This is a genomic window from Janthinobacterium sp. PSRC1-1, from assembly GCF_049897525.1.
In the GTDB taxonomy this organism is placed as follows: Bacteria; Pseudomonadota; Gammaproteobacteria; order Burkholderiales; family Burkholderiaceae_D; genus Janthinobacterium; species Janthinobacterium tructae.
Genome location: NZ_JAFCWK010000015.1, coordinates 57,672 through 113,940 on the forward strand (window position 1 = coordinate 57,672; position 56,269 = coordinate 113,940).

General features: G+C 62.7%; 52 protein-coding genes and 1 pseudogene (2 of these 53 only partly in view). 28 read left to right on the forward strand and 25 right to left on the reverse strand.

Annotation, left to right across the window (positions count from 1 at the left end; genetic code table 11):
- Window positions 1–84 carry the 3' portion of an alpha/beta hydrolase gene (locus tag ACP7DW_RS24990; RefSeq protein ID WP_426057206.1) on the forward strand. It extends 807 nt beyond the left edge of the window, so only the last 84 of its 891 coding nucleotides appear in the window; the start codon falls outside the window, past its left edge; it ends in the stop codon at window positions 82–84.
- Window positions 85–306: 222 nt separating this feature from the next.
- A complete protein-coding gene (locus ACP7DW_RS24995) occupies window positions 307–765 on the forward strand; it encodes a nuclear transport factor 2 family protein (protein ID WP_426057207.1) in 459 nt (152 codons plus the stop codon).
- Between the two features lie 50 nt (window positions 766–815).
- Here the strand turns inward: ACP7DW_RS24995 and ACP7DW_RS25000 are convergent, their stop codons facing one another.
- The 3 genes from ACP7DW_RS25000 to ACP7DW_RS25010 form a co-directional block, all read right to left on the reverse strand.
- Window positions 816–1,919 (reverse strand): HD-GYP domain-containing protein, encoded by a 1,104-nt coding sequence (locus ACP7DW_RS25000; RefSeq protein ID WP_426057208.1) that lies wholly within the window; start codon window positions 1,917–1,919, stop codon window positions 816–818.
- A 47-nt stretch (window positions 1,920–1,966) separates the two neighbouring features.
- Window positions 1,967–3,145: a pyridoxal phosphate-dependent aminotransferase gene (locus ACP7DW_RS25005; protein WP_426057209.1), complete on the reverse strand. Its 1,179-nt coding sequence runs from the start codon at window positions 3,143–3,145 to the stop codon at window positions 1,967–1,969.
- A gap of 83 nt (window positions 3,146–3,228) precedes the next feature.
- Complete coding sequence (locus ACP7DW_RS25010) at window positions 3,229–3,663, reverse strand: putative toxin-antitoxin system toxin component, PIN family (RefSeq protein WP_426057210.1); 435 nt, start codon at window positions 3,661–3,663, stop codon at window positions 3,229–3,231.
- Window positions 3,664–3,693: 30 nt separating this feature from the next.
- On the opposite strand from ACP7DW_RS25010, the gene yaaA reads away from it, so the two are divergent.
- Window positions 3,694–4,464: a peroxide stress protein YaaA gene (gene yaaA, locus ACP7DW_RS25015; RefSeq protein WP_426057211.1), complete on the forward strand. Its 771-nt coding sequence runs from the start codon at window positions 3,694–3,696 to the stop codon at window positions 4,462–4,464.
- A gap of 37 nt (window positions 4,465–4,501) precedes the next feature.
- Here yaaA and ACP7DW_RS25020 read toward each other — a convergent pair whose 3' ends face one another.
- Window positions 4,502–5,305 carry an outer membrane protein assembly factor BamD gene (locus ACP7DW_RS25020; protein ID WP_099377512.1) on the reverse strand — a complete coding sequence of 268 codons (804 nt, stop codon included), beginning with the start codon at window positions 5,303–5,305 and terminating at the stop codon, window positions 4,502–4,504.
- Window positions 5,306–5,394: 89 nt separating this feature from the next.
- On the opposite strand from ACP7DW_RS25020, the gene ACP7DW_RS25025 reads away from it, so the two are divergent.
- Both ACP7DW_RS25025 and pgeF read left to right on the forward strand, forming a co-directional pair.
- Window positions 5,395–6,420, forward strand: a complete 1,026-nt coding sequence (locus tag ACP7DW_RS25025; RefSeq protein WP_102297629.1) for an RluA family pseudouridine synthase — start codon at window positions 5,395–5,397, stop codon at window positions 6,418–6,420.
- A complete protein-coding gene (pgeF, locus tag ACP7DW_RS25030; RefSeq protein ID WP_426057212.1) occupies window positions 6,420–7,205 on the forward strand; it encodes a peptidoglycan editing factor PgeF in 786 nt (261 codons plus the stop codon). The genes ACP7DW_RS25025 and pgeF overlap by 1 nt, the downstream gene beginning before the upstream one ends.
- 16 nt (window positions 7,206–7,221) lie before the next feature.
- Here pgeF and ACP7DW_RS25035 read toward each other — a convergent pair whose 3' ends face one another.
- Window positions 7,222–7,455 (reverse strand): hypothetical protein, encoded by a 234-nt coding sequence (locus tag ACP7DW_RS25035; protein ID WP_257561042.1) that lies wholly within the window; start codon window positions 7,453–7,455, stop codon window positions 7,222–7,224.
- 105 nt (window positions 7,456–7,560) lie between these two features.
- Here ACP7DW_RS25035 and phaC point away from each other — a divergent pair, with 105 nt between their 5' ends.
- The 3 genes from phaC (at window position 7,561) to ACP7DW_RS25050 (ending at window position 10,854) form a co-directional block, all read left to right on the forward strand.
- Window positions 7,561–9,276: a class I poly(R)-hydroxyalkanoic acid synthase gene (gene phaC, locus ACP7DW_RS25040; RefSeq protein WP_426057213.1), complete on the forward strand. Its 1,716-nt coding sequence runs from the start codon at window positions 7,561–7,563 to the stop codon at window positions 9,274–9,276.
- 225 nt (window positions 9,277–9,501) lie between these two features.
- The gene (gene phaR / locus ACP7DW_RS25045; protein ID WP_071076767.1) at window positions 9,502–10,065 is read left to right on the forward strand and encodes a polyhydroxyalkanoate synthesis repressor PhaR; all 564 of its coding nucleotides are present in this window, start codon (window positions 9,502–9,504) and stop codon (window positions 10,063–10,065) included.
- 198 nt (window positions 10,066–10,263) lie between these two features.
- Window positions 10,264–10,854, forward strand: coding sequence for a nucleotidyltransferase family protein (locus ACP7DW_RS25050; RefSeq protein ID WP_426057214.1), 591 nt, complete (start codon window positions 10,264–10,266; stop codon window positions 10,852–10,854).
- Window positions 10,855–10,926: 72 nt separating this feature from the next.
- On the opposite strand, the gene ACP7DW_RS25055 is transcribed toward ACP7DW_RS25050, so the two are convergent.
- A complete protein-coding gene (locus ACP7DW_RS25055) occupies window positions 10,927–11,136 on the reverse strand; it encodes a DUF1203 domain-containing protein (protein ID WP_426057215.1) in 210 nt (69 codons plus the stop codon).
- A 40-nt stretch (window positions 11,137–11,176) separates the two neighbouring features.
- Window positions 11,177–12,709 (reverse strand): hypothetical protein, encoded by a 1,533-nt coding sequence (locus ACP7DW_RS25060; RefSeq protein WP_426057216.1) that lies wholly within the window; start codon window positions 12,707–12,709, stop codon window positions 11,177–11,179.
- A gap of 295 nt (window positions 12,710–13,004) precedes the next feature.
- On the opposite strand from ACP7DW_RS25060, the gene rimO reads away from it, so the two are divergent.
- A complete protein-coding gene (rimO, locus tag ACP7DW_RS25065; RefSeq protein ID WP_426057253.1) occupies window positions 13,005–14,360 on the forward strand; it encodes a 30S ribosomal protein S12 methylthiotransferase RimO in 1,356 nt (451 codons plus the stop codon).
- 95 nt (window positions 14,361–14,455) lie between these two features.
- Window positions 14,456–15,622, forward strand: a complete 1,167-nt coding sequence (locus tag ACP7DW_RS25070; RefSeq protein ID WP_071077020.1) for a cystathionine beta-lyase — start codon at window positions 14,456–14,458, stop codon at window positions 15,620–15,622.
- 39 nt (window positions 15,623–15,661) lie between these two features.
- On the opposite strand, the gene ACP7DW_RS25075 is transcribed toward ACP7DW_RS25070, so the two are convergent.
- Complete coding sequence (locus ACP7DW_RS25075) at window positions 15,662–16,024, reverse strand: DUF4870 family protein (RefSeq protein ID WP_426057217.1); 363 nt, start codon at window positions 16,022–16,024, stop codon at window positions 15,662–15,664.
- Between the two features lie 92 nt (window positions 16,025–16,116).
- Here ACP7DW_RS25075 and ACP7DW_RS25080 point away from each other — a divergent pair, with 92 nt between their 5' ends.
- Window positions 16,117–17,994 carry a serine hydrolase domain-containing protein gene (locus ACP7DW_RS25080; protein ID WP_426057218.1) on the forward strand — a complete coding sequence of 626 codons (1,878 nt, stop codon included), beginning with the start codon at window positions 16,117–16,119 and terminating at the stop codon, window positions 17,992–17,994.
- Window positions 17,995–18,085: 91 nt separating this feature from the next.
- Here ACP7DW_RS25080 and ACP7DW_RS25085 read toward each other — a convergent pair whose 3' ends face one another.
- The 5 genes from ACP7DW_RS25085 to ACP7DW_RS25105 form a co-directional block, all read right to left on the reverse strand.
- Window positions 18,086–18,658 (reverse strand): CFI-box-CTERM domain-containing protein, encoded by a 573-nt coding sequence (locus ACP7DW_RS25085; protein ID WP_426057219.1) that lies wholly within the window; start codon window positions 18,656–18,658, stop codon window positions 18,086–18,088.
- Entirely contained in the window at window positions 18,655–19,464 is an 810-nt protein-coding gene (locus tag ACP7DW_RS25090; RefSeq protein WP_426057220.1) for a CFI-box-CTERM domain-containing protein, read from the reverse strand. Before ACP7DW_RS25090 ends, ACP7DW_RS25085 begins: the two co-directional genes overlap by 4 nt.
- Before the next feature lie 652 nt (window positions 19,465–20,116).
- A complete protein-coding gene (gene serB / locus ACP7DW_RS25095) occupies window positions 20,117–20,959 on the reverse strand; it encodes a phosphoserine phosphatase SerB (RefSeq protein WP_426057254.1) in 843 nt (280 codons plus the stop codon).
- A gap of 55 nt (window positions 20,960–21,014) precedes the next feature.
- Entirely contained in the window at window positions 21,015–24,458 is a 3,444-nt protein-coding gene (gene mfd / locus ACP7DW_RS25100; RefSeq protein ID WP_426057221.1) for a transcription-repair coupling factor, read from the reverse strand.
- Window positions 24,459–24,675: 217 nt separating this feature from the next.
- Window positions 24,676–25,611 carry a 5'-nucleotidase gene (locus tag ACP7DW_RS25105; protein ID WP_426057222.1) on the reverse strand — a complete coding sequence of 312 codons (936 nt, stop codon included), beginning with the start codon at window positions 25,609–25,611 and terminating at the stop codon, window positions 24,676–24,678.
- A gap of 340 nt (window positions 25,612–25,951) precedes the next feature.
- Between ACP7DW_RS25105 and ACP7DW_RS25110 the strand changes: the two genes are divergently transcribed.
- Window positions 25,952–27,706, forward strand: coding sequence for a methyl-accepting chemotaxis protein (locus tag ACP7DW_RS25110; protein ID WP_426057223.1), 1,755 nt, complete (start codon window positions 25,952–25,954; stop codon window positions 27,704–27,706).
- A 78-nt stretch (window positions 27,707–27,784) separates the two neighbouring features.
- Here ACP7DW_RS25110 and ACP7DW_RS25115 read toward each other — a convergent pair whose 3' ends face one another.
- Together ACP7DW_RS25115 and ACP7DW_RS25120 are read right to left on the reverse strand one after the other, a co-directional pair.
- Window positions 27,785–28,711 (reverse strand): lipase secretion chaperone, encoded by a 927-nt coding sequence (locus tag ACP7DW_RS25115; protein ID WP_426057224.1) that lies wholly within the window; start codon window positions 28,709–28,711, stop codon window positions 27,785–27,787.
- A gap of 10 nt (window positions 28,712–28,721) precedes the next feature.
- Window positions 28,722–29,636, reverse strand: a complete 915-nt coding sequence (locus ACP7DW_RS25120; protein ID WP_298405372.1) for a lipase family alpha/beta hydrolase — start codon at window positions 29,634–29,636, stop codon at window positions 28,722–28,724.
- A gap of 320 nt (window positions 29,637–29,956) precedes the next feature.
- On the opposite strand from ACP7DW_RS25120, the gene ACP7DW_RS25125 reads away from it, so the two are divergent.
- Window positions 29,957–30,652 carry a TetR/AcrR family transcriptional regulator gene (locus tag ACP7DW_RS25125; RefSeq protein ID WP_426057225.1) on the forward strand — a complete coding sequence of 232 codons (696 nt, stop codon included), beginning with the start codon at window positions 29,957–29,959 and terminating at the stop codon, window positions 30,650–30,652.
- A gap of 115 nt (window positions 30,653–30,767) precedes the next feature.
- Here ACP7DW_RS25125 and ACP7DW_RS25130 read toward each other — a convergent pair whose 3' ends face one another.
- Entirely contained in the window at window positions 30,768–33,095 is a 2,328-nt protein-coding gene (locus ACP7DW_RS25130; RefSeq protein WP_426057226.1) for a penicillin-binding protein 1A, read from the reverse strand.
- A gap of 211 nt (window positions 33,096–33,306) precedes the next feature.
- Between ACP7DW_RS25130 and ACP7DW_RS25135 the strand changes: the two genes are divergently transcribed.
- The gene (locus ACP7DW_RS25135) at window positions 33,307–35,574 is read left to right on the forward strand and encodes an OPT family oligopeptide transporter (protein ID WP_426057227.1); all 2,268 of its coding nucleotides are present in this window, start codon (window positions 33,307–33,309) and stop codon (window positions 35,572–35,574) included.
- A gap of 50 nt (window positions 35,575–35,624) precedes the next feature.
- On the opposite strand, the gene ACP7DW_RS25140 is transcribed toward ACP7DW_RS25135, so the two are convergent.
- Together ACP7DW_RS25140 and ACP7DW_RS25145 are read right to left on the reverse strand one after the other, a co-directional pair.
- Window positions 35,625–36,554: an AAC(3) family N-acetyltransferase gene (locus tag ACP7DW_RS25140; protein WP_426057228.1), complete on the reverse strand. Its 930-nt coding sequence runs from the start codon at window positions 36,552–36,554 to the stop codon at window positions 35,625–35,627.
- Window positions 36,547–37,740 carry a hypothetical protein gene (locus ACP7DW_RS25145; protein ID WP_426057229.1) on the reverse strand — a complete coding sequence of 398 codons (1,194 nt, stop codon included), beginning with the start codon at window positions 37,738–37,740 and terminating at the stop codon, window positions 36,547–36,549. The genes ACP7DW_RS25140 and ACP7DW_RS25145 overlap by 8 nt, the downstream gene beginning before the upstream one ends.
- Before the next feature lie 144 nt (window positions 37,741–37,884).
- Here ACP7DW_RS25145 and ACP7DW_RS25150 point away from each other — a divergent pair, with 144 nt between their 5' ends.
- The 3 genes from ACP7DW_RS25150 to ACP7DW_RS25160 are packed head-to-tail and all read left to right on the forward strand — an operon-like array spanning window position 37,885 to window position 38,732.
- The gene (locus ACP7DW_RS25150) at window positions 37,885–38,112 is read left to right on the forward strand and encodes a hypothetical protein (protein WP_426057230.1); all 228 of its coding nucleotides are present in this window, start codon (window positions 37,885–37,887) and stop codon (window positions 38,110–38,112) included.
- An 8-nt stretch (window positions 38,113–38,120) separates the two neighbouring features.
- The gene (locus ACP7DW_RS25155; RefSeq protein WP_426057231.1) at window positions 38,121–38,477 is read left to right on the forward strand and encodes a hypothetical protein; all 357 of its coding nucleotides are present in this window, start codon (window positions 38,121–38,123) and stop codon (window positions 38,475–38,477) included.
- Between the two features lie 9 nt (window positions 38,478–38,486).
- Window positions 38,487–38,732 carry a GNAT family N-acetyltransferase gene (locus ACP7DW_RS25160; RefSeq protein WP_426057255.1) on the forward strand — a complete coding sequence of 82 codons (246 nt, stop codon included), beginning with the start codon at window positions 38,487–38,489 and terminating at the stop codon, window positions 38,730–38,732.
- 51 nt (window positions 38,733–38,783) lie between these two features.
- On the opposite strand, the gene ACP7DW_RS25165 is transcribed toward ACP7DW_RS25160, so the two are convergent.
- The 4 genes from ACP7DW_RS25165 to ACP7DW_RS25180 all read right to left on the reverse strand — a co-directional run bounded on the left by ACP7DW_RS25165 (window position 38,784) and on the right by ACP7DW_RS25180 (window position 43,032).
- Window positions 38,784–38,990, reverse strand: coding sequence for a hypothetical protein (locus ACP7DW_RS25165; protein ID WP_426057232.1), 207 nt, complete (start codon window positions 38,988–38,990; stop codon window positions 38,784–38,786).
- An 11-nt stretch (window positions 38,991–39,001) separates the two neighbouring features.
- The gene (locus ACP7DW_RS25170; protein ID WP_426057233.1) at window positions 39,002–40,696 is read right to left on the reverse strand and encodes a hypothetical protein; all 1,695 of its coding nucleotides are present in this window, start codon (window positions 40,694–40,696) and stop codon (window positions 39,002–39,004) included.
- Window positions 40,697–40,708: 12 nt separating this feature from the next.
- Window positions 40,709–41,395, reverse strand: a complete 687-nt coding sequence (locus tag ACP7DW_RS25175; RefSeq protein WP_426057234.1) for a UPF0149 family protein — start codon at window positions 41,393–41,395, stop codon at window positions 40,709–40,711.
- Between the two features lie 131 nt (window positions 41,396–41,526).
- Window positions 41,527–43,032 (reverse strand): peptide MFS transporter, encoded by a 1,506-nt coding sequence (locus ACP7DW_RS25180; protein WP_141169787.1) that lies wholly within the window; start codon window positions 43,030–43,032, stop codon window positions 41,527–41,529.
- A 311-nt stretch (window positions 43,033–43,343) separates the two neighbouring features.
- Here ACP7DW_RS25180 and ppnN point away from each other — a divergent pair, with 311 nt between their 5' ends.
- From ppnN to ACP7DW_RS25235, 11 genes are all read left to right on the forward strand, one after another.
- Window positions 43,344–44,714: a nucleotide 5'-monophosphate nucleosidase PpnN gene (gene ppnN, locus ACP7DW_RS25185; protein ID WP_426057235.1), complete on the forward strand. Its 1,371-nt coding sequence runs from the start codon at window positions 43,344–43,346 to the stop codon at window positions 44,712–44,714.
- A gap of 196 nt (window positions 44,715–44,910) precedes the next feature.
- Window positions 44,911–45,978 (forward strand): LacI family DNA-binding transcriptional regulator, encoded by a 1,068-nt coding sequence (locus tag ACP7DW_RS25190; RefSeq protein ID WP_426057236.1) that lies wholly within the window; start codon window positions 44,911–44,913, stop codon window positions 45,976–45,978.
- Between the two features lie 212 nt (window positions 45,979–46,190).
- The gene (locus ACP7DW_RS25195; RefSeq protein WP_426057237.1) at window positions 46,191–46,997 is read left to right on the forward strand and encodes a transporter substrate-binding domain-containing protein; all 807 of its coding nucleotides are present in this window, start codon (window positions 46,191–46,193) and stop codon (window positions 46,995–46,997) included.
- A 91-nt stretch (window positions 46,998–47,088) separates the two neighbouring features.
- Window positions 47,089–47,781, forward strand: a complete 693-nt coding sequence (locus tag ACP7DW_RS25200; protein ID WP_034782948.1) for an amino acid ABC transporter permease — start codon at window positions 47,089–47,091, stop codon at window positions 47,779–47,781.
- Between the two features lies 1 nt (window position 47,782).
- The gene (locus tag ACP7DW_RS25205; RefSeq protein WP_426057238.1) at window positions 47,783–48,433 is read left to right on the forward strand and encodes an amino acid ABC transporter permease; all 651 of its coding nucleotides are present in this window, start codon (window positions 47,783–47,785) and stop codon (window positions 48,431–48,433) included.
- Window positions 48,420–49,154: an amino acid ABC transporter ATP-binding protein gene (locus ACP7DW_RS25210; protein WP_426057239.1), complete on the forward strand. Its 735-nt coding sequence runs from the start codon at window positions 48,420–48,422 to the stop codon at window positions 49,152–49,154. Before ACP7DW_RS25205 ends, ACP7DW_RS25210 begins: the two co-directional genes overlap by 14 nt.
- Window positions 49,151–49,897: a sugar phosphate isomerase/epimerase family protein gene (locus tag ACP7DW_RS25215; protein WP_426057240.1), complete on the forward strand. Its 747-nt coding sequence runs from the start codon at window positions 49,151–49,153 to the stop codon at window positions 49,895–49,897. The genes ACP7DW_RS25210 and ACP7DW_RS25215 overlap by 4 nt, the downstream gene beginning before the upstream one ends.
- Complete coding sequence (locus ACP7DW_RS25220) at window positions 49,894–50,880, forward strand: sugar kinase (protein ID WP_426057241.1); 987 nt, start codon at window positions 49,894–49,896, stop codon at window positions 50,878–50,880. Before ACP7DW_RS25215 ends, ACP7DW_RS25220 begins: the two co-directional genes overlap by 4 nt.
- A 20-nt stretch (window positions 50,881–50,900) precedes the next feature.
- Window positions 50,901–51,860 carry a 2-hydroxyacid dehydrogenase gene (locus tag ACP7DW_RS25225; RefSeq protein ID WP_426057242.1) on the forward strand — a complete coding sequence of 320 codons (960 nt, stop codon included), beginning with the start codon at window positions 50,901–50,903 and terminating at the stop codon, window positions 51,858–51,860.
- Between the two features lie 27 nt (window positions 51,861–51,887).
- A complete protein-coding gene (locus ACP7DW_RS25230) occupies window positions 51,888–52,904 on the forward strand; it encodes a porin (RefSeq protein WP_426057243.1) in 1,017 nt (338 codons plus the stop codon).
- A 12-nt stretch (window positions 52,905–52,916) separates the two neighbouring features.
- A complete protein-coding gene (locus tag ACP7DW_RS25235) occupies window positions 52,917–53,918 on the forward strand; it encodes a Gfo/Idh/MocA family protein (RefSeq protein ID WP_426057244.1) in 1,002 nt (333 codons plus the stop codon).
- 72 nt (window positions 53,919–53,990) lie between these two features.
- Here ACP7DW_RS25235 and lysS read toward each other — a convergent pair whose 3' ends face one another.
- From lysS to prfB, 3 genes and pseudogenes are all read right to left on the reverse strand, one after another.
- On the reverse strand, window positions 53,991–55,520 hold the full coding sequence (gene lysS / locus ACP7DW_RS25240) for a lysine--tRNA ligase (RefSeq protein ID WP_141169778.1): 1,530 nt from the start codon (window positions 55,518–55,520) through the stop codon (window positions 53,991–53,993).
- A gap of 165 nt (window positions 55,521–55,685) precedes the next feature.
- A pseudogene (locus tag ACP7DW_RS25245) lies at window positions 55,686–56,240 on the reverse strand (HAD family hydrolase); the annotation flags it as partial.
- Between the two features lie 2 nt (window positions 56,241–56,242).
- Window positions 56,243–56,269, reverse strand: a protein-coding gene (gene prfB, locus ACP7DW_RS25250) for a peptide chain release factor 2 (RefSeq protein ID WP_426057245.1); it runs 1,078 nt beyond the window's last position. Within the gene, window positions 56,243–56,269 belong to an annotated coding region that runs on past the window's edge; the region does not span the whole gene.

Below are 56,269 nucleotides of genomic sequence, written 5' to 3' on the forward strand. Positions count from 1 at the left end.
GTGTTCGAGGATGAAGACCACGCGAGCGTGTTTCCGTTTGTGCTCACGCATGGCTTGCGGGCGTATTTGAAAGCATCGCAGTGAGCATCGCGATGCGGCAATGGCGGGCGTGCAATCGAGCCGGCGAAATGGCGTTTCAATCCCCCAATTGAGCAGTTTGTCGCACTGGCATGTGTCAGAAAATGGCAATCGGATAGCATACAGTGGGCTTCCTCATGATGAGTTGGCCGCAAGCGAGTGTCCGATACTGGCGCTGCCGCAGTCATCAACGGATGCTTCTCCATGACCTCGACCAGGATGATACACATGAAATTGACGCTTCCACATGTTTTTTCCACCTGCCTGCTAGGCGCTGTCGGCGTGATCGGCAGCGTGCAGGCGGCTCCCGCCGATGCCGAACTGCTGGCGCTGGTGCAGCGCCATGCGCAGGCGCAGAATAACTTTGATCAAGGTGCCTTGAAAGCCACCACGGCCGAGAATTATGTGGAGATATCGCCGGTCGGCGAGGTGGACGGGCGTGAAAAAATGCTCTCGTTCTATGCGCCGGAGCAGAAGCGGCCGAGCCCTCAACTCCAGGTCGATGAGCCGGTGGTGCGGCTCTTTGGCGATACGGCGCTCATCTCGGCACGGCTGTCCTACCGTCTCAATCAGGACGCGGCCGCCCGCACCTTCGCCCTGCGCGCCGGGTATGTGGCCCGGCTTGTCGACAAGCAATGGCTGCTGGTCAGCGCGCAGTACACCGGCATCCGTCCACCGAAACCGTGAGCTGACGTTTTCCGGGTGCCGGGTCTGGCGCCGGGCGTGATCCAGGCAGCCTACAACCTCGCCTCATCGCCCCACACATTGCGCATGCTGAAATGCACGCCCGCATCGTCTTCATGCAGCGACGAGACGATGGCGAACTGGCTGTCGCCCGTGTCGCGCGGCGTCATCTGCGCCAGCTGGGCGGCGGCCAGCGGCGCGCCCAGCGGGTCGCTGAGCGGATGCACGTGGGCGGCGCCCCGCTGCGTGACGACGCCCAGTTCGCCGCTGCGCAGGCGGACCAGGGTGCCGGGCGGATATTTGCCCAGCAGCTTGACGAACTGTTCGCCCAGCAAGGGGTCGATGGGCACGCCTTGGTCGAGGAAGATGTGCTGCAGTGCCTGGTCGGGCACGATGGAGCGGCGGTAGTTGCGCGCCGAGACGCGGGCGCAGTAGCGGTCGGCCAGGCCGATCAGCTTGGCGTTTTGCAGGATTTCATCGGCCGTGCGCCCCTGCGGGTAGCCGCTGCCGTCGTCGTTTTCGTGGTGCAAGAGCACGCAGCTGAGCCATTCCTCGTCATCGACGCCGGCGCAGCGCAGCAGTTCCGTGCTTTCCTGCGGATGCAGACGCACGATGCGCATTTCGTCGTCATTCAGGGGGCCGCGCCGGTCCTGGAAACTGTCGTGGTGGCGCAGCATGCCCACGTTCATCGTCAGCGCGGCGGCGCCGATCAGCAGCAGTTCATCGTGGCACTTGTGCATGCTGCGGCCCACCAGCATGGCCAGCAAGGCCGTTTCGATGCAGTGGCGCACGGCGTAGCTACCGGCGATCTGGTTGAGCAGGATGCTGGCCAGCGCGATGTCGGCATCATGTTCGAGCGCGCGCAGCAGGTCGCGGGCGATGTCGCGCACGTCGCGCTCGGCATTGCTTTCGCTGCGCAAGTCCAGCAGCAGGCGTTCCAGGCGCTGCGCCGCTTGATTGAGCAAGCGCAAGACGGACGGCGGCTCTGGCGTCCCCGCGTACAGACCCAGTTGCAGCAAGCGACCCAGCTGCGCGCCGTCCGTGATGATCTGCCCCTTGCGCAGTTGCGGGCCGGCACTATGGTCAGCCAGAAACAGATCCCAGGGCAGGGGTTCGCCGGGAACCAGGTCGGCCGGGCCGATGCGACGCTGTACCATGCTGTCATCCTTTGCTCCGCCGTGGCGAAGCCATGCTCAGTACTCGGTTATATGCTGCGCAGGCGCTCCAGCGCCAGGCGCAAGGTGTCGTCCTGCTTGGCAAAGCAGAAACGCACGATGCCCGATTCCTTGCCTTGCGCATAAAACGCGGAGACGGGGATGGCGGCCACCTTGATCTCGGCGGTCAGCCATTCGGCGAACTGCGCTTCGGTCTCTTGTGAAATGGCATCGTAGCGCACGCACTGGAAATACGTGCCGTCGGCCGGCAGCAGGGTAAAGCGGCTGCCCGCCAGACCGTCGCGGAACAGGTCGCGCTTGCGCTGGTAAAACGCGGGCAAGTCCAGGCAGGGCTGCGGATCGGCCATATAGCCGGCGATGCCGTGCTGCATCGGCGTGTTGACGCTAAACACGTTGTACTGGTGCACCTTGCGAAATTCCGCCGTCAGGGCCGCAGGCGCCGCCACATAGCCCACTTTCCAGCCCGTCACATGATACGTCTTGCCGAAGCTGGACACGATGAAGCTGCGCGCCGCCAGTTCCGGGTGGCGCGCGAGCGACTCATGGCGCACGCCGTCGTACACCATGTGCTCGTAGACTTCGTCGGAGAGTATCAATATTTGCGTACCGCGCACGATATCGGCCAGCGCGGCGATATCCGCCGGGCGCAAGATGGTGCCGGTCGGATTGTGCGGCGTATTGATGATGATCAAGCGCGTTTTTGCGCTGACGGCGGCGGCCAGCTTGTCCCACGGCACGCTGTAGCCGGCCTCTCCCACTTGCATGGAGACCAGCACGGGCACGCCGCCGGCCAGCGCGATGGCGGGCAGATAGCTGTCGTAGGCCGGTTCGATGACGATGACTTCGTCGCCAGGGTGCACGCAGCACAAAATGGCCGTGGTGAGGGCCTGCGTGGCGCCGGCCGTGACGGTGATTTCCGTGCCGGCATCGTAGCCGTGGCCGTACAGGCCGGCGATCTTGACGGCAATCGCCTCGCGCAAGGGCGCGGCGCCCGTCATCATCGGGTACTGGTTGTGGCCGGCGCGCATGGCATCGCTGACCAGGTCGACCAGCGCCGGGTCGCAATCGAAATCGGGAAAGCCCTGGCCCAGGTTGACGGCGCCATGCTGCGCCGCCAGGCTGGACATGCGGGTAAACACGGTGGTGCCCACGAGAGGCAGGCGCGAGGTCAGGGTGGGAGTCGTGCAGGGCAGGGACGGGCTGTTCATGAACGGTAGGGTCGCGGTGCGCAAAGTGGAATCGTGTCCCATTCTAGCGCAGCGCGCCCCGTTGCGTGTGGGGCTTTGGCGGCTCAGCCTGGCAATGTCCAGCCTTCCGGCAGCATGATCTTGAACATGCCGGCCTTGGCCGTCTTGCGGGCCAGTTTCAGCAGCGCCTTGTCCTTGGTGATGAGGATGTCGGCGCTGGCGTCGCGCGCCAGTTCGAGGAATTTCTGGTCATCCCTGTCCGTGCAGACGGGCAGGCGCACACCGGACACGGCTGGCGCCACCACCGTGATGTGGGCGTCGAAACGGGCGGCGGCCACCGCGCGGCTGGCTTCATCGAGCGGCAGATGTTTGTAATGCAAGACGACCAGGTATTCCGCGCGGCAATCTTCGCGCGTGATGGCGTGCACGGCGCCGCTTTCCATGGCCGCCAGCAGGCCCGCCCAGCGCGGGTCGTTGAAGACGAACAGGTCGAGGCAGACGTTGGTGTCGAGGACGAGTTTTTGTGGAGCAGGTATCATGTCGGCAATTCTATTTTGTAGTGATAATTTATGTTGATCGTGCTTTCGCCCGCCAAGAGTCTCGACCTGGAGACGCCGCCAACGACCACGTTGCACAGCACCCCCGATTTTCTCGACCATTCCGCCCAGTTAATAGAGCGCATGCGCCAGTTTTCGCCCGCCGAAGTGGGCAGCCTGATGGGTATCTCCGACGCCTTGTCCGCCCTCAACGTGGCCCGCTACGCGTCCTGGACGCCGCAGTTGACCGATGCGCACCAGGCCATCATGGCCTTCAATGGCGACGTGTACACGGGCTTCGGCGCGCGCAGCCTGCAGCCCGAGCAGCTCGACTACGCCCAGTCGCGCGTGCGCATTTTATCCGGGTTGTACGGCTTGCTGCGCCCGCTGGACCTGATCCACCCGCATCGCCTGGAAATGGGCACGCGTTTGTCGACCACGCGCGGCAAGGATCTGTATGCGTTCTGGGGCGATACCATCACCGATCGCCTGAATCGCACGGCACAAGAGCAGGGCGCGAAAGTGCTGGTCAATCTGGCGTCCGAAGAATATTTCAAATCCGTCAAGCCGCGCCAGCTGGACGTGCCCGTCATCGCGCCCGTGTTCGAGGACTGGAAGAACGGCAAATATAAAATCATCTCGTTCTATGCCAAGCGCGCGCGCGGCATGCTGGCCCGCTATGCGGCCGTCAACGCCATCCGCGATCCGCAGCAGCTGAAACAATTCGACGTCGATGGCTACGCGTATGTGCCTGAAGCGTCGAACGATACCAGCTGGGTGTTCCGGCGCAAAGTAGCTGAATAAGTAAAAAAACCGGGCTAGCCCGGTTTTTTATTGCAGCTTACTGCCAGAATTTCCACCACTTGCGTTCCTTGTTCACCCCTTCCGGGCTGAGGAATGCCGTGTTCGGATAGTTCTTGGTCAGCACGCGCAAGGTGTCGTCGCGCAGGTCGGTCAAGCCCAGCTTGTCATACGAGCGGTACATGATGAACAGCGCTTCTTCGATGGCGGGCGAGGCGGCAAAATCGCTGACCGTCGTTTGCGCGCGGTTGGCGGCCGCCAGGTAGGCGCCGCGGCGGTAGTAATACCGCGCCACGTGCACTTCGTATTTCGCCATGGCATCGATCAAATAGTTCATGCGGGCCAGCGAATCGGGCGCATATTTGCTATTTGGGAACTTGTCGACCAGTTGCTTGAAGGCGGCAAACGCTTCGCGCGTCGCTTTTGGATCGCGCTCGGTCGGGTCTTGCTCGTACAGGAAGTTCAGGAAGCTGATCTGATCGTTAAAGCTGATCAGGCCCCGCAGGTAGTACATATAATCTACATTGGCGTGGTTCGGATGCAACTTGATGAAGCGTTCGACGGCGGCCAGTGCCTGCGCCTGGTCTCCCGACTTATAATACGCGTAAGCGATCTCCATCTGCGCTTGCAGAGCATAGTTGCCGAAAGGATAGTTAGCCTCCAGCTTCTGGAACAGACCGATTGCAGCTTCATAGTGCTGCCCGGCCATTTCTTCACGCGCCTCCGAGTATAATTTCGTAACGGACCAGTTTTTGGTCTCATCCACTTTTTCAGGCAACAAGCTGCAAGCGGACATGCCGAGCAGAACGACTGAAGCGACTACCAACGATAATTTTTTTTGCATGACGTTTTGCAAGAAGGTTTTAACCAAGATTTTACAATAGGCTGATTATAGCCGATGGGAATGCTGTGATATTAACTCCGAAGCCTAATTTGGCTGACCCCGCGTTTGACTCCCTTTCTGACCATGCTGCCGAAGAGGCGTTTGACGGCGATTTTGCCGCCGACGACGTCTTCGAGGAAATGGCCCCGATTACATTGGAACTGACGCCGGACGCCTGCGGCCACCGCCTCGATAAAGTCATCGCCCAGCTGGTGCCGCAATACTCGCGCAGCCGCTTGCAATTGTGGCTGGAAGCCGGTTTCGTGACCGTCGATGGAAAAGTTGCCAAACGCAACATGACCGCCTATGGCGACGAGAAGATCGTCATTCTGCCGCAAAGCGCGCCGGAAGACGAGGCTTTTAAGCCGGAAGCGATGGAATTGAACATCGTGCATGAAGATGAGCATATCATCGTGATCAACAAACCGGCCGGACTGGTCGTGCATCCGGGCCCCGGCAACTGGTCGGGAACCCTGCTCAACGGCTTGCTGCACCACTGTCCGCAACTGGCCGGCGTGCCGCGCGCCGGCATCGTGCACCGCCTGGACAAGGATACCAGCGGCTTGATGGTGGTCGGCAAGACTCTCGCTTCGCAAACGGACCTGGTGCGCCAGTTGCAGGCGCGCACCGTCAAGCGTGAATACTTTGCGCTGGTGTGGGGCACGCCGAAAATGGCGGGCACCATCGATGCGTCGATCGCGCGCCACCCGCGCGACCGCGTCAAGATGGCCGTGTCGGAAAACTTTACCGCCAAGCCGGCCATCACGCACTATGAATTGATCGGCAGCGGCGAACTCGACCGCCGTCCCGTGAGCCTGATGCAATGCCGCCTGGAAACAGGCCGCACGCACCAGATCCGCGTGCACATGCAGCATCTGGGCTTTGCGCTGGTCGGTGACCATGTGTACGGCAAGCAGCATCTGGTGACGGTGTTCTCGCGCCAGGCGCTGCAGGCGCGCCGCCTGGGCCTCGTGCATCCGGGCACCCTGGAAGCGTGCGAGTGGATCGTGCCGCTGGCCGATGATTTCGCCCAACTGATCGCCACTGCCGGCATTCCCGAGCCGGAACAGGTCTGATGACGTCGCCGTTGCCTTGTCTTACTCCCGATTGGCCCGGCCTGCCCGCGAACGTGGGCGCGCTGGCGACCGTGCGCGCGGGTGGCGTCAGCCAGGGGCCGTATGGTGACGGGCAGGGCGGCGGTGGCTTGAACCTGGGCACGCACGTGGGCGATGAGCCCGCGCACGTGGCGGCCAACCGCGCGCGGCTGGCGGCCATGCTGCCATCCGCGCCGGCCTGGCTGTCGCAGGTGCATGGCGTGACCGTGATGGATGCAGCCAGCCTGGACGGCTGCGTGCCCGATGCCGACGCCAGCATCGCCACGCAGGCGGGCGCCGTGTGCGTGGTGATGACGGCCGATTGCCTGCCGGTATTGTTTTGTTCGACCGATGGCCTGGTCGTCGGCGCGGCCCATGCGGGCTGGCGCGGCCTGGCCAATGGCGTCTTGCAGCGCACGGTGGACAGCATGCGGGCGCAGGGGGCGGGCGAGATCCTCGCCTGGCTGGGTCCGGCCATCGGTCCGCAGCAATTCGAAGTGGGGCAGGACGTGCTGCAGGCGTTCCGCGACGGCGCGCGCGACGCTGCCGAGCGGCTAGTGTTATCGAATGCATTCGTCGCCATCGCCGGCAAGCCGGGCAAGTACCTGGCCGATATCTATGCGCTGGCGCGCACCATGCTGTTGCGTGATGGCGTGGCGCAAGTGGCGGGTGGCGAGTACTGCACCGTCAGCGACGCGGCGCAGTTTTACTCATACCGGCGCGATGGCGTCACGGGAAGACAGGCCAGCTTGATCTGGCGCAAATAATCTGCACGGCAGACACTTATGTGTCTGCCGTTTTTGTTTTATCGTCTGCTGAGGCAAGGGCGCGCGCCTTCAGTTCAGCGACGCGCTCAGCCTTGCGTTTGCGTCGCCGCGAGCCCGTCAGATAGAATAGGATGGACAGCGGGATGACGCAGTACAGCACGAAGGTCATCACCCCGGCGACGATGGACGGTTCCGTCAGCGCCATGAGGCCGACGACATAGATCCAGGCAACAGCGGTCATGAGCATCATTGGTATTGGCAGTGAGTAAGAGTTTGCATGCAGGTGGCCCGGAAGTGGTTATTTATTAATTCTTGAATGGACTTACATACATCTATGAATATGCCCGATCCTCAAATGATGACCAAGGAATGGATGGCGCAGATCAGCAATCCTGAGCAGTGGAAGACGTGGTTCAACATGGTACCGCAGCCCGCCGGCAATCCGATTGCCGGCATTTTGCAGGATGCGGGCGCCAGCATCAAGCCGGAAGCGATCGAGCAACTGAAAAATGCCTATGTGGCCAAGCTGACGGGCTTGTGGGCTGACTTTATGGCCGGCAAGGCGCCGGAGCTGAAAGACCGCCGCTTCGCCGCGCCCGCCTGGCACGCCAGCCCCCTGTCGGCCTTCAATGCGGCCGCCTATCTGCTGAACGCGGAGTTTCTCAGCGCCATGGCCGACGCCGTGGAAGCGACGCCGCACCAGAAGCAAAAGATTGCCTTTGCGGTGCAGCAAATCGTCGATGCCATGTCGCCTGCCAACTTTCTGGCAACCAACCCTGACGCCCAGCAAACCCTGATCGAGACCAAGGGCGAAAGCCTGGCCAAGGGCTTGAGCAATATGCTGACCGACATGCAGAAGGGCCGCATCTCGCAGTCGGACGAATCGGCCTTCGAAGTGGGCCGCAACGTGGCCACCACGCCGGGCACGGTGGTGTTCGAGAACGCCCTGTTCCAGCTGATCCAGTACACGCCGACGACGGCCACGGTACACCAGCGGCCGCTGCTGATGGTACCGCCATGCATCAATAAATTCTATATCCTTGACTTGCAGCCGGAAAACTCGCTCGTGCGCTATGCGGTAGAGCAGGGCAATACCGTGTTTTTGATGTCCTGGCGCAATCCCGATCTGAGCATGCAGCACCTGACGTGGGACGATTACGTCGAGCAAGGCGTGATCGAAGCCATCCGTGTCGCGCAGGAGATTTCCGGCCAGGACAAGCTCAATATGTTCGGCTTTTGCGTGGGCGGCACCATCGTCTCGACGGCGCTGGCCGTGCTCAAGGCGCGCGGCGAGAATCCGGCCGCCAGCCTGACCCTGTTGACCACCTTCCTCGATTTCTGCGACACGGGCGCGCTCGACGTTTTCATCGACGAGCCGCAAGTGGCGTTGCGCGAGCAGAGCCTGGCCAAGGGTGGCCTGATGACGGGCCGCGACCTGGGCAGCACGTTTTCGAGCCTGCGGCCGAACGACCTCGTGTGGAACTACGTGCAGTCGAATTACCTGAAGGGCAAGGAGCCGCCCGCATTCGACTTGCTGTACTGGAATGGCGACGGCACGGGCTTGCCGGGCCCCATGTTCTGCTGGTATCTGCGCAACACTTACCTGGAGAACAGCCTGAAAGTGCCGGGCAAGCTGACGGTGGCCGGTGAAAAGGTCGACCTGAGCAGCATCGACGCGCCCGCCTTCATCTACGGTTCGCGCGAAGACCATATCGTGCCCTGGGGCGCGGCCTACGCCAGCACGGCCTTGCTGAATCCGAAAAAACCGAAAGCCAACCGCTTTATCCTCGGTGCCTCGGGCCATATCGCCGGCGTGATCAATCCTGCCTCGAAGAAAAAGCGCAGTTACTGGAGCAATGACCAGCCCCGCACGGCGAAGGCCAAGCCCTTGACTGCCGAGCAATGGATGGTAGGCGCGACCGAGCACGCGGGCAGCTGGTGGCCCGAATGGGCGGCCTTCCTGGCCGAACACGGCGGCGCGCAGGTGAAGGCGCCCGGCAAGCCGGGCAACAAGCGGCACGCGGCAATCGAGCCGGCGCCGGGGCGGTATGTTAAAGTCAGGGCGGACTAGTTTACAAAAGCTTCTTGCCTGGCAAGGCTGGCGTAATCACCGGTCTTGTCAGGAATCTACTTTTAGTTGCGTTGCAATAAATGCGGGAATCTACTACCCTGATGTGCAATGGAGCCGTTTTCCACTCTATAATGGAAAACGTAGGCAGGTGCGAAAGCGGACCCACGTTCGCTTTTTTTTCGGATTAACTCAGTATGCGCTGCGGCGCAATAAGTGGAACTTGTGATGAGTAGTGCAAAAAAAAGTATAGACCGCCTGATTAAAAAATATCCCAACCGCCGTCTGTACGACACGCAAACCAGTTCCTACATCACCTTGACGGACGTCAAGCAGTTGGTGTTGGACAATGAGGTGTTTACCGTCGTCGATGCCAAATCCAGCGAAGATCTGACGCGCAGCATCTTGCTGCAAATCATTTTGGAAGAGGAAGCGAACGGCGCGCCCATGTTTTCGAGCAGCGTGTTGTCGCAGATCATCCGCTACTACGGCCACGCGATGCAGGGCATGATGGGGTCCTACCTGGAAAAGAACGTGCAAGCGTTCACCGATATCCAGCACAAATTCACGGGCACGTCGGCCGGCAGTTTCGAAGGCAAGCCATTCAGCCCGGAAATGTGGACCCAGTTCATGAATGTCCAGGGCCCGATGATGCAAGGCATGATGAACAACTACATCGACCAGAGCAAGAGCCTGTTCGTGCAGATGCAGGAACAGATGCAGAGCCAGAGCAAGAATCTGTTCGGCACGTTCCCGTTTGTTCCGCCGGTTCCTCCGACGGACAAAAAATAAGCTGATCCGGTTTTTACGTCGTACAACGGCACAGGAGTTCCTGTGCCGTTGTGCATTCAGGCGCCATATCGCCTCGGTGTGCCAGGTTTTGATCGGAGCATGGTACAACCATTTTTCCTTGATGGGCAGACGCTGTCCGGCAAGGATGACATCGCAGCGTTCGTTTGATATGCAACTGCAGGTCCACGAGGAGTATGTATGGCGCTGCTTGAGCAATTGCAAGCAATGATTGCAGCCGATAATGAGCGTATGCATGTCCTTCGTCTTGTCAGGGAACGTGATCTGCCCGATTGCTGGGTCGCTGCGGGATGTGTGCGATGCTGTGTCTGGGATCATTTGCAGCAACGTTCGCCCTCGCCACTGCCTCACGATATCGACGTCATCTGGTACGACCCAAGCAAGGCGACACAGGCGCATGACGCCATGCTTGAGTCGAGTTTAAGAGCACGGGACGGCACGCTGGGCTGGTCGGTAAAGAATCAGGCGCGTATGCATGAACGCAATGCGGACCTGCCTTACCTGACCGCTTCCGATGCCATGAGATACTGGCCGGAAACCGCCACTGCCGTGGGTGTGCGACTCAATGACCTTGCAGACATCGATATAGCGGCTCCTTTCGGCCTGCATGATCTTTTCGATCTGGTGGTCCGGCCGACAGAGCGATTTCTGACAGCGAAGCAATCGGTCTACGCAGGCCGCGTGCGTGGCAAGAATTGGCAAGGTACCTGGCCCAAGCTACGTATTGAATTCCCAGGTGCTGCTTCCTGCTGTGCTTTGGAACCGGACTGAGCAAGCTCATAGCCTGCATTTGATGATAAGCGATGCAGGAGCCTGAGAATCGCACATGCAATCCATTGCTACCTATGCCCGGTCAACCCGGACAGCGTAGCAACCGCGTCTGGCGTTGTGGACGTGGATATAGCTGACTTCCTGATTGGCAAAGATCTGCTCAATCAGGGTTTCAATCGACGTGCCTTCCACCACATATTCAGGCGCGTCCGCCATCCGGCTCTTGCTCTGCAAGTCGATCCAGGCAGACGGCACGGATGCCGCCTGGTAGTCATCGTTCACATCGGGTGGGCATGGCATTGTCGACTGACGGTCAGAACTTTCACTTCATGCTTTCGGCAGTCCAGCTTTTACCGCCGTCGTTCGATATTTCAAATTGCGCCGGCACGCTCCAGCGCATTATTTTTCCCAGAATCGCACCCGATTTAAGCGGGGTCAACTCGCGTGATTTCGGTTTGGCGTCCAGCAGTGTCCACGTTTTGCCCATGTCGCTACTGGCATGTAAGGTCGTATCGCTCATCAGACTGCTTTCAAAACGCAGCAGGGTGCCATCGGTACGCTGAACCAGCGGAATGTGGCTAGCGGTGACCTCTTGCCAGGTTTGACCTTGATTCACTGAAACGAAAGCATCTCTGGAGGTGATCGCAAATGGCCCGTAACCTTGTGTTATGAGGCTCCACATGCCGCTGCCGCTGATGCGCATCGCATCCACACGGCGATCGGGCATTGCCCGCTCTGACCACTGGCCACTGGCGTAGTCGTAGAGGTGCAGCGTTCCTTTCGTCGACGTGTAGGCAAAGCCTGTGCCGATATCGCGCAGCCAGAACCAGGTGTCCTGGTTCAGGAGCCACTTCCCCAGCTTCTCACTGCGTACCTGATTCCACTCGCCGCGCTCGAGACGGGCGGAATGATAAATCGTGACTTCATTGTTACGCTGGACGGCGACATACCAGCCAGCGTCCATATTGCCAGCCAGTCCGACCAGATTGCCATAGGGAAGGTTGCCAGTGTCAATCGGTTCAAGCTTGTTCTGTCCCGGCGCATGGCGCAGCAGGGTGCCGAACTCGCCGAAGGCCAGCAAGTCTGCATCGGGCATTTGCACCGGCTGCACGCAGTTCAGCGTCTCTATTTTGTCGCTGGCCAGTTGTTTCCATGTTCCCTCAGGGCTGCGCCACAGCACTGTGCCCATGCGGGTTGCGGCCGCCACGCTGCCGTCTGGTAGCTCCGTCACGCATTCGGCGCCGGTGGGGCGGGCCATGGCGACTTCCTCAGCGCGATCCGTATCACTGCGCGATCCGGACCAGCTGACTGTCTTTTCGGGTGCAAACAGCTTCAGGTGCTCGGGAGAATAGCGTTCGAGCAGGGTGCGGTTGTCTCGCACCCGCACGCTGCGGCCGACCAGTACACGCTCGCCATAAAGAGGCGTGACGATCAGGCGGCCCAGATCGACCGGCTTGCCTTCTTCCACAGTAAATAAGCCCAGGCCGCTGCCCATTTTGATGTAGCGGTTTGATTTGCCGGCGTCGGCCAGTTGACTGAAGTAGTATTTCCCCGGTGGCAGGGTCCCCATGAAAAGAGTCGTGTCGCGCGCCATATCCTTGGCAACCTGGTTCAGGATATATTGTTGCAGGACCAGGCTGGACACTGCGTCTCCGCTACTCAGGCGGCCCAAGGTGATCTGGCCCAATCCGTTCACCGCATCAGTGTTGGCAGTAATGCTGACAGTAACGGCTGTACCTTCGGAAGGCACGCCGACGCTGAGAGGGCGCTGCACATGCGTTGTGATACAGCCACCGAGCATCAGCGCAGAGACGGTTCCTGCAAAAACGTTAGCCACGAAATTTTTGATGAACATTTTATTTCCACAGTGCAATAAAATATTATTATAGCGATACTGTGTATGAAATAACAAGTACATTAGTCAAGTATGGGCTGCAGTCAGATATGGAATGCATGAAAGAATCTGCTCAGGGCAAGTCGCCCGTGGCTCCCACCGTTGCATATCCCGCAGCAAAACCAGACCGCCACTGACAGCAAGGGGCGGCTCGGGGTACAATAGCCGATTCGCCTCACCATTTTACTAGCTGCCAACTATGTCTGAAATTCACCGTATTCCCGTTCCTTCCGCCCAGCCCGAGGCCATGCTGGCCATGCCAGGTGCGGCGCCGAAAGTGGGCTTTGTCTCGCTCGGCTGCCCGAAAGCGCTGGTCGACTCCGAACAAATCCTTACCCAACTGCGCGCCGAAGGCTACGAAACGGCGAAATCCTACGCTGGCGCCGATCTGGTGATCGTCAATACCTGCGGTTTTATCGATGCTGCCGTGCAAGAGTCGCTCGACGCCATCGGCGAAGCGCTGGCTGAAAACGGAAAAGTCATCGTGACCGGCTGCCTGGGCGCCAAGAAAGATGCTGCCGGCGACGACATCATCATGAAGGTGCACCCGAAAGTGCTGGCCGTTACCGGTCCGCACGCGCTGTCCGAAGTGATGGATTCCGTCCATTTTCACTTGCCGAAGCCGCACGCGCCCTTCCTCGACCTGGTGCCGCCGCAAGGCATCAAGCTGACGCCGAAGCACTATGCCTACCTGAAAATTTCCGAAGGCTGTAACCACCGTTGCAGTTTCTGCATCATCCCGTCGATGCGCGGCGACCTGGTCTCGCGTCCGATCGGCGAACTGATGATCGAAGCGGAAAACCTGTTCAAGGCCGGCGTCAAGGAATTGCTGGTCATTTCGCAAGATACCTCGGCGTATGGCGTGGACGTGAAATTCCGTTCCGGCTTCTGGAATGGCCGTCCCGTGAAGACGCACATGACGCAGCTGACGGAAGCGCTGGGCGAACTGGCCAAGACCTACGGCGCCTGGGTGCGTCTGCACTATGTGTACCCGTACCCGCACGTGGACCAGATCATCCCGATGATGAGCGGTGGCCACATCCTGCCTTACCTCGACATTCCGATGCAGCACGCGCATCCTGACGTGTTGAAACGCATGAAGCGCCCGGCCAGCGGCGAGAAAAACCTCGACCGCATCCAGGCCTGGCGCGCCATCAACCCGGACCTGACCATCCGCTCGACCTTCATCGCCGGTTTCCCTGGCGAAACGGAAGCGGAGTTCGAGTACTTGCTGGACTTCCTCAAGGAAGCGCAGATCGACCGTCTGGGCTGCTTCGCCTATTCGCCCGTCGAAGGCGCGACGGCCAATGCGATCGCCAATCCCGTGCCGGAAGAGCTGCGCGAAGAGCGCCGTGGCCGCGTGATGCTGCTGCAGGAAGAAATTTCCAAGAAACGCTTGCAAGCCAAGGTCGGCAAGACCGTGCGCGTGCTGATCGATGAAGTCACCCGCTCCGGCGGCGTGGGCCGCTCGTCCGCCGACGCGCCGGAAATCGACGGCGTCGTGTACGTCAAGCCGCCGTTCGAGCCGCACCGCAAGCTGGCCGTCGGCCAGTTCGTTGATGTCACCATTACATCAGCGGATGCGCACGACCTGTGGGGCGCTGCCGAGTAAGCAGGTGTAACAGTCGTACGGCGTACAGGGCGTAAAGCCCTTACAATCAAGGCGGACCAGCAATTGCTGGCCCGCTTTTTTTATTTCCCGACGCCATGACCACAATCAAATCCCCCCAGACGGCGCTGATCCACAGCGATTACCAGGCGCCGCAAGGCTTTGCCGCGTTTCCCAATGCCATCCATCACGCATCGACCGTGCTGTTCAAGGATGTGGCGGCCATGCGTTCGGGCGACTGGAAAGAGAAGAATGCCTACACCTACGGCTTGCACGGCACGCCCACCACGTTCACGCTGGAAGCGCGGCTGGCCGAGATCGAAGGGGGCAAGTACTGCCTGCTGGCGCCGTCGGGCCTGGCGGCCATCGCCATGGCGGATTTTGCGCTGCTCAAGACAGGCGATGACGTTTTATTGCCGGAAAATATCTACAACCCGAACCGCGAACTGGGACGCTGGCTGGCGCAGGATTTCGGCATCACGGCCCGCTATTACGATCCGCTGATCGGCGCCGGCATCGCCGCCCTGATCCAGGAAAATACCAAGCTCATCTGGACGGAAGCGCCCGGTTCCGTGACCATGGAAGTGCCGGACTTGCCCGCCATCTGCGCGGCCGCCCATGCGCGCGGCGTGCTGGTGGCGCTGGACAACACCTGGTCGGCCGGCCTGGCCCTGCGCGGCTTCGACTTGGGCGTGGACATCATCATGCAGGCGCTGACGAAATACCAGTCGGGCGGCTCGGACGTGCTGATGGGCGCCCTGATCACGCGCGACAGGGCGCTGCACGAGCGCCTGGCGCTGGCGCATATGCGCCTTGGCATGGGCGTGGGGGCGGACGATGCCTATCTGGTGCTGCGCGGCTTGCCGACCATGAAGCTGCGCTTCGACGCGCACGATGCGGGCGCGCGCACGGTGGCCGCCTGGCTCAAGGGGCGAAGCGAGATCGCCACCGTGCTGCATCCGGCTTTCGCCGATTGCCCCGGTCACGCCATCTGGCAGCGCGATTTCACGGGTGCGGGCGGCTTGTTTTCCGTGCTGTTCGATGCCCGCTACACGGAGCAGCAGACGGACCGTTTCGTCGATGCCTTGCAATTGTTCAAGATAGGGTACAGCTGGGGCGGCGCGAACAGTCTGGTGATGCCGTACCGCATCGCCGCCATGCGCAAGGGCTGGCAGTTGCCAGGCCAGCTGGTGCGCCTGAATGTGGGACTGGAAGATCCGCAGGATCTGATCGCCGATATCGAACGGGCGTTCGCGGCGATGTAGCGGCAAGCGGGCAAGCACGATGGCTTGCCCGCAAGTAATTTACATGGGGACGGGGGTGTTGTTGTTCAGGTCGAGGAAGCCGCGCAGCAAGCGGTAGGCTTTCCACAGCCAGGCCACGCCCCACACGACGAACGCCAGCGGAATGCCGATGATGGTCATCCATAGCACGGCGCCGACGACGATCCAGGCCACATACCACCAGAAGGAACGGATCATCCAGCTGTGATGGCTGTACACGAAGGTCCCGGCCGCCTCGTCCCGCTTCACATAATTGATGATGAGCGGAATGAAGGAAAACGCGCCCAGCGAAAACACGAAGCTGGCGCCATGTATCAGGTACAACCACCAGGCCAGGTTCTTGGTCTGCCGGAGTTGGGTATCTAAAATAATATCTTGTGACATGCAGGCTCCTGCTTGATTGTTTGTTCAGGTTTTTATTGTAACAAGCTCTGTTGAACGGGAGCGCAATCCATGGGAAAAGGCGAAATACATTGTTGAAACGAGATCCACATCCCACCCTGGCCGCGCGCGCCGGGTCATGGCTGCGGCGCGCCGTGCCGGCCTTGCTGCTGTGCGCCACGGCGGCCCATGCCGCCGCGCCTGCGCTGGAGGCGGAGTTTGCCGCTGGCTTGAAGGAAGAGGGCCTGGCGGGCGCCGTCTGGAGCGAAGTCTTGCCCGATGGCACAGTCAAAGTCGGCGCGTCGGGCCAGCGCGATGCCGCCAAGCAACTACCCATGCAGGCGGACACGCGCGTGCAAGTGGGCTCCGTGGGCAAGGTGGCGCTGGCGCTGGGCGTCTTGCGCCTGGTCAGCGAAGACCGGCTCACGCTCGACACGCCCGTGCAGCAGGTGCTGCCGGCACTGGCGCTGAGCAACCCGTGGCAGGCCAGCGACCCCTTGCGCATCCGCCACCTGCTGGCGCATACGTCCGGCCTCGATAACGTGCGCTTCTGGCAGGCGTTCAGCCTGAATCCGGCGCCGCAGACGCCGCTGGCCGACGCTTTTGACGGCGGGCGCAATCTGCTGCGCGTGCGCGCCCGGCCCGGCAGCCGCTACGCGTATTCGAACATGGGTTATGGCTTGCTGGGCATGGTGATCGAGAAGGTCACGGGCCAGCCGTATGAACGCTACCTCGATGCGCAGCTGCTGCAGCCGCTGGGCATGGCCGACAGCACGTTTTCCTTCGTTACGCAAATGAGCACGCAGGCGGGCACGCAGCGCGATCCGCGCCTGGCCATGGGCTACTTCGAGCATGGCGTGGCCCAGCCGGCCGTGCCGCAGTACCTGCGTCCAGCCGCGCAATTTACCACCACGGCGGCCGACATGGGCAAGCTGGCGCAATTCCTGATGGGCGACGGCAAGCTGCAGGGCGAGCGCTTCATCGACGCGGCGCTGATGGGCGCCTTGTCCGAACCGGCCGGCACGGATGCGGCGCAGGCGGGCCTGGCAACGGGCCATGGCCTGGCGCTGGCCGTGCGCGACCGCCACAATGTGGTGGGCGCCTGCCACCCTGGCACGGCCGTGGGTTTTCGCGCCATGCTGTGCCTTTATCCTGAACAGAAAAGCGCCTTCTTCGCGGCCTTCAATACGGATGCGGAAGCAGCCGACTATGAACGCTTCAACCGCCTGCTGCTGCGCGACCTGGAACTGCCGCTGCGCGCGCCAGCGCCGCAGGGCACGCCCGCGCCCACGGTGGAAAACTGGCAGGGCGTGTACGTGCCGTCACCGAGCCCCATGGCCAGCATGGCCTGGGTCGATGCCGTCTTCGGCTTTACGCGTCTGAAATGGGATGGCGAGTCGCTGTTCCTGATCCCGTTCCAGGGCGAGCCGAAGGAACTGGAACCGGTGGGCGGCTTGCTGTTCCGCGCCAGCGACCGCAGCACGCCGTCGCACGTGCTGCTGCAGGACGATGGCAAGCATATCCTCAGCGATGGCTTGCGCAGCTATGAACGGGTGTCGATGCTGCGCATGCTGGTCTTGTGGGGCAGCCTGGCGCTGGGCATGGCGGGCTTGCTGTACGTGCTGGTGGTGGGTGTCTGGCGCGCCGCGCTGCGCCGCCTGGGGCGGGGCGACCATCTGTTCGCGCCCTTGCTGTCGCAGCTGGCGCTGCTCCTGCCGCTGCCGTTTTTCTATTTCCAGTCCTATCTGCGCCTGGGCGACGTGACCATCGCCAGCGTGCTGCTGGCGCTGGCGACGGGCGCGTTGCCGCTGGCGACGGCGTTCGGCCTGGCCCGCTGCTGGCGCAGCCGCGGCACGGCGGCCGAGGCGGACTCATGGGCGAAATGGGATTGGCTCGCCTTGCTGGCGGCGCTGCAACTGCTGCTGGTGCTGGCCTGGTGGGGCTTGCTGCCGCTGCGGCTGTGGCATCTGTAGGCTGTGAAAGGGGCGTGGCCGGGTGGTTATGCCTTTCCAGCGTATTTTGAATGCCCTACACTTGTAAGGCTCCTATACTTTTCCTACAGTGTTACATTATTTTTAGTAGTTTCACAATTCCGGAAATAAAAGCTTTTGCAGTATGCCGCAAAATAACTGACTTGCCGACGAGTTTTGCGAGCTTTGGACCGTTTCTCCAATACCAAACAATGAAAGCTCGCCCAGCCTTTGAGTTGTTCAAAATATTATCACGAAAAAAACGCAAGAACATTACATCTGGGTGATTTTGATCGCCATAGGCTACAGATGCGACAAAACAGGTAGCTCCGGACTTACTTTCTATTCGCATATTTCCTGCGCCTGTTTTTATATCGGAGGTCACTGATTGACGCGTCGTTCTCCCGTTCCTTTCGAGCATATTAAACGTATCAATATGATCTTCAGATACTTTTTTTCCGATGACATAGTCCATATTTTGCTCACGATTCTTTACTTCAAGCCGCAAGGCTTCTTCGCCGGCCTTTGACATCAAGTTCTGCACCTGTTGTTCATTAAGCCTTGACAAGGACTGATCGATTAATGATCCAGCTCGCAAGCCACTATCGTGTAATTGAACGGGACTATTTCTGTCCTCCTGTACAGGAAAATTCTTTCTATCACTCATTCGATACTCCGATTAAATTTAGGTGCCACGATTTTTGAAAATATACTAATGCAGACCCTTGCCAAGCCTATTAAAAACGTTGATCTGGAAACAATCGTTGCGATTTTTTCGCCGTTTTTGTAGTACCAAACAATAAATTTTCTGCCCCAATTTTTTTCCACCAAATAATGGTCACGCCAAAATCTCAAAGCGACGGTTTCTGGCGCAGCTTCGCCGAAGCAAACTGTTGCAACAAAGCATTTTGATGGCGTAAATGCTATAACATTTAAATTTCCGGCTGGCATCTCAACAGAGTAATTTGCCGCTTGAACTTGGCCTGATGAAATTGTTCTTCTAAGTAGTGCGATTTCACGCGATGCCTTCGTGCGGATCATATCATTTTCCAAACGTTCTGCCTCTGCCAGCATTGCTCTTGCTGCTGTAATGTCATCATCGTATAGCCAAGAGCCAGCCTTCATGACATTTTCTGGCAAATGAGCCAAAACATCATCGTGTGACATTGACGCCAGAGCGTTCTGTAGTTCTGAAAAACCTTCCTCTGGTTGCTTTATATTTATTCTTATCGTTCGAGATGGCGCCGATCTTTTATGACGTTTCAAAACCAATTGCAATATCGAAAAGCGCTGTTCAGAGGAAAGATAAGGTGGAACAAGCTCCACAAGCCTTTCCATTGTTTGACCTGAAAGATTTGTTTTCCCATTTTTCCAGTTAGGGAAAGTCTTGCGAGCGTATCTTTCAGCTGAATCACCGTGAATTGCACCATAGTCGGAAAAAAGTTCATCGCGAGCATCCTCATCAAGATTCATGAATGCGTAGCGTATTCTTTCAATGGCGCTACCAAATAGGGCGCTTAGCACCGTAAATTTCGACGGAGCAGAAGAACGACCCGAACCTCTTGATCGCCAGCTTTTGTAGCGCCGTCTGTTGTAATATACCATTTAATTTATGGCGCCTAGAATTTTAATGATTCATTGTAGAAGGAGGATTAGAGTAAAAAATTATTTTTAAAATTATAATTAAACTTAATCTTTCTTGTTTAAATATTTCAGTCCCGCATGGTGAAGATTGTTCAGGTGTTTCTTGGTGGCATTGTGTATATGGTAGCAAATATTTTCTGACCTTTATTCGCAGGGATATCCTAGTTGTTTAGTTTATGTTGTTCACATACTATTACAGCACCTTCTAAACATATGAGGCGATGTATGGCATTCAGAAATGATCGGACTATTGCACAATCTATGATTTCGCACAGCAGGTTTGATTTATGTACTACGCATGAAAGAGGTTGGATGGCAAGTTTGATTGTTATAGTGTCATTTATGTAATTTTCCTCAGCCCTCTCGTCCCAATGGCTGCTTGGTCGACCGGCAACATCCTGCGATCCCAAGGACTAACCGCATCAGTTACGTCAGCGATGGGTTTCTTTGGTCATCGGTTTGATGGATGTTGCGACTCAATTTAGTTGAGAATGTTCAGAATGCCATCGAGCCCCACGAAGTTCAGCGCCACATCGGCTTGCGAACGCACCACGGGCTTGGCGCGGAAGGCCACCGACAGGCCGGCGATGCCCATCATTTTCAAGTCGTTGGCGCCGTCGCCCATGACGATGGCTTGCGACGGCGTAATGCCCATCTGCGCGCACACGCGCTCCACCGTGCGCTGCTTTTCCTCGGCGTCGACGATGCCGCCCAAAACCCGGCCCGTCAGCTTGCCGTCGACGATTTCCAGTTCGTTGGCGTGCGTGTAGTCGAGGCCCAGGCGTTCTTTCAGGCGCGTTGTGAAGAAGGTAAAGCCGCCCGACACCAGCAGGGTTTTCAGGCCGGCCTTTTGCACGGCCGCCAGCATGGTTTCCGCGCCCGGCGACAGTTTTAGCCGCTCGTCGTAGACGCGCTGCAGCGCCGATGCATCGAGGCCTTCGAGCAGGGCCACGCGCTGCTTCAGGCTGGCCGCGAAATCGAGCTCGCCGCGCATGGCCGCTTCCGTGATGGCCGCCACTTGCGGCTTGAGACCCTGCATGTCGGCGATTTCATCGATGCACTCGATGGTGATCAGGGTCGAATCCATGTCCATCGCCACGAGCTTGAATTCACTCAGTGCGCGCTGGCCCATCATGTAGGTGGCGTCCAGCTGCGCCGCCTGGGCCGCCACTTCGATGGTGGGGCGCAGCGCGGGCGAGTAGGCGATCTGCTCGCAGCGCACGGCGTTCGGACCCAGGCGCGTGACGGACGTGGGCGCGGCCAGGGCGGCGATACGCTCGAGGCGGGCGCTATCGCCGTCCAGGCCCTGCAGGATCAGGTTCATGGTGATGGAAGTCGTGTTGGTCATGGGGCTATCCTGCATAAATGGTCGAAATGGTCTACACCGTCAATTGCTTGATGGTGGTCTTGATCTGCGTCACGCGCGCGGCCAGGTCCGGCATGGCGGCCGTAATTTTCAGCTTGTCCTGGCCATGCAGCTTGATATGGCGGTTCTTCTGGATCAAGTCGATGATGCGCATCGGGTCGATGGGGGGCTTGGCCATGAATTGCAAGGTGGCCGCCTCGCCATGCACGTCGATCTTGACGATGCCCACGGTTTTCGCCGCGATGCGCAGGCGGTGCGTCTCGATCAGCGCTTTCACGGGGTCGGGCAGCTTGCCGAAGCGGTCGATCAGTTCTTCCTGGATATCGTCGATCTTCTCTGGCGTGGCGCAATTGGCCAGGCGCTTGTAGATCGACAGGCGCTCGTGCACGTCGCCGCAAAAATCGGCTGGCAGCAGGGCCGGCACGTGCAGGTTGATTTCCGTGGTCGAGGCCAGCGGCGCGGCCAGGTCCGGCTCCTTGCCGGCCTTCAGCGAGCGCACGGCTTCGTGCAGCATGTCCGAATACAGCTGGAAGCCGATTTCCGTCATCTCGCCAGACTGGTTCTCGCCCAGCACTTCACCGGCGCCGCGGATTTCCAGGTCGTGCATGGCCAGGTAAAAGCCGCTGCCCAGTTCTTCCATCTGCTGGATGGCGTCCAGGCGGCGCTGCGCCAGTTTGGTCAGGCCTTGCACGTCGTGCACCAGCAGGTAGGCGTAGGCCTGGTGATGCGAACGGCCCACGCGGCCGCGCAGCTGGTGCAGCTGCGCCAGGCCGAACTTGTCGGCGCGGTGCATGATGATGGTGTTCGCCGTCGGCACGTCGATACCCGTTTCGATGATCGTCGTGCACAGCAAAATATTGAAACGCTGGGCGACGAAGTCGCGCATGACCTTTTCCAGGTCGCGCTCGTGCATCTGCCCGTGCGCCACGGCGATGCGCGCCTCGGGCAGCAGTTCCGTCAGCATGGCCAGGCGGTTCTGGATGGTTTCCACCTCGTTGTGCAGGAAGTAGATCTGGCCACCGCGTTTGAGTTCGCGCAGACACGCTTCGCGGATGATGGCCTCGCCTTCGCTGCGCACGAACGTCTTGATGGCCAGGCGCTTTTGCGGCGCCGTGGCGATGATGGAAAAGTCGCGCAAGCCTTCGAGCGCCATGCCCAGGGTGCGCGGGATCGGCGTGGCCGTCAGGGTCAGCACGTCCACTTCCGCGCGCAGCGCCTTCAGTGCTTCCTTCTGGCGCACGCCGAACCGGTGTTCCTCGTCGATGATGACCAGGCCCAGACGCGTGAATTTCACGTCATCGGACAGCAGTTTATGCGTGCCGATGACGATGTCGATGGTGCCGTCGGCCATGCCCTTGAACGCCTGCGTGATCTCCTTGCCGCTGCGGAAGCGCGACAATTCCGCGATGCGCACGGGCCAGTCGGCGAAGCGGTCGGCGAAGGTTTGCGCATGCTGCTCGGCCAGCAGGGTGGTGGGCGCCAGGATCGCTACCTGCTTGCCGCCCATCACGGCGATGAAGGCCGCGCGCAGTGCCACTTCCGTCTTGCCGAAGCCGACGTCGCCGCACACCAGGCGGTCCATCGGTTTGCCCGAGGTCATGTCCTTGATGACGTTGCGGATGGCCTCGGCCTGGTCCGGCGTCTCGTCGAAGCCGAAGCTGTCGGCGAAGCGCTGGTAGTCGTGCGACGAGAATTCGAACGAGTGGCCCTGGCGCAGCGCGCGGCGCGCATACAGGTTGAGCAGCTCGGCGGCCGTGTCGCGCACCTGTTCTGCCGCGCGCTTCTTCGCCTTTTCCCACTGGCCCGAACCGAGCGAGTGCAGCGGCGCGTCTTCCGGCGACGCGCCCGAATAGCGGGAAATGACGTGCAGCTGCGACACCGGCACGTACAGCTTGGTGTCCTTGGCGTATTCGAGGTGCAAAAATTCCGTCTCGCCTTCGCCCAGGTCCATGCTGGTCAGGCCCATGTAGCGCCCGATGCCGTGGTTGATGTGCACCACGGGGTCGCCGATCTTCAGTTCCGACAGGTCGCGCACCATCGACTCGACCTGCGTCACGCCTTCCTGCTTCTTGGTGCCGACCCTGCGGCCGGAACCGGCATACAGTTCCGTCTCGGTGATGAAGGCCAGGTTGCCGTCCGGCGTGAACAATTCAAAACCCGCATGCAGCGGCGCCACGCCCAGCATCAGCTTGGCGTCGGACTGCAGGAAGCCGTCGCTGCCTTCCACCGGCGTCAGGTGCAGATCGTATTCGGTGAAGTACTGCTGCAAGGTTTCGCGGCGGCCGTTCGATTCGGCGCAGATCATCACGCGGCGGCCCGCTTGCAGCAGATAGCTGCGCAGGTTGGCCAGCGGATCGTCGGCGCGGCGGTTGACGGCGATGTTTGGCACGGGCGCCGACAGTTCGGAGGCCAGCGCATCGTTCGATTTCGTGATCGCCAGGCGCGGATACGGCTTGGCCAGGCCGAAGAACTGTTCGTCGGACAGGAACAGCGCTTCGGGCGGCAAAATCGGCCGCTCGCGGTCGGCCTTCAGGAAGCGGTAGCGCGACTGGGTATCGGTCCAGAAGCGGCCGATGGCCGCGTCGATCTCGCCCACCAGGGCCAGCGAGGCGTCGGGCGGCAGGTAGTCGAACAGGGTGGCCGTCTGCTCGAAGAACAGGGGCAGGTAGTATTCGATGCCGGCCGAGGCGATGCCGCTGCTGATGTCCTTGTAGACGACCGAGCGCGATGGATCGCCTTCGAACTGTTCGCGCCAGCGGTTGCGGAAAGTGGTGCGGGCCGCTTCATCCATGGGAAATTCGCGGCCCGGCAGCAGCCGCACTTCGTGCACCGGATACAGCGAGCGCTGGGTGTCGGCGTCAAACGTGCGGATGGTCTCGATGGTGTCGCCGAACAGGTCCAGGCGGTAGGGCAGGGCTGACCCCATGGGGAACAGGTCGAGCAGGCCGCCGCGCACCGAGTATTCGCCGGGCGACATCACTTGCGAGACATGGCTGTAGCCGGCCAGGGTCAGCTGCGACTTCAAGCGCGCTTCGTCGAGCTTTTCGCCCTTCTTGAAGAAGAAGGTGTAGGCGGCCAGGAACGACGGCGGCGCCAGGCGCACCAGCGCCGTGGTGGCCGGCACGATCAGCACGTCGCACTGGCGCGTCTGGATTTCATGCAGGGTGGCCAGGCGCTCGGAGACCAGGTCCTGGTGCGGCGAAAAGGCGTCGTAGGGCAGCGTTTCCCAGTCCGGCAGCAGGTGGCAGCGCAGTTCCTTGCCGCCAAACCAGGGGATTTCATCGAGCAGGCGCTGGCCGTCGCTGGCCTGCGCCACCACCACGGCCAGCATCTGGCCCCGCGCTTTCAAGGCCAAAGCGGCCAGCGCCAGGGCATAGGCGTCGGATGAACCATACAGGGCGGGCAGCGCGTAGCGGTTGCCGGGCTTGGGGAGAGCTTTTGTTAAGTCTAAGGACATGCAGGCGATGACACTAGTGGCAGAGGCAGTTGACAGGAAAGGCTGTATTGCGTGCGGGCCCTTCATGAAGGCGCCAGCAGGCACGATTATAGACCATCGCCCTCATCTCCGCGCTTGAGAAAACCGTCGCGAGCGGCAGTGATTTGTGGTCAAGAAGCGCAGCCGTACGCTAGTACGGTGAGCATCGCAGGCCGCAAAGCGCGACGCGCAGCAGGTTTTATCCTGCGCGCATATTCGCGATACCGAAAGGAACATGCACCATCGGTATCGTGCCGCCGGCTGACTTCAAATGGCTCAGCTGGTCGTCGAAGAAGATATGCGGCTTGAACACGGCCAGCACGCGCGACTTGTCCATGCCACCGAGGAAAAACGTCTCGTCGGCCGCCACGCCCCAGCTTTTCAGGGTCGTCACGACGCGCTCATGCGAGGGCGCATTGCGCGCCGTGATGATGGCGATGCGCAGGATCTTCTTGTAGCCGGGGTCGCGCCGCTGCGCCTTTTCTTCCAGGCGCTGCATGGTGGCCAGCTTCTGGAACAGGTCGGCCAGCGGGCCGGGGCGGTGCGGCGTGCCCACGTTCAGGGTTTCATGGGCGTGGAATTCATCGACGTCGTTGTTGCGCTTGAAGACGGTTTCCGCTTCATCGTCGGCGATCACGCCGTCGAAATCGAAGGCCACGCGCAGTTCTTCGTCGTTCTCGTCGTCTTCCGTGCGCGACGGCAGCACCAGGCCGGCCGGATAGTTGCAGGCCAGCGCGCTGCGCACGTCGTGTTCATTTGCGCTGAGGAACAGCGAGGCGTTGAAGGCTGGCAGGTAGGGGTAGGGCGACTTGCCCGTCATGAAGGCGGCGCGCGAAATATCGAGGCCGTAGTGGGCGATCGAGTGCATCACGCGCAAACCCGTTTCCGGCGAATTGCGCGAAAACAGCACCACTTCCACAGGCGACTGGCGCGGATAGTGTTTGTTGATGTTCAGGAAGCGGCGGATGAAGGGAAAGGCCACGCCGCGCGGCAAGACCGTGTCGATATGCGTTTCCTGGTACTTGCGGTATTCCTCGGGGCCGTTGTCGAGGTAGACCTGGTGCGATTCGGCCAGGTCGAACAGGGCGCTGGAAGCGACCCCGATCACCAGTTTGTGTTCGATAGGATATGCCATGGTCTGCCTGTTGTTTGCTTGTTGCTCATCTTATACGACTATCAACTGCGCAGCCAATAGTGGCACGCGGCGATTTTTTTGCACCAAAGCAGGGCGCCAGGCCATTTTTTTTGTTTTCTGTGCAACACGTACCACAGTAAAGAAATAAATCTTGTCTTGTATCAAGTATGTAGCAGCCAGCGCGCCCATTTTCCACTATGCTTCCATTTATGAATTCTCGCCAATTGTAACGAAGCGTACGCCCCACCCCCGCCACCTTTATACAAATGTCAGCCGTTTTACCTGAACATGCCAGCCTCAGCCTTGCCAGCAGCCGTTTTGACTAATAAAGGACCTAGCTATGTTTAAGAATTTACTGATCAAATGGAAATTGGCGACCCTCGTCGCCGTGATGATGGCGGCACTGCTGGTGGTCGGCATCTGCGGTTACACGGGCATCGCCACCGTGGGCAACGCCGTCAACGAGATCGGCGTGGTGCGCCTGCCGTCGATCCAGGGCTTGATGATGATGAACGAGGGCCAGACGGCCGTCGCCGCCGCCACCCTGACGGCCGCCATCTATGAAAACAATTACCAGGCACAAGACAAGTTCGCGGAAGCGCTGCAGTTGCGCACGCGCGCCTGGAGCAATATCGAGGCGGGCCGCAAGCTGTACGAGCCGCTGCCGCAAACGCCCGAGGAAGCCGTGCTGTGGAAGCGTTTTCTGGAGGAATGGGCCGCCTGGAAGGGCGATGACGACAAGGTGCGCGCCATCCTGCGCCAGCTGGCCGACAACCGCGACGAACCGCGGCAGAAAGAGCTGTTCGTGGCGTTCTACCAGCAGTACCAGGCTTCGCGCAGCCTGTTCGCCAAGGCCGAAGGCACGCTCAACGAGATCATCAAGCTCAATAACGGCGTGGCCGATGCCAGTGTCAAGGACGGCAGCGCGGCCGTGATCCGCTCGGAAAGCCTGATGCTCATCCTCGGCTTGCTGGCCTCCGCGCTGGGCATGGGCTGCGCCGCCTACATCACGCGCGCCATCACCCAGCCGATCAATGCGGCCGTGAAAGTGGCACAAACGGTGGCGTCGGGCGACCTGACCAGCCAGATCGAGGTGCACACGACGGAAGAGACGGGCCAGCTGCTGCAGGCGCTGAAAGACATGAATTCCAGCCTGGTCAACATCGTCGGCCAGGTGCGCAGCGGCACGGAAACGATCGCCACGGCGTCGTCGGAAATTGCCAGCGGCAACCTGGACCTGTCCTCGCGCACGGAAGAGCAGGCCAGTTCGCTGGAAGAGACGGCATCGTCGATGGAGGAGCTGACCGCCACCGTGCGGCAGAACGCCGACAATGCCCAGCAGGCCAACCAGCTGGCGCTGAGCGCTTCCGGCGTCGCCGTCAAGGGCGGTGATGTGGTGGGCAAGGTGGTTGAGACCATGGACGCCATCAACGATTCGTCGCGCAAGATCGTCGACATCATTTCCGTCATCGACGGCATCGCCTTCCAGACGAATATCCTGGCCTTGAATGCGGCCGTGGAAGCGGCGCGCGCGGGCGAGCAGGGGCGCGGCTTCGCCGTGGTGGCCAGCGAGGTACGCAACCTGGCGCAACGCTCGGCGGCGGCGGCCAAGGAAATCAAGACGCTGATCGGCGATTCCGTGGAAGCGGTCGACGCGGGCAGCAAGCTGGTGGCCGAGGCGGGCAACACGATGGCCGAAATCGTCGCCAGCGTGCAGCGCGTGACGGACATCATGGCGGAAATCAGCCTGGCCACGCAGGAGCAAAGCTCGGGCATCGACCAGATCAACCAGGCCATCGGCCAGATGGACCAGGTGACGCAGCAAAATGCGGCCCTGGTGGAAGAGGCGGCCGCCGCGGCCGAATCGCTGCAGGAGCAATCGGGCCAGTTGGCCGGGGTGGTCAGCGTCTTCAAGCTCGATGGCGCACTGGCGCCGGCCGCGCAGGCCAAAGTGGCCGCACCGCGCCGCGTGGTGGCCAGCGCGGCGCCGAAGCGTCCGGCGCCGCCGCGTCCCACCGCGGGACGCCCGGCCCTGCACGCCGTGCCGTCCCAGCGCCAGAGCGCGCCGCGCGACGACGAGTGGGAAGTGTTCTGATGGCGTGACGGCGTCAGCCTGCGCTACCGGACGGCCGCCTTGCGCGGCCGTTTTTTTAAGGCACCGCTGGCGTGAACGCTATTCGTAGGCGCCCAGCCGGCGCTGTTCCTCCGGCGTGAAACTGGCGTCGCGCAGCTGTTGCAGGGCCGCCGCATCCTGTGCGCCGCCGGGCAGACCCGCCTGCTGCGCCTTCTGCGCTTGATACGCGATGATGCGCTGCTGCCACTGCGATTCTTCGCGGTCCAGTTCCGCCAGGCGCGCCGCCGCCGCTGGCGTGAAGGTGCTGGCGCGCAGGCGGTAGACTTCATTCTCGCCACCACCCTGGGCTCGCAAGGCTTGGACGGAGGCGTCCAGCTGCGCCACCCTGGCTGGCGCCTCGCGCGCCTCGCGCTGGGCCGGCGACAGCTTCTGGTCCAGCGCGGCCAGTTGCGCCTGGCGCTGCGCCTCGTCCAGCGTGGCGTCGCCGAGTATCGCCATGCGCGCCACGGCATCGTCGTCATACGCGTCGCTGGCGCCGAACAGGCCCGCGCTTTCCTCGGGCGTAAAATAATTGCCGCGCATGGCGCGCATCGCTTGCAGGCGCGCGCGCGCCGCCAGGGCCGCATCGGCTTGCGCCGGCAAGGCTTGTTCCGCACCGGCCAGCGCCTGCTTGTAGGCCAGGTACGCGCCCAGCAGGCGCTTGGCTTCGCGGGCGGGGACGGGCGCCAGGCGTTTATCGAGCTCCGCCTCGATCTGGCTGCGGATGGCGGCCAGCGGTTTCTCACCGAGGCCCGCCAGGTAGTAGTCGAACAGGTGGGCCAGTTCCGCGTCGACCACCAGCTTGTCGCCCACGGCCACCGTCACGTTGCCATCGGGTCGCGTGCCTTGCATCGAGCGCACGAACGCGAACAGGTCCGGTTCAGCCTTTTCCGGCGGCGGGGCGGGCGGTTCGCCCGGGCGCAGCACCAGGTACAGGGCCAGGGCCGCCAGGCTGGTGCCGATGATCCATTTCGCGTTCGTGCGCATCGTCGCCTCCTTACAGTCCCAGGCCTTGCAGGCGGTTGGCTTGCTGGCGGAAGACGGTGACGGGGTTCGTCTCGAACAGGTTGACGATGCCGACGAACTGGTTGACTTCATCGAGGTGGTTCATGGCGTAGTCGTCGCGGATCACCTTGCCCAGGTGGCTGGAGCAGCTGCTGACCAGGCCATCGTTCTTGACGCCGCCGAAGGCCAGGCTGATGGCGGCCATGGCCGGGTCGCCCGCATCGAGCACATTCGTGTACGGTTGCGCGCCGCTCCACGAAAAGTAATGCACGCCTTGCACCTGGTAGGCGCCTTCGCCGCAGGCCGAGGTGGGCACGCCTTGCGGGTGGCGGCTATTGAAGGCCAGCGAGCCGGCCGTGGACAGGGAGGCGAGCGAGGCGCCCGCGTTTTGCGGCAGTCCCTTGTTGCCTGACAAAATGCCGATCAGGGAGGCGAGCGCATTGCCCAGCGCGCCGCTAGTGTTGGGTATGGCGCCGCTGAGGATGTCGGCTACTTTCGATCCCTTGTTGACGCCGGCCACGCTGGTGACGGACGCCACCAGGTCGGGGCGCACGGAAGCGACATAGCGGGCCGTGGGGCCGCCGTGGCTGTGGCCGATTAAATTGACCTTGGCCGCGCCCGTGGCGGCGAGGATTTGCCGCACCTGCGACAGCAGCTGCTCGCCGCGCACTTCGGTGCTGTTGGCGGCCGACACGGTGGTCACATACACTTGCGCGCCGCCGCTGCGCAGGGCGGCGGGCACGCCATAGAAATACTCGACGGGGCCGAGCTTGTCGAAGCCGAACAGGCCGTGCACCAGCACGATCGGGTACTTCGTTTGCGTATAGCCGGCGGCGCTGGCGCTGCCGGGCAGGATGGCGAGGGAAAGCAGCAGGGTCGATAGCAGTTGCCAAAAGCGTGTCTTCATTTTGTCTCCGTTATTTGAAATAGTATGGAAATGTCGATGCTGTAGCGATGTGCCGTGCGCCGCTGCACATTCTATCGATGCATTAAATATAGCGATCGCTCGGTTTTTTTGAATGTAGCACCGCTGGATGTAAATTGCTGTGAATTGCATGATGCAGCGCAATAACTGTGGGAATTTGGCCTTGCGTCTGTGCCCATTACATAGTTGAAAGGTCAAATAGTTGTTTTCCTGAGCTATAATCGGCCCGGCATCAGCCGTCCCGCCGTCTTGCAGCGCCACTCAGGCGCTGTCTTACATTGCTCATACACCGTTACTTGGGAATGCACTTGTCGACCCATTTCAATTTTGAACAGTTTCAGCAGATGACGCCTTTAAATGGCGAAAACATCTGGGAATATATTCTTGACCGCCACGCGGAACGTATCGGCGTCAAACGCCGCAAGCCGGCGCTGGAAAATCTTGAACGCATCTTCGTCGCCACCTTCCGCCTGGCCAATGACGTGGGCTTCCGCGCCATGAGCTTGCGCGACCTGTGCCGCGAAACGGGGCTGTCGATGGGCGGCTTGTATGGCTACATCACCAGCAAGGACCAACTGGCCGAAATGATCGAGGACGTGGTGCGCCACGCCACGCAAGCCTTGCCGCTGTTGTTCGCCGACGTGAAGTCGCCGCTGGACCGGCTGGAGGCGATGATACGCTCGTCGATCTACCTGTCCGAAGTGCTGCAGCCGTGGTTTTATTTTGTCTTCATGGATTCGCGCGTGCTGCAGGTGGAGCAGCGCAGCATGGCGAAGAATTCGGAACTGTATGTACAGACCCTGATCGCCGCCACCATCGCCGAAATCGAACCGAAGCCGCAGGGCGATCCCACCTTGCTGGCAGCGCACTGCCTGGCCCTGTTCCAGGACTGGTACGTGAAGCGCTGGAAGTACCGCGCCGCGAAGGTCCATGTCGACGATTTCGCCGATAGCGTCGTCAGTACGGTGCGCGGGTATTTGAGCATGACCGCTGTGTAAACCTCGGCGGCACTTGTCGGGTTACGCCGTCCCGGCTAACCCGACCTACGATTGGTGATTGATGCAGTAACAGGTAGGTCGGATTAGCGAAGCGTAATCCGACAAGATACCTGCGTCAGTTCGTGGTTTCCATGGGCACCGTCTCCGGCACGGCCGCCGGATCCGTCGGCGTTTCCACGTCCATATCCAGGGTCTTGATCCCGTTCATGTCGATGAATTCATCGTACAGCCACTCGCCATCGACCTGGCTCAGGCCTGCCGGCACGGCGCGCGTGACTTGCGGGCGCGTCGACAGGGCCGTGCGCATGTAGTCGATCCAGATCGGCATGGCCAGGGTGGAACCAAATTCGCGCCCTCCCAAGGACTTGGGCTCGTCATAACCCATCCACGCCACCGCCACGATGCCGCCGCCGTAGCCGGCGAACCAGCCGTCGACGGCGTCGCTGGTGGTGCCCGTCTTGCCGGCGATGTCGCTGCGCCCCAGTTTTTTCGTCGCCGCCGCGCCGGTGCCCGTGCGGGCCACTTCGCGCAGCATGCTGTCCATCACGAAGGCGTTGCGCGGATCCAGCGCCAGGGTCTTGTCGTCGTTCGGCGCGGGCGGCTTGGTCTGCATCAGGATGGTGCCTCTGGCGTCGACGATGCGGTCGATCAAATACGGTTCCACCTGGTGGCCGCCATTGGCGAACAGGGCGTAGGCGCCCGCCATCTGCACGGGCGTGACGGAACCCGTGCCCAGCGCCATGGTCAGGTTGCTGGGCTGGCGCTTTGGATCGAAGCCGAATTTTTCCATGAAATCGTGCGTGTACGAGACCCCGAGCGCGCGCAGGATGCGCACCGAGGCCACGTTCTTCGATTGCGCCAGCGCGTAGCGCATGGTGATGGGGCCGTCGAACTTGAAGTCGTCATTCTGCGGCGCCCACACCTTGCCGCCCGCCTGCAGTTCGAGCGGCACGTCATTGATCAGGGTGGCCGGCGAAAAGCCTTTTTCCAGCGCCGCCGAATACACGAAGGGCTTCATGGCCGAACCGGGCTGGCGCCAGGCCTGCGTGACGTGGTTGAACTTTTGCAGGTTGTAGTCGAAGCCGCCCACCATGGCGTGGTAAGCGCCCGTTTCCGCGTCCAGCGAGACGAAGGCGGCGGCCACCAGCGGCACTTGCGTGATGGCCCAGTTGCCCTTGGCATCCTGGGTGATGCGGATCACGGCGCCCGGACGCAGCTTGATGCCGGCGCTCGCCTTGGCGGACAGGGCAGGGGCGGCAAAGCGCAAGCCGTCACCCGTGATGGCCTTGGCGTCGCCGTCGCCCGTGTCAGCCACCACCTTGCCGCTGGCCACGTCCGTGACGACGGCGGCGATCAGGCCGTCGCTGTCCGGGCGTTTTTGCAGTGCCGCATCGATGGCGTCGTCGCGCTGTTCCGGGTCGGCCGGCATGTCGATGAAGGTTTCCGGGCCGCGGTAGCCGTGGCGCTGGTCGTAGGCGATGACGTTGCTGCGCGTCGAGGCGTAGGCCGCGTCCTGGTCGGCTTTCAGGATCGTCGTGTAGACGCTGATGCCCTTGGTGTAGCTGTCTTCCTGGAATTGGGCAAACACGGCCTGGCGCGCCAGTTCGGCCACGTATTCGGCGTGCGTCTCGAAACCCTGCTTGCCGCGGGTATTGACATGCAGCGGCTGCGCCAGCGCCTGCTGGTACTGGCCTTCGCTGATGTAATCGAGTTCGCGCATGCGTTTCAAGACCAGCTGCTGGCGCGCATGCGCCTTCTTCGGATTGCTGATCGGGTTGTGGCGCGAGGGGTTTTGCGGCAAGCCGGCCAGCATGGCCATTTCCGCGATCGACAGTTCGGACAATGGTTTGCCGAAGTACGTCTGCGCCGCGCTGCCGAAGCCGAACGAGCGCTGGCCCAGGTACATCTGGTTCATGTACAGCTCGAGAATCTGCTCTTTCGACAGGGCCGCTTCGATTTTCAGGGCCAGCATGATTTCATTGAGCTTGCGCGAGGCGACTTTTTCGCGCGTCAGGAAGAAATTGCGCGCCACCTGCATGGTGATGGTGGAGCCGCCGCCGTGGCCGAAGCCGTGGCGCAGGTTCGACAGCACGGCGCCGCCGGCGCGCACGAAGTCGATGCCGTGGTGTTCGTAGAAACGGCCATCCTCGATGGCCAGCAGGGCTTTCTTCATCATTTCCGGCACCTGCGCGATCGGCACGAAGTCGCGGTGCTCCTCGCCGAACTCGCCGATCAGCACATTGTCGGCCGTGTACACGCGCAGCGGGATCTTCGGCTGGTAGTCGGTGATGACGTCCAGTTCGGGCAGGCGCGGGCGCACATACAGGAACAGGTAAGCGGCCAGCAGCATGGCGGCGGCCAGCGCGGCGCCGCCGGCGATAATGAAGGCGCGCACGGTGGCGCGGCGGGAAGGCCAGGGAAATCCGGTTCGTTTGGCAGTCAAGGCAGTCTCACGTGAGCGTGCGGGGCACGGTGGCAGCGATTATAGACCAATGCGCCAGCGCTTCCGGTGCGGGCGGGTGGCGGGGCTGGCCTCCGGGAGCGGGAGCAAAAAACCTTTTCATCGAAACGCGGCTGTGCGATAGTCTCGGCTTCAAGCAAATAGCCCGGATCTCGATCCGGGCTGTTTATTTTATACAATTAAGGATTTATTTATGGCAAAAGATGCAATGCCGAGCGCCGTGAAGCCGTATATTCCGGCCGATGCGAAGCTGCCCGAGATGACCTTCCGCGCGCTGTTCATGGGCGTCATCCTGGGGATGGTCTTTGGCGCCTCCTCGCTGTACCTGGTGCTGAAAGTGGGCCTGACCGTCAGTGCCTCGATTCCCGTCGCCGTGATCGCCATCACCCTGTTCGGCCTGGCCAAGAAGGTGGGCGGCAAGGATTCGTCGATCCTGGAAAACAGCATCACGCAAACTGCCGGCTCGGCCGGCGAGTCGCTGGCCTTCGGCCTGGGCGTGACCATGCCCGCCATTTTGATCCTCGGCTTCGACCTGGAAATCTCTAGAGTCATGCTGGTCGGTATCCTCGGCGGCCTGCTGGGCATCCTGATGATGATCCCCATGCGCCGCACCATGATCGTCGACCAGCACAAGGAACTCAAATTCCCCGAAGGCACGGCTTGCGCCGAAGTGCTGAAGGCTGCCGCCACGGAAGAATCGCGCATCGCCGCCGGCGAAAGCATCGAGAAGGATTCGGCCGCCGCGCTGGACGCCAAGCGCCGCGCCAAGATCATCTTTGGCGGTTTCGCCGTCGGCCTGCTGTACAAGGTGTTCAACATCTCGTTCAAGGGCTGGAAGGATACGCCGGGCGTGGAATTCGCCGCGCCGCTCAAGGGCGGCTCCATCGGCGCCGAGATTTCCCCTGAATTGCTGGGCGTCGGCTACATCATCGGCCCGCGCATCGCCGCCACCATGGCAGCCGGCGGCGTGCTGTCGTATCTGCTGCTGATCCCGATGATCAAGTTCTTCGGCGACAGCCTGACCACCGTGCTCTCGCCGGGCACCAAGTTGATCAGCGAAATGGGCGCCGACGACGTGCGCAGCGCCTACGTGCTGTATATCGGCGCGGGCGCCGTGGCCGCCGGCGGCCTCATTTCGCTGGTGCGCGCCATGCCCATGATCTGGCGCAGCCTGTCGGCCGGCCTGAAGGGCCTCGGCAAGGGCGTCAAGAACAACTCCACCCTGCGCACCGACCAGGATATCCCCCTGAAATGGGTCATCATCGGCTGCCTGTCCATCATCGCCGTGATCACCTTCGCCACGCCGCTGCACATGAATTTCCTCGGCGCGCTGCTGATCCTCGTCTTCGGCTTCCTGTTCGCCACCGTGTCGTCGCGCCTGACGGGCGAAATCGGCTCCTCGTCGAACCCGATCTCCGGCATGGCCGTCGCCACCTTGCTGTTTACCTGCCTGATCTTCCTGATCATGGGCTGGACGGGCGGGCGTTACTATGTGACCGCCTTGTCGGTGGGCGCCATCGTCTGCATCGCCGCCAGCAATGCCGGTACCACGTCGCAAGACTTGAAAACCGGCTATCTGGTGGGCGCCACGCCGCGCCTGCAGCAGTACGCGATTCTGGCCGGCGCGCTGTCGTCGGCCCTGATCCTCGGACCGATTCTGCTGAAACTGAACGAGGCGAGCACCGTCTACGTGCCGGCCGCGCAAGTGGCGCCGGGCCTGACGGTCGACGCGTCGAAGCTGACGGTGACGGGCGAGCTGCATGGCCCGCAAGCCGATACGGACCACAACACGTATAAAGTCTGGCAAAAGACCGATACCGTGGGCGGCCCGGCCGGCAAGTATTTTGTGAAGGAAGATGGCCAGCTGGCTTACCTGGTCGATCCGGGCATCAATGGCCATTACAGCAAGCGTCCCGACGGCTCGGAAGTGAAGAAATACGATGCGCCCAAGGCCGTGCTGATGTCCTACATCATCAAGGGCATCCTCGACCAGCAGTTGCCGTGGACCCTGGTGCTGTTCGGCGTGATGATCGCCGTGGTGCTGGAAATGGCCGGCATCCCGTCGCTGGCGTTTTCGGTCGGCGTGTACCTGCCGCTGTCGTCGACCCTGCCGATCTTCGTCGGCGGCCTGGTGCGCTGGCTGGCGGACCGCCGCAACAACAAGCTGGAACACAACGCCAAGCTCAATGAAGAAGAGCGCCAGCTGGCGGGCGACCGCAGTTCGGGCGTGCTGCTGGCGTCCGGCTATATCGCCGGCGGCGCGCTGGCCGGCATCATCATCGCCATTACGGCCGGCGTGCTCACGCACTTCGACCAGATGATGGCCGACTGGGCCGAGCATGGCAATCCGTTCTACGCGGGCCTGCACTCGGATGCGCTGTCGCTGCTGCCGTACGCGGTCATCATCGTGCTGCTGTATCTCGTCGCCAGAGAGAAAAAGGCGGACCGCCCGCAGGCTTGATGCTTTAGGCACTCCAAGGAAAACCGCCCGGATCGCACCGGGCGGTTTTTTTATGCACGCCCGATGGGCCGCGCCGCCAGCTGCGCCGCGCTGGCGTAGATCGTCACGTGCTCGGACGCCAGCTGGCCCAGGTGCTCGAAAAATGCCTGCGCCGGGATGGCCCACGACGCCGCATCGCCCACTTGCCCGTTCACGCGCAGGCCGGCGGCATCGAATTCGCGCGCAAAATAGTCGCGCAGATCGCCGCGGCCGGGATGGTCGATGCGGCGCTGCGCGACTGCCGGATCGAAAGGGCGCACGGGCACCTCCCAGCGCCGGCCGGCGTGGTCCAGGCAGGCCAGCAGCGTTGTCTCGTCTTCCCACACGGGCACGGGAAAGGCGTCGCCCATGGCGTCTTCCAGCGCGTGATAGAACGTCACCGGCCCCATGGAAATGCCCAGACCCAGCACCTTGGCGTGCTCGCAGCCGATGAAACGCTGCCAGGGCGAGCCCATGCCGAAGATCGAGGGTGCACGGTGGTGCGCCTCGGTGAGGTCGGCGGCATGGCGGCCCCACGCGGACACGGAGTGTGTCGGGTGGATGCTGCGCTGGATATTGCCGCTTGCCAGAAACGCTTCCGGCAACCTCCCCATGTGCGTGCCGTGGCGGCGCGGGTCGAACACATAGTCTTTCATGTCACAGGTGGCGCGCACGGTGCCGCCGGGCAGATAGTAGGTGGGCAGCAGCAGGGTGCCTTGCGGGCCGACGGCGTCCTGCAGGGCATGGACCACGCTCGCCGCGCCGCCTTCCACATAGCCCAGGCTTTTCAGCGAAGAATGCACGAACAGCGTGTCTCCCTGCGCGATGCCCAGCCGCGCCAGGCCGGTGGTCAAGGCGGTGCGCGTCACGTGGGGTGCGCTGTGGCGCATGTGCCGGGCGCTGTCGGCGCGGCGCCACGTTTCCAGCGCGGCCCTGGCGGCGCGCTTGGCCGCTTCAAGCATCGCCGGCTTCCCGTGCCAGTTCCAGTTCCAGCAGGTTCGCATCGATGCAGAACTTGGCGGCCCAGTTCAGGTAAGCCCAGGCGCCGTAGTCGCCATCGACGGGAAACGAGCCCTTGACGCCGCCGCGTGCGTGCGCGGGACCGTCGATGCTGATCGAGCGCCGCACGTAACGGTTCAGGCGGCGCCCGGCGTCGAGGTAGCGCCGCTCGCCGGTGAGCCGATACAACAGGAACAGGCAATGCGCATTTTGTACGGAACCCGTGAGGCAGGCGTAATCGGCGCCAGGCTGGAAGTCCGGGCCGAGGCGGCCGGCCAGGTAGCCGTCGGCCGCCACGGCGCTGGCGATGCCCGTGGCGGTACGCACGGCGGCGTCGAGCAGGTCGGCGCGCCCCGCAAAGCGGTGCGCTTCGAGCAGGCCGCGCAAGGCGTAGCCGATGGTGTGGGTCAAAGGCAGCAGCGGGTTGTCGAGGCAGTTCGAATCGAACCAGCCGTTGGCGCGCTGCTTGCTCAATGCCCAGTCGACCTGACGCAAGCCGGCCGCGCCATAACCGTGGCCCGGCGCGATGCGGTCCGCTTCGAACAGGCCCCAGGCCACATGCGTTTCGTAGGCCTTGTCGCCGGGGCCGGCGAACGGCGTCGGATGCCGGCGCCAGCAGCCGTCGGCATCCTGGCTGTCGCGCAGCCATCTGGCCGCACGCTGCATGGCGTCCTGGTAGGCCGCGCCGTACGCCTCCACGCCGGCGGCCAGGCCAAGCAGGATCTGGCCCGTGTTGAAGGTAACGGGCACGCGTGGCAGAGAATCGATCTTCCCGCCCTGGAAACCGCCTTGCGGGAACTGGATGGACACGCACCAGTCGAGCATGCGGCGCGCGCGCCCATGCAGGGCGGCGTCACCCGTGTGCTGCGCCACGCTGATCATGGTGGGGATGATGTAGCCGGTGGTCTCCGGATAGGAGCTCGACCAGCCTGTCAGCAGGCTGTAATCGCGCGCGACGCCGCCGTCGTGTGAGCTGGAATGGTCTTGCGCCGCGCATAGCCAGGCGGTGCAGGCCTTGACGACGGCTTGCGGGCCGGGATCGATGGCGGGCAGGCCGCGCCGGTCCGACAGGCGCTCCATGCGCGCCGCCGCCGGCAGGCTCGCTGGCGGCGCCAGAGTGTTCCTGATCTTCGCGAGCAAGGCGCGCATGGCAGTCCAGTTGGTGGTTGGCTCAGGCTACTGTAGCGCCGGCAGCGGGCCGGGCTATTGACTTGCCGCAAGGATCAGCGCGCGCATCGCTGTCGCCGGAATTGACGCATAATGGACACTCTACCAACGTCGACGAGGCCCGCCATGAACAGCGTCACGCTTGAATACACGGTCGTCACCAATCCCGACTCCTTTGTCGGCTTCAAGTATTACGTCAAGGCGGGGCAGGCATTCGATGCCGACGATTTTGCCTATTCCTACAAGCTGAACCGCTCCGACCTGGACCCGGACAGCGTGCTGGCCACCCGCGAGGCGGCGGCGCAGCTGCAGCCGGGCGAGTGGTTGACGGTGTCGCATTCGATCGCGGCGTAGCGATATGGATGCGCGTTTCTTGTTTAACTTTACCGGCCCGCCAGAGATATATGCATCGGACTCTTTCCGCATTTCCTGATATCGCTATTGTTCCAACCTTTGCTGAACACGCCGAAGCGCTCGCCACCCTGGTGGGGGGAAACCGTGAACACCTGCACGCTTTTCTTCCCGCCGTGGTGCAACTGGCGTGCGTCGACGATGCCAGGGCTTATCTGGAAGCCGCTGCCGCGCGCGCCGCCAGCGGTGAAGTGCTGGAATGGCATGTTTTTTCCGGCACAGCTTTATGCGGCAGCATCCGCCTGAAAGACATCGACACAGCGGACCGCAATGCCAGAATCGGCTATTACCTGGCCCGTCAGTTCTAGGGCAGGGGCATCGCCAGCGCTGCGGTACACGCCGTCCTGGCGCATGCCTTTGGCGCGCTGCAGTTGCACCGCATCGAATTGCAGTGCGCGGCAAGCAATCATGCCAGCATGGCGCTGGCCGGGCGGCTGGGATTTATGCACGAAGGCGTGCTGCGGCAGGGGGAGCTGTTAAATGGCGTGTTTGTTGATCTGCATGTCTATGGCTTGCTGCAGCCGGATTTTGTGCCGGATGGTGCTGCCCTTCGCCTGGCATGAACCAGGCGCGCAGTTCATCCTCGGCACGCTGCGCCGTTGCCTGCGTCAAGGTCAGTACGATGACTTTTTCCTGCGCCGGTCGGCCAGGTTGACGATGGGATTGCCGTCATGAAACGGCTGGCCATTCGCAAACGCGGTGCGCAGATACGGCGCGCATTGGCCGTCGAGGAAGGCCAGGCGCGCCTGCCACCAGGCCTGTACCGCCGCATACGTGGCATGGTCCTCGAGAAAATCGGCAAACAGGAAGTCGTTCATCATGGTTTCTCCGGCTAGATGCCGAACACTTTCAAAATGGCGTCCGTGAACCCCTCGAACCAGCTGCCGACCTTGCCCGGCTGCTTGCCGTGGCGCGGGGTTTCTTCGTACAGGTAGACGCCGTGGTCGCCGTCGAAGCGGTCGTTGAGCAGCGCCTGCTGGCCGCGCAGGTAGGGGAGGAAGGTTTCGCTGCGCATCGTCGAGTACAGCACGCCGGTGCTAAAGCCCAGGGTGGCGGACTGGCTGATGGAGCGCCCCTGGCCGGCCCGCTCCAGGCGCACGCCGCGGCAGCCGCGCACGATCAGCGTGACGGGGCCGCGAAAGACGATGAAGCGCAACTGCAGGGTGAGCCAGGCGTGCAGGCTGCCCAGGCGCCAGTGGCTCGATATGGCCAGCGGCTGGTTCGCGTCGCAGACCAGTCCCACCAGGCCCCGCGGCTGGAAGACTAATGCGCTGCCGGCTGGCAGGTGGACGACGGCGATTTCCAGCAGCGGATCGTCGCTGGCGGAAATCGTCACGGATGCGGGTACGTCGCTGTGCAGCCGCGTCAGCGCCGCCATGCCGGCCGCCAGGCTCGTCAATGGAAAGCGCCAGTCCAGCAGCCACTGCGTGCGCTTGGTGCTGCTGACGGGCGACGACTGCAGGTAGGCGGGGTGGATCAGCATCTGCTGGCCCGGCTGCAGCAGCAATGCCTGCGAGACGGCGGAAATGCGCGATGCGCCCCGCGGCGGCAGGGGCAGGCTGGCATCGCCGGCTTGCAGCTCGCGCGCGATCGACAGCGGCGGCAAGCGCGCGGCAAGGGGCGCCAGCACGAAGTAAAAGAAGGCCTTGATGGCGACGGGCAGCAGGATGGCCGACAGCACCAGCAGGGCGGCCGTGGGCACCACGTCCAGCACGGGCGCGCGCCAGCGGGCGATCCAGTTGCGCGCCAGTTGCGTTTCGCCGGCCGCAATCGCCTCTTGTACGGGAGTCAGGGCGCCGGCCAGCGCCACGCCATCGATGGCGAATGGCGTGGGGCGGGCCGCATTGTTGGTGCGCGCGCGCTGCGCCGCCCAGGCGCGATACGCTTGCAGGTTGATCTCGCGCAGGCGCTGCCCCTCGGCTTCGAGCCGCGACAGCTGCGCGTAGGCGTCGCTGCCAGGCAGGCGCGCCACCACGGGGTGCTGCGCTTCCAGTTGCCGGCGCTGGGCCAGGTTGTGCTGCAGCGCGGCATACGCGTTGACGTGTTCCGCCTGCAGGCGCGCCAAGGTGTGCCGCGCATCTTCGCCTTTGACCGCCGCTTGCAGGGCGCTCAGATAACGGGCTTCCTGCGCCAGCACTTCGATTTCCACGCGGCGCGCCGCTTCCTCTTGCGCGTGCAAGGCCAGCGTGTGCGTGTCGGGCAGGGGAAGGGTGAACAGCGACGCTCGCTGGCGCGCGCGCAAGGCGCTCAATTGCGCCTGCACTTGCGCCAGGCGGGTGGCGATGGCCGTTTGCGAAGCATGTGTCAGGGCGTTGACACGCGCCGTGGCGGCAGCGGCCAGACCGGCGCCATGGCTGCCGGCGCTGTCGGACGCCTGGCGCAGTACGGCGACGGCCTCGCTGCCGGCGCTGTAGGCGCGCCATTCGGCCAGCAGCAGGCGTCCGGCCAGCAGGATGACGATGAACAGCGCGAACTGCAGCGCGTGGCGCAGCAGGAAGCGCAGGATGGCCGTCAGCAGCTGGCGCAAGGAGGTGCTGCCTTAGTTCGCCGCGCTATCGGCGTCGGCACAGCATTTTTTGTACTTCTTGCCGCTGCCGCAGTGGCACGGGTCGTTGCGGCCCGTTTTGGGTAGTTCGCGCAAGACGGTGGCGCCGGACTGGCTTTGCGCCTGGCTTTTCAGGTGGCGCTGGCGCGCCCAGGCGGCGTTGATGGCGATGACGGCAGGAATCACGCCATCCATGGCCGTTTCGGCCGCATCGTCATCGAGTTCGCTGGCCGTGGCCAGGTGCTGGAACGGCGCCAGGTATTGCGGGTGGCTGACGGCCAGGGCCGCCCACTGGGGCTTGTCCAGACTCGTGCCCAGGACAAAACCGGCGCACCAGGCGCTCACGCTCCATTCGGGGCCGCAGACGTAGATGGGCTCGAAGCTGTCCGGGTCCTTCGCCAGCCATTCGACCATGTAAGCGTGATGGCGCTGCGCCAGGCTGGCCGCCCGTTCGCTGGCCTCGTCCTGTGCCGGCAAGGCGCTGCCGGCCGCCTTGTCCCAGACCCATGGCAGCCATTGTTCCGGCGTGATCTGTTTCGGGCTCAGAGCGATGGCCGTGAGGAAGCCTTCCAGCATCGACACGTCCATGGCGGCGCCGGCCAGGGCGGGCGCGGCCAGCAGGGTGTCGAGTTCGGCGTATTCGTCGTCGGAGAGGGGCGAGGTGGTGGAGATGCTGGACATGAGATTTTTCTGTAATTTGATTGAGGTGGCCATCGGCCCTGGCGGTATTGTACCGCCCGGCAAGGGGAAAGCCGGCGCTGGAATGAAAAACGGCGACCCGCAGGCCGCCGTCTTTATCCAGGGCAGAACGCTTACTTCACGCCGTGCATCAGTTTGTTGATCAGCGGTGCGATCAGGAACAGGATCACGCCGGCGCCCAGCAGGGACCAGAAGCCGAAGGTGTAGCCGGACAGGGCCGACTGCACCGACATGCCGCTCGTGCCGCTGACGTGGCTGGCGAAGATGCCCGACAGGTTGTTGCCGATACCGGTCGACAGGAACCAGCCGCCCATGCCCAGGCCCACCAGGCGCACTGGCGCCAGCTTGGTGACCATCGACAGGCCGATAGGCGACAGGCACAGCTCGCCGATCGATTGCAGCACGTAGACGGTGGTCAGGGTCCAGAACGGGATCTTGTTATCGGCGCCAACCAGGCTCGACAGAGCGAAGATCAGCAAACCGAAGGCCAGCGCATTGCCCAGCAAGCCCAGGCCGAATTTGCGCGGGATCGATGGATTGACGTTGTGGCGTGCCAGGTAGACCCAGACGGCGGCGATGAGAGGCGCGAAGACGATGATGGCAACCGAGTTGACGGTCTGGAAGTAGGCGGTTGGGAAGATCCAGAAGCCCAGGTCGCGGTTGACGATCTTGTCAGCCAGGAAGGTAAACGAGCTGCCAGCCTGTTCGAAGAACATCCAGAACAGGATGTTGAAGACAAAGATCAGCAGCATGGCGATGACGCGGTCGCGCGCCACTTTGCCGTTGCGGATACCTTCGATCATCAGCATGAAGGCCAGGCCGACGAACAGCACGGTCAGGACGATTTGCAGTTTTTCAGCGCCGACGGTCAGCAGGAAGTACATCAGCGGGATCACGCACAGGCAGCCCAGGGCGACCCAGACGACGCGCATCGGGTTGCCGGAACCGGCTTCCGGTGCGCCGATGCCCTTCAGGGCGCGGCGGCCGATGAAGAACCATACCAGGCTGATCAGCATGCCGAAACCGGACGCCATGAAGACCATCTTGTACGAAGGCATGGCGCTGGTGCCGAAGATCGACTCGGCCAGCCACTGGGTGAAGACGGGCGCGACCATGGCGCCCATGTTGATACCCATGTAGAAGATCGTGAAGCCGCTGTCGCGGCGCGGATCGGCTGTCGTGTACAGCTTGCCGACCATGGTCGAGATGTTCGGTTTGAACATGCCGTTACCGACGATCATGGTGGCCAGGCCCAGGTTGAAGATGTCCTGGTTCGGCACCGAGATGCAGAACAGGCCGGCTGCCATGAAAATGGCGCCCAGCAGGATCGAGCGCTGGTAACCGATGACGCGGTCGGCGATGTAGCCGCCGAACAGGGCGCCGGCGTACACCAGCGCGAGGAAGGAACCGTAGGTCAGGTTGGCCGCTGCCTGTCCCGAACCGTCGCCAGCATGGAACTGGGCCACGATGTACAGTACCAGCGCCCAGCGAACTCCGTAGAACGCGAAGCGTTCCCAGAATTCAGTCATGAACAACATCCACAATGGGCTTGGATGGCCCATAATCTGCTTGAACTCGGGAATAACGGCTTCCTTGTTGGGCGTAGTCGCACCGCTCATGCGGTTCCTCCTGAAAAATTATTATAGTCAATCGATACAACAAACTTATGGAAGCCTGCGGGCGGCGGGGACTCTCATGAAGAACCTCACGCACGGGAATTCCAATAGGCAGGCATTCTAATCTACAAATTGCGCTGAGCGAAGGTTTCCATTCGCATTAGCAAGAATGACTGTTTCATATTAATCAAACCGGTTTGCAGGCAAGGGCGGCCCGGGCGATTTTGTGGCGGCACAGCACAACTTGCCCGACTTGTCGTATATTAAGGTTGCAAGACCTTCGAGCATCGATTTTTAAAGGAATTTTTCGCATTATGGAACACGACGTTATCGATACTCTGGTTTCACCGGAAGGCCGCCTGGACGTGCTCTCCAAGACTGAAGTCAACAAACTGCTCGACACCAGCCAGGGCGGCCTGTACAACACTTTCCGCCGCTGCGCGCTGGCGGTCTTGAATTGCGGCAGCACCATCGACGATGGCCGCGCCCTGCTGGAGCGCTACCAATCGTTTGAAATCTCCATCATCCAGCGCGAGCGCGGCATCAAGCTCGACATCAAGGGCGCGCCAGCCATCGCCTTTGTCGATGGCAAGATGATCAAGGGCATCCACGAGCATTTGTTTGCCGTGCTGCGCGACATCATCTTCGTCAGCGATGAAGTCACGGGCAACCCGAAATTCGACTTGCAGAGCACGGAAGGCGTGACGGACGCCGTCTTCCACATCCTGCGCAACGCCAATGTGCTGCAAACCCAGCTCAACCCGAACCTGGTCGTCTGCTGGGGCGGACATTCGATCAACCGCGCCGAATACAATTATTCGAAGGAAGTGGGCTACCAGCTGGGCTTGCGCGGCCTCGACATCTGCACCGGTTGCGGCCCGGGCGCCATGAAGGGCCCCATGAAGGGCGCCACCATCGGCCACGCCAAGCAGCGCTTGCACAATGGACGGTATCTCGGCATCACCGAGCCGGGCATCATCGCGGCAGAGTCGCCGAACCCCATCGTCAATGACCTCGTCATCATGCCGGACATCGAGAAGCGCCTGGAAGCGTTTGTGCGCACCGGCCACGGCATTGTCGTGTTCCCCGGCGGCGCCGGTACGGCCGAAGAGATTTTATATATCCTCGGTATCCTGCTGCACCCGGATAACGCCGAGATCCCGTTCCCGCTGATCTTCACGGGGCCGGAAACCTCGCGCGAGTATTTCGTGCAGATCAACCAGTTCATCAGCGACACGCTGGGCCCGGAAGCGCAGCAGCGCTACAAGATCATCATCGACGACCCGGAACTGGTGGCGCGCGAGATGCTCGAAGGCATACGCCAGGTGCGCGAATTCCGCAAGGCGCACAGCGACGCGTATTACTTCAATTGGCTGCTGAAGATCGACCACGAGTTCCAGAAGCCGTTCCAGCCCACGCATGAAAACATGCGCAACCTGAGCCTGCACAAGAACCAGCCCACGCACTTGCTGGCGGCCCAGCTGCGCCGCGCGTTTTCCGGCGTGGTGGCGGGCAACGTCAAGGATGACGGCATCCGCTCGATCGAAGAGCATGGCAACTTCGAGATCCACGGCGACAAATCCATCGCCGGCCCGATGGATGCGCTGCTGGCATCCTTCGTGGCGCAGCACCGCATGAAGCTGGCGGGCACGGCGTATGTGCCTTGCTATACCGTGGTCCAGTAAACAGTCTTGACACCATCGCGCCGCCCGCCCCCTGCGTTTGCCGGGGGGGAGGGTGGCGCTTTTCACATTTGGCCCCCAGCGTGTGCTTTCGCTACCACAAGTCATCAAATCGCTTGCGTCATCGATGTGCGGGTGCTATCTTTGGAACCGGTTCCAAAATAAAAATATGCAAGTCAACAGGTAGTGGAGAACAAGCTTGGATTCAGTACGCGGCAATAAAAAAACCCTCTCCGGCGAGCCGGCACGGCCCGTGACCATCGCCCAGGTGGCGCGCGAGGCGGGCGTGTCGAAGACCAGCGTGTCGCGCTTTCTCGGCGGTGAACTGGACGCTTTGTCCGAAAACATCCGCCAGCAGATCACCAGCACCATCGCGCGCCTCGGCTACCAGCCGAACCAGATGGCGCGCGGCCTCAAGCGCGGACGCACGCGCCTGATCGGCATGGTGGTGGCCGATATGCTGAACCCTTACACGGTGGCGGTGCTGCAAGGCGTGGAAGCGGCCTGTCAGCAACATGGCTATACCTTGATTTTATGTAACACCGGCAATGACGAACAGCGCGAACGCCAGTCGCTGGCCGCGCTGCGCTCGTACAGCGTGGAAGGGCTGATCGTCAACACGCAGGGGCGCAACATCGAATCGTCCGACTTGCAGCAGGCGGGCATGCCCATCGTGCTGGTCGACCGCCGCATCGAGGGCGCCGATTTCGACCTGGTGGGCCTGGACAATGTGCAGGCCGGCCGCCTGGCAACCCAACACTTGATCGAGCAGGGTTTCGACGCCATCGCCTTCGTCGCACCGCCCTTGACGGGCGTCAGCTCGCGCCTGATGCGCGCCGAGGGTTTTCAATCCGTGATGGCCGAGCATCCGGGCTGCGTGGGCGCAGTGCTGGCGGTGGACCTGGACGACCGGCCCGCCATCGACGCGCAGGTGCGGCACTGCCTGGCGCAGTGGCGCGGCCGCCGCGTGGCGCTGCTGGCCTCGAATGGCATGGTGGCGCTGGAACTGGCGCTGATGCTGCAACGCCTCGAATTACGGATGCCGCAGGACGTGGGCTTGCTGGGCTTTGACGAATTGCCGTGGTCGCCACTGGCGGGTCTGAGCACGATCGAGCAGCAGACGTACGAGATCGGCTTTTCGGCGATGACGTGCATGCTGTCGCGCCTGCAGGGCGAGCAATGCCCGCCGCGCGAGGTGCTGTTGCCAGGCAAGCTGATTGTGCGCAATTCCACCCAGCGGACAATTGCGGGCAAGAGTGGCGATTGAAGGGAAGAGGGCGTTGCCCTTTTTTTTGGACAAGCTTTGGAACCGGTTTCATAGCATTTCTTCACACTGGAAAGGGGCGTGAATAGTCAGGCAGGGCAATGGTTGGCATGCAGTTGGAGTGATACGGCAAGAGACGAAATAAATCGTCCATTTGACACTATTCCCGGAAGTGCCTCGACGAGGCCGGTACCGGGATCACAGGAGACGGAAACATGAAGATGACGACACTGTTCTATTCGAAGATACTGGCTTGCGCACTGGCAGCCACGTGTGCCCTCGGTGCGGCGGCCGATGCCGGCGCCCAGACGCTGGGCGACTTGATCAAGAAAGGCAAGCTGACCATCGGCGTGGTCAGCGGCACGCCGCCGTTCGGCAGCATCGACGCCAAGGGCGCACCCGTCGGCTATGACGTCGACGTCGCCAATCTGATCGGCAAATACCTGAACCTGCCCGTGGAAATCGTACCGCTGACGGCGCCCTCGCGCGTGCCGTCGCTGGAATCGGGCAAGGTCGACTTCCTCGTGGCGACCCTGGCGCCCACGCCGGAACGGGCCAAGACCCTGATGTTCACCATGCCTTACAGCGCGTTCGAACTGGCGATCGTCGCGCCGGTCGGCGGCAAATTCAAGGCCCTGGCCGAGTTGAAGGGCAAGAAAGTGGGCGTGACGCGCGGCACCACGAACGACACGGCGCTGAGCCGCATGGCGCCGGCCGGCACCAATATCGTGCGTTTCGAAGATGACGCCACTGTCACCCAGGCCTTGCTCAGCAAGCAGGTCGATGCCGTCTCGATCCCCAGCACGATGGCGCTCGACATCATCAAGACGCGCGGCGCGGGCAAGATCGAGGTCCGCTTCACCTACTCGCTGCAACCGAACTCGATGGCGGTGCGCCGCGGCGACTTCGAGCTGCACCAGTGGCTCAACAATTTCATCTACTACGTCAAGCTGAACGGCGAACTCGACGCCATCGCGCGCAAGTGGAGCGGCGCGCCGCTGCCGGCGCTGCCGACCTTCTGATACCGCAAGCCGCACAGGAAAAGTGTTGCTCCGTACGGCGCGCCACCGTGGTGGCGTCGCCGGGGATGCGCACGTAGACAAGGAGTTGAGTATGCCGTATGAATTTCATTTCGAACTCGTCATGCAATCGCTGGACCGCCTGTTGTGGGGCGCGGCGCTGACGATACGCCTGAGCGCCCTGGCGATGGTGCTGGGCCTGGCGGTGGGCGTGTGCGCCGCCGTCATCCTGAAGAATGGTCCCGCCTATGCCCGCGCCGTGGTGCGCGCGTATGTCGAGATCATCCGCAGCACGCCGTTCCTGGTGCAGCTGTTCATCATCTACTTCGGCTTGCCGTCGCTGGGCCTGCAACTGGACGCCAACGGCGCCGCGCTCGTCGCCATGACGGTCAACCTGGGCGCCTATGCGGCGGAAATCGTACGCGCCGGCATCGGCGCCGTGCATCCCTCGCAACTGGAGGCGGCCCAAGCCTTGGGCATGACGCGCTGGCAGGTGATGCGCCACGTGGTGCTGCTGCCGGCGCTGGAAAAAGTGTATCCGGCGCTGGCCAGCCAGTTCACCTTGATGATGCTCGCCTCGAGCGTGGTGTCGGCCATTTCCGCCGAAGAGCTGACCGCCGCCGCCCACCTGCTCGACTCGGAAACCTTCCGCAGCTTCGAGATCTACATCGTCGTGATGGTGCTGTACATCCTGCTGGCCCTGCTGTTCCGCTTCGGCTTCTGGGTGCTGGGCCAGATCGTCTTCAAACGCCGCCGCCGTCTGGGCGCGGTGCGCATGGGAGCATGACATGATCAGTGACTTTTCCTGGGATAACCTGCAATTTCTGCTCGAGGCCACGCGCTGGACCATCGGCCTGTCGCTGCTCGTCTTCATCACGGGCGGTATCGCCGGCTTCGCGGTGGCGCTGCTGCGCACGGCGCGCAGCCCGTTCCTGCGTTGCATCAGCGCCCTGTACATCCAGCTGGTGCAGGGCACACCCGTGCTGATCGTGCTGTTCCTCACCTATTACGGGCTGGCCCTGTTCGGCTACAAGCTGTCGCCGATCATCGCGGCCGGCGCGGCGATGACGATTTTTTCCAGCGCCTACCTGGGCGAGATCTGGCGCGGCTGCATCGAAGGCGTGCAGCGGCAGCAGTGGGAAGCGTCGGCCGCGCTGGCGCTGAACCGCTACCAGCAGCTGCGCTACGTCATCCTGCCGCAGGCGCTGCGCCATTCGCTGCCGCCGACGGTGGGCTTCATGGTGCAGATCATCAAGAATACCTCGATCACCTCGATCATCGGCGTGGTGGAATTGACGCGCGCAGGGCAACTGGTCAGCAACGCGACCTTCCTGCCTTTCATCGTCTTCCCCGTCGTCGCCCTGATCTACTTCGCGCTGTGCTATCCGCTGTCGCGCTACAGCCATTCACTGGAAAGGAAATTCCATGCCCATCGTTGAAATCGACAATATCAGCAAGAGCTTCGGCGCCAATCATGTGCTCAAGGGCGTCTCGTTCGCCGTCGAGCGGGGCCAGGTGATCGCCGTGATCGGCCGCAGCGGCTCCGGCAAGAGCACCATGCTGCGCTGTATCAACGGCCTGGAAACCATCGACAGCGGCAGCATCGTCGTGGCCGGCCATACGCTGACGGCGCGCCAGGAGCATCTGCTCGACTTGCGCAAGGATGTCGGCATGGTCTTCCAGAGCTACAACCTGTTCCCCCACCTGACGGTGGAAGAAAACGTCATGCTGGCGCCGCGCATCGTCAAGAAGGTGCCCGATGCCCAGGGCCGCGCCACGGCGCTGCGCGTGCTCAAACAGGTGGGTCTGGAGCACAAGCGCGAAGCCTATCCCGAGCAGTTGTCGGGCGGCCAGCAGCAGCGCGTGGCGATCGCCCGTTCGCTGGCGATGGAACCGCAGGTGATGCTGTTCGACGAAGTGACGTCGGCGCTCGACCCGGAACTCACGCAGGAAGTGCTGAAAGTGATGGAAGAGCTGGCGCAGGCGGGCATGACGATGCTGCTGGTGACGCACGAGATGGAGTTCGCGCGGCGCATGGCCGACGTCACCGTCTTCATGCACCAGGGATTGGTGTGGGAGAGCGGGCCGTCGGAAGCGTTTTTCAGCAACCCGCAAACGCCCGAAGCGCGCCAGTTCGTCGGCGCGGGAGCGATCAAATGAGCCCCGTCCTGGTGGCGGCGTCGGCCTACGGCGCAAGCAGGGTAAGGCAGCTGGGGCAAAGCCATTTCATCGACGTGGTGGCCGATGCGGGCGGCGCCGGCATCGAAATCCGCCGCGAGCTGTTTACTTCCGACTTGCCCGACCTGGCGCGCATGGGCGCGGCGGTGGCCGCGCGCGGCCTGTACTCGGTGTATTCCACGCCCATCGAATTGTGGGGCGAGGACGGCCTGCCGCAGCTGGCGCTGCTGCAGCAGATGCTGGACGAGGCGGCGAGGCTCGGCGCGCGTTACCTGAAGGTGTCGCTGGGCCACTACCCGGCCGCGCCGGATTTGCTCGCCTTGAAGGCCCAGCTGGCGGCCGCACCCGTGGCGCTGCTGGTAGAAAACGACCAGACGGCCCATGGCGGCGCGCTGGCGACGATGGCGCGCTTCCTGGCGGCGGCGCGCGACATCGGACTGCCGGTGGGGCTGACCTTCGACATCGGCAACTGGCGCTGGGTGGGCGAGGACGCGCAGCAGGCGGCGCGCCTGCTGGCGCCGTACGTGCGCTATGTGCACTGCAAGGCCGTTCTGGAGGACGGGGGCCGGCTGTCGGCGTGCGCCGTTTCCGATGCCGATCCCACTTGGCGCGCCGTCTTCGCGCACTTCGCGCCGGGCGTGCAGCGGGCCATCGAATTCCCGCTCGAAGGCGCCGACCTGGTGGCTGAAACGGGCCGCTACATCCGGATGCTGGAGGCCGCATGAGGGAACAAGAACCGCGTCAAAAGGAAATTCAAGGAGCGCACGCGCTCGACGTCGTCACCTACGGCGAGGCGATGGCGATGTTCGTTGCCGAGGAAACGGGGGACTTGGCGGCCGTGGCGCACTTTACGCGCCGCCTGGCCGGCGCCGAGACGAATGTCGCCATCGGCCTGGCGCGCCTGGGCTTGAAGGTCGGCTGGCTGAGCCGCGTGGGCGATGATTCCTTTGGCCGCTTCATCCGCGCCAGCGTGCAGGCCGAGGGTGTCGACTGCAGCCGGGTCGTCACCGTCGCCGGCCAGACCAGCGCCTTCCAGCTCAAGGCCCGGGCCGAGAACGGCGCCGACCCGCTGGTCGAATACTTCCGCAAGGGTTCCGCCGCCAGCCGGCTGGCGCCCGAGCACTTCGACCCTGCCTATTTCCTGTCCGCGCGCCACCTGCACGCCACGGGCGTGGCGGCGGCGCTGTCCGCCACCAGCCTGGCGTTCGCCGGCCAGGCCATCGACTTCATGCGCGAGCATGGCCGCACGGTGTCGTTCGACCCGAACCTGCGGCCCACGCTGTGGCCCTCACAAGCCGTCATGGTCGAGCAGATCAACCGCCTCGCCGCCAAGGCGGACTGGGTGCTGCCCGGCCTGGGCGAAGGAAAAATCCTCACCGGCCACGACCTGCCGCACGACGTCGCCGGCTTTTATTTGCAACAGGGCGCGCGCCTGGTGGTCATCAAGCTGGGCGCCGAGGGCGCCTATTACCGCACGGCCGAGGGCGACAGCGGCGTGGTGCCGGGCGAGCGCGTGGCCAATGTGGTCGACACGGTGGGTGCCGGCGACGGCTTCGCGGCTGGTCTCGTCAGCGCCTTGCTGGAAGGCTTGCCGCTGGCGCATGCCGTACGGCGCGGCAACCGGGTCGGCGCCTTCGCCATCCAGGTGGCCGGCGACATGGAAGGCTTGCCGACCCGCGCCCAGCTTGACGCGCTGGTCCCATCTTGAATCGAACAGGAGAAATACGCGTGAAAAAACATGTGGTTGTCTATAAAAAACTGGCCGAGCCGCTGCTGGCGCGCCTGCGCGCCGAATGCGAGGTGACGTACTTCGAGGCGATCGATGCGGGCAACCGCGCCGCGTTCGCCGACGCCATCCGCGGCGCGCACGGCTTGCTGGGCGCCAGCGTGCGCCTGGACCGCGAACTGCTGGACCCGGCCGAAGTGCTGCGCATCATTTCCACCATCTCGGTGGGCGTCGACCAGTTCGACGTCGATTACCTGCGCGAACGGGGCATCCTGCTGGCCAATACGCCGGACGTGCTGACGGAAACGACAGCCGACACGATCTTCGCGCTGATCCTGGCCAGCGCGCGGCGCGTCGTCGAACTGGCCGAATTCGTCAAGGCGGGACGCTGGACGCGCAGCGTGGGCGAAAGCCAGTACGGCGTCAACGTGCACGGCAAGACTATCGGCATGCTGGGCATGGGCCGCATCGGCCGCGCCGTCGCCCGCCGCGCCGCGCTGGGTTTCGGCATGCAGGTGCTGTACGTGAATGGCGAAGCGGTGCCCGAGGTGGAAGCGGCGCTGGGCGCGCGCCAGGTGGCGCTCGACGACTTGCTGGCCGGCTCCGACTTCGTCTGCGTGGTGCTGCCGCTGACGGCACAGACGGAACGCATGATGGGCCGGCGCGAGTTCGCGCTGATGCGCCCCGGCGCCATCTTCATCAACGGCTCGCGCGGGCGCATCGTCGACGAGGCGGCGCTGATCGAGGCGCTGCAGCAGGGCACCATCCATGGCGCCGGTCTCGACGTGTTCGAGCGCGAACCGCTGGCGCCGGACAATCCGCTGCCGCGCATGGCCAATGTGGTGGCGCTGCCGCACATCGGCTCGGCCACGCACGAAACGCGCTACGCCATGGCGCAGCAGGCCGTGGACAACCTGCTGGCCGGCCTGCGCGGCGAGCGTCCGCGCCATCTGGTCAGCTAAGAACAGTATCAACAGACAGGAAAAGAGATGAAGAAGAAGTTAGTAGGGGCAATGATCATTTGCGCTGGCAGCGGCCTGTGCTCGGCGCAGTCGAACGTGGCCATGTACGGCATCATGGACCTGGGCGTGGTGTCCGAGAGCGGCGGCGCCGGCGGCAGGGTGCTCAAGGTAACGAGCGGCATCGCCAACGGTTCGCGGCTCGGTTTCAAGGGCAGCGAAGACCTGGGCGGCGGCATGACGGCGATCTTTACGATGGATGCGGGCATCCTGGCCGACACGGGCGCTTCGGCCCAGGGTGGCCTGCTGTTCGGGCGCCAGGCCTTCGTCGGCCTCGCCGGCGCGGCAGGCACCTTGCGCCTGGGCCGCCAGTACACCTTCATCGACAGCAGCCTGGGCGCGCTGGACCCGTTCTACCTGGGGTTTGCGGGCAGGATGAGCAATGTCTTCACGGCCGGCTACATCAGCCGGGTCGACAACAGCATCACCTACAGCTCGCCCGTGCGCGGGGGACTCTCCGGCGAACTGGCGTACGGCTTTGGCGAAGTACCGGGCGATGCCTCGGCCAGGCGCTACGCCGGCGCGGCGGCCACCTATGCCAGCGGGCCGCTGTACGTGCGCATGGCGCACCAGGACGCCAACACCCTGTCAAGCGCGCTGGTGGCGGGGACGGCGAGGAACACGGTGCTTGGGGCCACCTGGGACTTCGGCGTGGTCAAGGCGCATGGCGCCGTGGCCGTCAGCAAGAGCACGGCGGGCGCCGCCACCACGGTCGACAGCGCGGACCTGATGCTGGGCGCCACCGTGCCGGTGGGTCCGCACCGCGTGTTGTTCTCGTATGTGCGGCGCGACGACCGGCGTGCCGCCAACGGCGACGCTGCGCAGATCGGCATCGGCTACACGTATGCGCTGTCGAAGCGCAGCACCTTGTATGCGGCCTACGCGCATATCGACAACCGCAACGGCGCCGCCTACCTGGTGGGCAACGCCACCGACAACGGCAGCGGCAACCAGGCCTGGAACCTGGGCCTGCGCCACACTTTTTAACGGGAGAATCGAATGAAGAAGATCGGATGGATTTTGGTCGGCGCCAGCACCGTGGCGCGCGAATGGATGGTCGACGCGATTCGCCAGCAGGGCGACGCGGAAGTGCTGGCTGTGGTCAGCCGGGACGCCGCGCGCGGCGCCGCCTTTGCCGCGCAGTTCGGCATAGCCTCCAGTTATACGGACCTCGATGCGGCGCTGGCCCATCCGGGCGCGGACGCCGTGTACATCAGCACCACCAACGAGTGGCACATGGCGCAGACCTTGCAGGCGGCGCGCGCGGGCAAGCACGTGCTGTGCGAAAAGCCGCTGGCGCTGAACCTGGACGACGCGCGCCGCATGGTCGACGGCTGCGCCGAAGCGGGCGTGGTGCTGGGGATTAACCACCACCTGCGCAACGCCGCCACGCACGGCAAGGTGCGCGAGCTGATACGCGCGGGCGAGATCGGCCAGCCCCTGTATGGCCGCGTGCTGCACGCGAACAACCTGCCGCAGCACCTGCGCGGCTGGCGCCTGGACGCGCCGGAGTCGGGCGGCGTCACGCTCGACATGTTCGTGCACGATGTCGACACCTTGCGTTTCCTGCTCGATGCCGAGCCGCGCCACGTCACCGCCTGCGCCACCAGCGGCGGCATGACGGTGGCCGGCCTGGAAGAGGGCCTGATGGCCGTCATCGAGTTCGACAACGGCACCCTGGTGCAGGTGCACGACGCATACAACGCGCCGCATTCGCTGTCCGGCGTGGAAATCATCGGCAGCAAAGGCACCATCTTCGCCACCGGCGTGATGACGCAGCGCCCCGTCGGCAGCATCTGCCTGACGCGCGACGGCGGCAGCATCGACATCCCCGTCGAGCATGAAAACCTGTACGTGCGCTCGGTGCGCGCCTTCCAGCGCGCCATGCGCGGCGAAGGGCAGCCGGCCGCCACGGGCGACGACGGCATGCGCGCGCTGGCCACGGCACTGGCGGCGCAGCAGGCCAGCCGCAGCCACCAGCGCGTGACCCTGGCCGGCTGACGGCTGGCCGCACAAGTGAAAAAGCCGCCTGATCGCAAGATCAGGCGGCTTTTTATCGGCTTGCGTCCGCGATTAGTCTTCGCGGCGCAGATGAGGGAACAGCAGGACGTCGCGGATGTTCGGCGAATCCGTGATGATCATCATCAGGCGGTCGATGCCGATGCCGCAGCCGCCGGCTGGCGGCATGCCGTATTCCAGCGCGCGGATGTAGTCGGCGTCGTAGAACATCGCCTCTTCATCGCCGGCGTCCTTGGCAGCGACTTGCGCCAGGAAGCGGGCCGACTGGTCTTCCGCGTCGTTCAACTCGGAGAAACCGTTGGCGATCTCGCGGCCCACCATGAACAATTCAAAGCGTTCGGTGATGCCGGCCACCGTGTCGGAAGCGCGCGCCAGCGGCGACACTTCAACAGGGTAGTCGATGATGTAGGTCGGTTCCCACAGCTGCGCTTCCGCCGTCTCTTCGAACAGCGCCAGTTGCAGCGCGCCCAGGCCGGCCGTGGCGAACGGCTTGACGCCGAATTTCTTCAGCTCTTCCTTGATGAATTCGGCATCGTTCAACTGCTCCGGCGTGTAGCCCGGCGCGTACTTGTTGATCGCTTCGACGATGGTCAGGCGGTGGAACGGCTTGGCCAGATCGAGTTCGCGGCCGCCGTAGGTCAGGGTGGCGGTGCCGTGCGCGTCGATGGCGGCCTGGCGGATCACGGCTTCGGTGAAATCCATCAGCCATTTGTAGTCGGTGTAGGCCGCGTAGAATTCCATCATCGTAAATTCCGGGTTGTGACGGATCGACACGCCTTCGTTGCGGAAGTTGCGGTTGATCTCGAACACGCGGTCAAAGCCGCCCACGACCAGGCGCTTCAGGTACAGCTCGGGCGCGATGCGCAGGAACATTTGCATGTCGAGCGCATTGTGGTGCGTGATGAACGGTTTTGCCGCCGCGCCGCCGGGAATCGTGTGCAGCATCGGCGTTTCCACTTCCATGAACTCGTTCTTTTCCATGAAGCGGCGGATCGACGAGATGGCGGCGGTACGCGCCTTGAAGGTGCGGCGCGTCTCTTCGTTCATGATCAGGTCGACGTAGCGCTGGCGGTACTTGGTTTCCTGATCGGCCAGGCCGTGGAATTTGTCCGGCAGCGGGCGCAGCGACTTGGTGATCAGACGCAGTTGCGTGACCTTGATGGTCAGTTCGTCCGTCTTGGTCTTGAACAGCGTGCCCGTCACGCCCAGGATATCGCCCAGGTCATAGTGGTGCAGGGCGGCCATGGCCGCTTCGCCCGTGAGGTCCAGGGTGGCGTAGATCTGGATGCGGCCGTCGGCTTTCGGGCCGGAAGCGTCTTGCAGGGTGGCGAAAGCGGCTTTCTTGCCCGCTTCGCGCTTGAGCATCATGCGGCCGGCCAGTACCACGGTGACAGGTTCGGCTTCCAGCTCTTCGCGCGTCTTGCTGCCGTATTGCGCGTGCAGATCGGCCGCCTTGTGCTCGGGGCGGAAATCGTTCGGGAAGGCGATGCCTTGTTCGCGCAGTGCGGCCAGCTTGACGCGGCGCTCGGCGATGATCTTGTTTTCATCGGGGGCGGCGGCTTGTTCTTGGATATCCGTAGTCATGGTGTTCTTCGTTGGTGATGATTGATGATGTGGTGCCAGCGCTGGCGCCACGCTGGCAAACAGTGCGTCGACGTCGAGTGCGGAGAAATCCGGCACGATGGCAATCACGTTGTCGAAGGCGGCAAACGCTTCGGCCGGCAGGGTGGTGGTGAGTACCACGACGCGCATGCCGGCACGGCGCGCCGCTTCCACGCCCAGGGGCGCGTCTTCGAAGACGATGCAATTCTCAGGCAGCGCGCCGGCCAGCAGCGCGCCTTTCAGGAAAACGTCCGGGTGCGGCTTGCCCCGTTCCACGTCGGCGGCGCCGACGATGGCGTCGAAGCGGTGCCGCAGGTCCAGGCCGTCGAGCGTGAACGCGATGTTCTCGTCCGGCGCGGCGGTGCCCACCACCAGCCCGACGCCAGCCTGGCGCGCGCTGGTGATCAGCCGGTCGAAACCAGGCACCGTCGCCAGGTGCGGGCCGTACAGTTCGCGGTAGACGACTTCCTTTTCAGCCAGCAGGGTGACGTGGTCGGCGTCCGCGCCCAGGTATTGGGCGATGATTTCGTGTCCCTGCCGTCCTGCCGTGTCGCGGAAAAAGGCGTCCGCGTCCAGCGCATGGCCGTGGCGTTCAAAGAACGCCAGCCACGATGTCGTGTGGAAGGCCATGTTGTCGACGATCGTGCCATCCATGTCGAACAGGAAGGCCTGCTTCGCCAGCGCCGGAGCGGATGCGTTCATCCTTACACGCCTTGCTTGAGCGAGGCGGA

Coding starts and splice junctions, on each gene's coding strand:
- ACP7DW_RS24995 (WP_426057207.1), top strand. CDS start 307: ATGAAATTGACGCTTCCACATGTTTTTTCCACCTGCCTGCTAGGCGCT.
- ACP7DW_RS25000 (WP_426057208.1), bottom strand. CDS start 1,919: ATGGTACAGCGTCGCATCGGCCCGGCCGACCTGGTTCCCGGCGAACCC.
- ACP7DW_RS25005 (WP_426057209.1), bottom strand. CDS start 3,145: ATGAACAGCCCGTCCCTGCCCTGCACGACTCCCACCCTGACCTCGCGC.
- ACP7DW_RS25010 (WP_426057210.1), bottom strand. CDS start 3,663: ATGATACCTGCTCCACAAAAACTCGTCCTCGACACCAACGTCTGCCTC.
- yaaA (WP_426057211.1), top strand. CDS start 3,694: ATGTTGATCGTGCTTTCGCCCGCCAAGAGTCTCGACCTGGAGACGCCG.
- ACP7DW_RS25020 (WP_099377512.1), bottom strand. CDS start 5,305: ATGCAAAAAAAATTATCGTTGGTAGTCGCTTCAGTCGTTCTGCTCGGC.
- pgeF (WP_426057212.1), top strand. CDS start 6,420: ATGACGTCGCCGTTGCCTTGTCTTACTCCCGATTGGCCCGGCCTGCCC.
- ACP7DW_RS25035 (WP_257561042.1), bottom strand. CDS start 7,455: ATGATGCTCATGACCGCTGTTGCCTGGATCTATGTCGTCGGCCTCATG.
- phaC (WP_426057213.1), top strand. CDS start 7,561: ATGATGACCAAGGAATGGATGGCGCAGATCAGCAATCCTGAGCAGTGG.
- phaR (WP_071076767.1), top strand. CDS start 9,502: ATGAGTAGTGCAAAAAAAAGTATAGACCGCCTGATTAAAAAATATCCC.
- ACP7DW_RS25050 (WP_426057214.1), top strand. CDS start 10,264: ATGGCGCTGCTTGAGCAATTGCAAGCAATGATTGCAGCCGATAATGAG.
- ACP7DW_RS25060 (WP_426057216.1), bottom strand. CDS start 12,709: ATGTTCATCAAAAATTTCGTGGCTAACGTTTTTGCAGGAACCGTCTCT.
- rimO (WP_426057253.1), top strand. CDS start 13,005: ATGCCAGGTGCGGCGCCGAAAGTGGGCTTTGTCTCGCTCGGCTGCCCG.
- ACP7DW_RS25070 (WP_071077020.1), top strand. CDS start 14,456: ATGACCACAATCAAATCCCCCCAGACGGCGCTGATCCACAGCGATTAC.
- ACP7DW_RS25075 (WP_426057217.1), bottom strand. CDS start 16,024: ATGTCACAAGATATTATTTTAGATACCCAACTCCGGCAGACCAAGAAC.
- ACP7DW_RS25085 (WP_426057219.1), bottom strand. CDS start 18,658: ATGAGTGATAGAAAGAATTTTCCTGTACAGGAGGACAGAAATAGTCCC.
- ACP7DW_RS25090 (WP_426057220.1), bottom strand. CDS start 19,464: ATGAATCTTGATGAGGATGCTCGCGATGAACTTTTTTCCGACTATGGT.
- serB (WP_426057254.1), bottom strand. CDS start 20,959: ATGAACCTGATCCTGCAGGGCCTGGACGGCGATAGCGCCCGCCTCGAG.
- mfd (WP_426057221.1), bottom strand. CDS start 24,458: ATGTCCTTAGACTTAACAAAAGCTCTCCCCAAGCCCGGCAACCGCTAC.
- ACP7DW_RS25105 (WP_426057222.1), bottom strand. CDS start 25,611: ATGGCATATCCTATCGAACACAAACTGGTGATCGGGGTCGCTTCCAGC.
- ACP7DW_RS25110 (WP_426057223.1), top strand. CDS start 25,952: ATGTTTAAGAATTTACTGATCAAATGGAAATTGGCGACCCTCGTCGCC.
- ACP7DW_RS25115 (WP_426057224.1), bottom strand. CDS start 28,711: ATGCGCACGAACGCGAAATGGATCATCGGCACCAGCCTGGCGGCCCTG.
- ACP7DW_RS25120 (WP_298405372.1), bottom strand. CDS start 29,636: ATGAAGACACGCTTTTGGCAACTGCTATCGACCCTGCTGCTTTCCCTC.
- ACP7DW_RS25125 (WP_426057225.1), top strand. CDS start 29,957: ATGCACTTGTCGACCCATTTCAATTTTGAACAGTTTCAGCAGATGACG.
- ACP7DW_RS25135 (WP_426057227.1), top strand. CDS start 33,307: ATGGCAAAAGATGCAATGCCGAGCGCCGTGAAGCCGTATATTCCGGCC.
- ACP7DW_RS25140 (WP_426057228.1), bottom strand. CDS start 36,554: ATGCTTGAAGCGGCCAAGCGCGCCGCCAGGGCCGCGCTGGAAACGTGG.
- ACP7DW_RS25145 (WP_426057229.1), bottom strand. CDS start 37,740: ATGCGCGCCTTGCTCGCGAAGATCAGGAACACTCTGGCGCCGCCAGCG.
- ACP7DW_RS25150 (WP_426057230.1), top strand. CDS start 37,885: ATGAACAGCGTCACGCTTGAATACACGGTCGTCACCAATCCCGACTCC.
- ACP7DW_RS25155 (WP_426057231.1), top strand. CDS start 38,121: ATGCGCGTTTCTTGTTTAACTTTACCGGCCCGCCAGAGATATATGCAT.
- ACP7DW_RS25165 (WP_426057232.1), bottom strand. CDS start 38,990: ATGATGAACGACTTCCTGTTTGCCGATTTTCTCGAGGACCATGCCACG.
- ACP7DW_RS25175 (WP_426057234.1), bottom strand. CDS start 41,395: ATGTCCAGCATCTCCACCACCTCGCCCCTCTCCGACGACGAATACGCC.
- ACP7DW_RS25180 (WP_141169787.1), bottom strand. CDS start 43,032: ATGAGCGGTGCGACTACGCCCAACAAGGAAGCCGTTATTCCCGAGTTC.
- ppnN (WP_426057235.1), top strand. CDS start 43,344: ATGGAACACGACGTTATCGATACTCTGGTTTCACCGGAAGGCCGCCTG.
- ACP7DW_RS25195 (WP_426057237.1), top strand. CDS start 46,191: ATGAAGATGACGACACTGTTCTATTCGAAGATACTGGCTTGCGCACTG.
- ACP7DW_RS25200 (WP_034782948.1), top strand. CDS start 47,089: ATGCCGTATGAATTTCATTTCGAACTCGTCATGCAATCGCTGGACCGC.
- ACP7DW_RS25205 (WP_426057238.1), top strand. CDS start 47,783: ATGATCAGTGACTTTTCCTGGGATAACCTGCAATTTCTGCTCGAGGCC.
- ACP7DW_RS25210 (WP_426057239.1), top strand. CDS start 48,420: ATGCCCATCGTTGAAATCGACAATATCAGCAAGAGCTTCGGCGCCAAT.
- ACP7DW_RS25215 (WP_426057240.1), top strand. CDS start 49,151: ATGAGCCCCGTCCTGGTGGCGGCGTCGGCCTACGGCGCAAGCAGGGTA.
- ACP7DW_RS25220 (WP_426057241.1), top strand. CDS start 49,894: ATGAGGGAACAAGAACCGCGTCAAAAGGAAATTCAAGGAGCGCACGCG.
- ACP7DW_RS25230 (WP_426057243.1), top strand. CDS start 51,888: ATGAAGAAGAAGTTAGTAGGGGCAATGATCATTTGCGCTGGCAGCGGC.
- ACP7DW_RS25235 (WP_426057244.1), top strand. CDS start 52,917: ATGAAGAAGATCGGATGGATTTTGGTCGGCGCCAGCACCGTGGCGCGC.
- lysS (WP_141169778.1), bottom strand. CDS start 55,520: ATGACTACGGATATCCAAGAACAAGCCGCCGCCCCCGATGAAAACAAG.